This is a genomic window from Microbacterium sp. RURRCA19A (genome assembly GCF_900156455.1).
Lineage (GTDB): Bacteria > Actinomycetota > Actinomycetes > Actinomycetales > Microbacteriaceae > Microbacterium.
In genome coordinates this window covers 223,742-279,722 of the sequence record NZ_FTNQ01000003.1, presented here as the reverse complement: position 1 = coordinate 279,722, position 55,981 = coordinate 223,742, and the positions used below count along the sequence as shown (strand labels likewise).

General features: G+C 70.2%; 53 protein-coding genes and 1 tRNA gene (2 of these 54 cut by a window edge). 35 read left to right on the top strand and 19 right to left on the bottom strand.

What is annotated here, in order from left to right; genetic code table 11:
- Window positions 1–484: the 3' portion of a phosphoglyceromutase gene (locus BW982_RS13715; RefSeq protein WP_076494164.1), read on the top strand. Its footprint begins 263 nt before the window's first position; the window shows 484 of its 747 coding nt (coding positions 264–747); its start codon lies off the left edge, out of view; the stop codon is at window positions 482–484.
- 63 nt (window positions 485–547) lie between these two features.
- Here BW982_RS13715 and phoU read toward each other — a convergent pair whose 3' ends face one another.
- Window positions 548–1,222, bottom strand: coding sequence for a phosphate signaling complex protein PhoU (phoU, locus tag BW982_RS13710; RefSeq protein ID WP_076494162.1), 675 nt, complete (start codon window positions 1,220–1,222; stop codon window positions 548–550).
- Window positions 1,223–1,393: 171 nt separating this feature from the next.
- Between phoU and BW982_RS13705 the strand changes: the two genes are divergently transcribed.
- Entirely contained in the window at window positions 1,394–2,611 is a 1,218-nt protein-coding gene (locus BW982_RS13705; protein WP_076494160.1) for a sensor histidine kinase, read from the top strand.
- Complete coding sequence (locus BW982_RS13700) at window positions 2,608–3,291, top strand: response regulator transcription factor (protein ID WP_076494159.1); 684 nt, start codon at window positions 2,608–2,610, stop codon at window positions 3,289–3,291. The genes BW982_RS13705 and BW982_RS13700 overlap by 4 nt, the downstream gene beginning before the upstream one ends.
- A 58-nt stretch (window positions 3,292–3,349) precedes the next feature.
- On the opposite strand, the gene BW982_RS13695 is transcribed toward BW982_RS13700, so the two are convergent.
- On the bottom strand, window positions 3,350–3,901 hold the full coding sequence (locus BW982_RS13695) for a DNA modification methylase (RefSeq protein WP_076494359.1): 552 nt from the start codon (window positions 3,899–3,901) through the stop codon (window positions 3,350–3,352).
- 181 nt (window positions 3,902–4,082) lie between these two features.
- Here BW982_RS13695 and BW982_RS13690 point away from each other — a divergent pair, with 181 nt between their 5' ends.
- Window positions 4,083–4,565 carry a CarD family transcriptional regulator gene (locus tag BW982_RS13690; protein ID WP_056229249.1) on the top strand — a complete coding sequence of 161 codons (483 nt, stop codon included), beginning with the start codon at window positions 4,083–4,085 and terminating at the stop codon, window positions 4,563–4,565.
- 41 nt (window positions 4,566–4,606) lie between these two features.
- Complete coding sequence (gene ispD, locus BW982_RS13685) at window positions 4,607–5,824, top strand: 2-C-methyl-D-erythritol 4-phosphate cytidylyltransferase (protein WP_076494157.1); 1,218 nt, start codon at window positions 4,607–4,609, stop codon at window positions 5,822–5,824.
- Here ispD and BW982_RS13680 read toward each other — a convergent pair.
- Window positions 5,821–6,282 carry a GNAT family N-acetyltransferase gene (locus BW982_RS13680; RefSeq protein ID WP_076494156.1) on the bottom strand — a complete coding sequence of 154 codons (462 nt, stop codon included), beginning with the start codon at window positions 6,280–6,282 and terminating at the stop codon, window positions 5,821–5,823. The two genes, ispD and BW982_RS13680, sit on opposite strands and share 4 nt — an antisense overlap.
- Before the next feature lie 68 nt (window positions 6,283–6,350).
- Between BW982_RS13680 and cysS the strand changes: the two genes are divergently transcribed.
- A complete protein-coding gene (cysS, locus tag BW982_RS13675; protein ID WP_076494154.1) occupies window positions 6,351–7,742 on the top strand; it encodes a cysteine--tRNA ligase in 1,392 nt (463 codons plus the stop codon).
- Window positions 7,735–8,733, top strand: a complete 999-nt coding sequence (rlmB, locus tag BW982_RS13670) for a 23S rRNA (guanosine(2251)-2'-O)-methyltransferase RlmB (RefSeq protein ID WP_076494153.1) — start codon at window positions 7,735–7,737, stop codon at window positions 8,731–8,733. The genes cysS and rlmB overlap by 8 nt, the downstream gene beginning before the upstream one ends.
- 4 nt (window positions 8,734–8,737) lie before the next feature.
- Here rlmB and BW982_RS13665 read toward each other — a convergent pair whose 3' ends face one another.
- Window positions 8,738–9,742 carry a ketopantoate reductase family protein gene (locus tag BW982_RS13665; protein WP_076494151.1) on the bottom strand — a complete coding sequence of 335 codons (1,005 nt, stop codon included), beginning with the start codon at window positions 9,740–9,742 and terminating at the stop codon, window positions 8,738–8,740.
- A 143-nt stretch (window positions 9,743–9,885) separates the two neighbouring features.
- On the opposite strand from BW982_RS13665, the gene BW982_RS13660 reads away from it, so the two are divergent.
- The 3 genes from BW982_RS13660 to BW982_RS13650 are packed head-to-tail and all read left to right on the top strand — an operon-like array spanning window position 9,886 to window position 12,743.
- On the top strand, window positions 9,886–11,352 hold the full coding sequence (locus BW982_RS13660; RefSeq protein WP_076494150.1) for an amidohydrolase family protein: 1,467 nt from the start codon (window positions 9,886–9,888) through the stop codon (window positions 11,350–11,352).
- A gap of 9 nt (window positions 11,353–11,361) precedes the next feature.
- The gene (locus BW982_RS13655) at window positions 11,362–11,673 is read left to right on the top strand and encodes a Dabb family protein (protein ID WP_076494148.1); all 312 of its coding nucleotides are present in this window, start codon (window positions 11,362–11,364) and stop codon (window positions 11,671–11,673) included.
- Between the two features lie 5 nt (window positions 11,674–11,678).
- Complete coding sequence (locus tag BW982_RS13650) at window positions 11,679–12,743, top strand: zinc-dependent alcohol dehydrogenase (RefSeq protein WP_076494146.1); 1,065 nt, start codon at window positions 11,679–11,681, stop codon at window positions 12,741–12,743.
- A gap of 6 nt (window positions 12,744–12,749) precedes the next feature.
- Here BW982_RS13650 and BW982_RS13645 read toward each other — a convergent pair whose 3' ends face one another.
- Complete coding sequence (locus BW982_RS13645) at window positions 12,750–13,442, bottom strand: helix-turn-helix domain-containing protein (protein ID WP_076494144.1); 693 nt, start codon at window positions 13,440–13,442, stop codon at window positions 12,750–12,752.
- A gap of 119 nt (window positions 13,443–13,561) precedes the next feature.
- Complete coding sequence (locus BW982_RS13640; protein WP_076494142.1) at window positions 13,562–14,602, bottom strand: ketopantoate reductase family protein; 1,041 nt, start codon at window positions 14,600–14,602, stop codon at window positions 13,562–13,564.
- A gap of 127 nt (window positions 14,603–14,729) precedes the next feature.
- Between BW982_RS13640 and BW982_RS13635 the strand changes: the two genes are divergently transcribed.
- From BW982_RS13635 to BW982_RS13600, 8 genes are all read left to right on the top strand, one after another.
- The gene (locus tag BW982_RS13635) at window positions 14,730–16,163 is read left to right on the top strand and encodes an amidohydrolase family protein (protein ID WP_076494140.1); all 1,434 of its coding nucleotides are present in this window, start codon (window positions 14,730–14,732) and stop codon (window positions 16,161–16,163) included.
- Between the two features lie 134 nt (window positions 16,164–16,297).
- Window positions 16,298–17,677, top strand: a complete 1,380-nt coding sequence (locus BW982_RS13630; RefSeq protein ID WP_076494139.1) for an amidohydrolase family protein — start codon at window positions 16,298–16,300, stop codon at window positions 17,675–17,677.
- Window positions 17,674–18,699, top strand: a complete 1,026-nt coding sequence (locus BW982_RS13625; protein ID WP_076494137.1) for an ABC transporter permease — start codon at window positions 17,674–17,676, stop codon at window positions 18,697–18,699. The genes BW982_RS13630 and BW982_RS13625 overlap by 4 nt, the downstream gene beginning before the upstream one ends.
- A gap of 104 nt (window positions 18,700–18,803) precedes the next feature.
- Complete coding sequence (locus BW982_RS13620) at window positions 18,804–19,985, top strand: substrate-binding domain-containing protein (protein ID WP_076494135.1); 1,182 nt, start codon at window positions 18,804–18,806, stop codon at window positions 19,983–19,985.
- Window positions 19,985–22,495, top strand: a complete 2,511-nt coding sequence (locus tag BW982_RS13615; protein ID WP_076494133.1) for an ATP-binding cassette domain-containing protein — start codon at window positions 19,985–19,987, stop codon at window positions 22,493–22,495. Before BW982_RS13620 ends, BW982_RS13615 begins: the two co-directional genes overlap by 1 nt.
- Window positions 22,496–22,549: 54 nt before the next feature.
- Window positions 22,550–23,932, top strand: a complete 1,383-nt coding sequence (locus BW982_RS13610) for a M24 family metallopeptidase (RefSeq protein WP_076494132.1) — start codon at window positions 22,550–22,552, stop codon at window positions 23,930–23,932.
- Window positions 23,932–24,837 (top strand): NAD(P)-dependent oxidoreductase, encoded by a 906-nt coding sequence (locus tag BW982_RS13605; RefSeq protein ID WP_076494130.1) that lies wholly within the window; start codon window positions 23,932–23,934, stop codon window positions 24,835–24,837. Before BW982_RS13610 ends, BW982_RS13605 begins: the two co-directional genes overlap by 1 nt.
- Window positions 24,834–25,538, top strand: coding sequence for an SDR family NAD(P)-dependent oxidoreductase (locus BW982_RS13600; protein ID WP_076494129.1), 705 nt, complete (start codon window positions 24,834–24,836; stop codon window positions 25,536–25,538). The genes BW982_RS13605 and BW982_RS13600 overlap by 4 nt, the downstream gene beginning before the upstream one ends.
- A 739-nt stretch (window positions 25,539–26,277) precedes the next feature.
- Here the strand turns inward: BW982_RS13600 and BW982_RS13595 are convergent.
- Together BW982_RS13595 and BW982_RS13590 are read right to left on the bottom strand one after the other, a co-directional pair.
- On the bottom strand, window positions 26,278–26,955 hold the full coding sequence (locus BW982_RS13595; protein WP_076494127.1) for a GntR family transcriptional regulator: 678 nt from the start codon (window positions 26,953–26,955) through the stop codon (window positions 26,278–26,280).
- Window positions 26,952–27,476, bottom strand: coding sequence for a VOC family protein (locus BW982_RS13590; RefSeq protein WP_076494126.1), 525 nt, complete (start codon window positions 27,474–27,476; stop codon window positions 26,952–26,954). The genes BW982_RS13595 and BW982_RS13590 overlap by 4 nt, the downstream gene beginning before the upstream one ends.
- 149 nt (window positions 27,477–27,625) lie before the next feature.
- On the opposite strand from BW982_RS13590, the gene BW982_RS13585 reads away from it, so the two are divergent.
- From BW982_RS13585 to BW982_RS13575, 3 genes are all read left to right on the top strand, one after another.
- Entirely contained in the window at window positions 27,626–29,815 is a 2,190-nt protein-coding gene (locus tag BW982_RS13585; protein ID WP_076494124.1) for an alpha-ketoacid dehydrogenase subunit alpha/beta, read from the top strand.
- Window positions 29,815–31,161 carry a dihydrolipoamide acetyltransferase family protein gene (locus tag BW982_RS13580; RefSeq protein ID WP_076494123.1) on the top strand — a complete coding sequence of 449 codons (1,347 nt, stop codon included), beginning with the start codon at window positions 29,815–29,817 and terminating at the stop codon, window positions 31,159–31,161. The genes BW982_RS13585 and BW982_RS13580 overlap by 1 nt, the downstream gene beginning before the upstream one ends.
- Window positions 31,162–31,264: 103 nt before the next feature.
- A complete protein-coding gene (locus BW982_RS13575) occupies window positions 31,265–31,906 on the top strand; it encodes an NAD(P)-dependent oxidoreductase (protein ID WP_076494121.1) in 642 nt (213 codons plus the stop codon).
- A gap of 53 nt (window positions 31,907–31,959) precedes the next feature.
- On the opposite strand, the gene BW982_RS13570 is transcribed toward BW982_RS13575, so the two are convergent.
- Together BW982_RS13570 and BW982_RS13565 are read right to left on the bottom strand one after the other, a co-directional pair.
- Entirely contained in the window at window positions 31,960–33,282 is a 1,323-nt protein-coding gene (locus tag BW982_RS13570; protein WP_076494119.1) for a DUF4032 domain-containing protein, read from the bottom strand.
- 71 nt (window positions 33,283–33,353) lie between these two features.
- Window positions 33,354–34,457: an ABC transporter ATP-binding protein gene (locus tag BW982_RS13565; protein ID WP_076494118.1), complete on the bottom strand. Its 1,104-nt coding sequence runs from the start codon at window positions 34,455–34,457 to the stop codon at window positions 33,354–33,356.
- Window positions 34,458–34,668: 211 nt separating this feature from the next.
- Between BW982_RS13565 and BW982_RS13560 the strand changes: the two genes are divergently transcribed.
- The 6 genes from BW982_RS13560 to BW982_RS13535 all read left to right on the top strand — a co-directional run bounded on the left by BW982_RS13560 (window position 34,669) and on the right by BW982_RS13535 (window position 39,465).
- Window positions 34,669–35,634, top strand: a complete 966-nt coding sequence (locus BW982_RS13560) for a DsbA family protein (RefSeq protein ID WP_076494116.1) — start codon at window positions 34,669–34,671, stop codon at window positions 35,632–35,634.
- Window positions 35,635–35,729: 95 nt separating this feature from the next.
- Complete coding sequence (locus BW982_RS13555) at window positions 35,730–36,572, top strand: hypothetical protein (protein WP_076494115.1); 843 nt, start codon at window positions 35,730–35,732, stop codon at window positions 36,570–36,572.
- A 109-nt stretch (window positions 36,573–36,681) separates the two neighbouring features.
- Window positions 36,682–36,754 (top strand) — tRNA-Thr (locus tag BW982_RS13550).
- A gap of 267 nt (window positions 36,755–37,021) precedes the next feature.
- Window positions 37,022–38,086 (top strand): acyltransferase family protein, encoded by a 1,065-nt coding sequence (locus BW982_RS13545; RefSeq protein ID WP_083696699.1) that lies wholly within the window; start codon window positions 37,022–37,024, stop codon window positions 38,084–38,086.
- 6 nt (window positions 38,087–38,092) lie between these two features.
- A complete protein-coding gene (locus BW982_RS13540; RefSeq protein ID WP_139327455.1) occupies window positions 38,093–38,578 on the top strand; it encodes a hypothetical protein in 486 nt (161 codons plus the stop codon).
- On the top strand, window positions 38,575–39,465 hold the full coding sequence (locus tag BW982_RS13535; protein ID WP_076494110.1) for a hypothetical protein: 891 nt from the start codon (window positions 38,575–38,577) through the stop codon (window positions 39,463–39,465). The genes BW982_RS13540 and BW982_RS13535 overlap by 4 nt, the downstream gene beginning before the upstream one ends.
- Here the strand turns inward: BW982_RS13535 and BW982_RS13530 are convergent.
- Together BW982_RS13530 and BW982_RS13525 are read right to left on the bottom strand one after the other, a co-directional pair.
- Window positions 39,428–40,870 carry a phytoene desaturase family protein gene (locus BW982_RS13530; protein WP_076494109.1) on the bottom strand — a complete coding sequence of 481 codons (1,443 nt, stop codon included), beginning with the start codon at window positions 40,868–40,870 and terminating at the stop codon, window positions 39,428–39,430. The two genes, BW982_RS13535 and BW982_RS13530, sit on opposite strands and share 38 nt — an antisense overlap.
- 76 nt (window positions 40,871–40,946) lie before the next feature.
- Window positions 40,947–42,854 carry an amylosucrase gene (locus BW982_RS13525; protein WP_083696721.1) on the bottom strand — a complete coding sequence of 636 codons (1,908 nt, stop codon included), beginning with the start codon at window positions 42,852–42,854 and terminating at the stop codon, window positions 40,947–40,949.
- A gap of 83 nt (window positions 42,855–42,937) precedes the next feature.
- Between BW982_RS13525 and BW982_RS13520 the strand changes: the two genes are divergently transcribed.
- Window positions 42,938–43,885, top strand: coding sequence for a DMT family transporter (locus tag BW982_RS13520; protein ID WP_076494107.1), 948 nt, complete (start codon window positions 42,938–42,940; stop codon window positions 43,883–43,885).
- A gap of 13 nt (window positions 43,886–43,898) precedes the next feature.
- Here the strand turns inward: BW982_RS13520 and BW982_RS13515 are convergent, their stop codons facing one another.
- Together BW982_RS13515 and msrB are read right to left on the bottom strand one after the other, a co-directional pair.
- A complete protein-coding gene (locus BW982_RS13515; RefSeq protein ID WP_076494106.1) occupies window positions 43,899–44,468 on the bottom strand; it encodes a nitroreductase family protein in 570 nt (189 codons plus the stop codon).
- Window positions 44,465–44,872: a peptide-methionine (R)-S-oxide reductase MsrB gene (gene msrB, locus BW982_RS13510; protein ID WP_076494104.1), complete on the bottom strand. Its 408-nt coding sequence runs from the start codon at window positions 44,870–44,872 to the stop codon at window positions 44,465–44,467. Before msrB ends, BW982_RS13515 begins: the two co-directional genes overlap by 4 nt.
- 73 nt (window positions 44,873–44,945) lie before the next feature.
- Here msrB and BW982_RS13505 point away from each other — a divergent pair, with 73 nt between their 5' ends.
- The 5 genes from BW982_RS13505 to groL all read left to right on the top strand — a co-directional run bounded on the left by BW982_RS13505 (window position 44,946) and on the right by groL (window position 48,950).
- Window positions 44,946–45,938, top strand: coding sequence for a DUF2332 domain-containing protein (locus BW982_RS13505; protein ID WP_076494103.1), 993 nt, complete (start codon window positions 44,946–44,948; stop codon window positions 45,936–45,938).
- A 9-nt stretch (window positions 45,939–45,947) separates the two neighbouring features.
- Window positions 45,948–46,202, top strand: a complete 255-nt coding sequence (locus BW982_RS13500) for a DUF3263 domain-containing protein (protein ID WP_076494101.1) — start codon at window positions 45,948–45,950, stop codon at window positions 46,200–46,202.
- A 35-nt stretch (window positions 46,203–46,237) separates the two neighbouring features.
- Window positions 46,238–46,819, top strand: a complete 582-nt coding sequence (locus BW982_RS13495) for a LytR C-terminal domain-containing protein (protein ID WP_076494100.1) — start codon at window positions 46,238–46,240, stop codon at window positions 46,817–46,819.
- Between the two features lie 133 nt (window positions 46,820–46,952).
- Window positions 46,953–47,156, top strand: coding sequence for a cold-shock protein (locus tag BW982_RS13490; protein ID WP_076494097.1), 204 nt, complete (start codon window positions 46,953–46,955; stop codon window positions 47,154–47,156).
- 174 nt (window positions 47,157–47,330) lie between these two features.
- Window positions 47,331–48,950: a chaperonin GroEL gene (gene groL, locus BW982_RS13485; RefSeq protein WP_076494096.1), complete on the top strand. Its 1,620-nt coding sequence runs from the start codon at window positions 47,331–47,333 to the stop codon at window positions 48,948–48,950.
- 131 nt (window positions 48,951–49,081) lie between these two features.
- Here the strand turns inward: groL and BW982_RS13480 are convergent, their stop codons facing one another.
- From BW982_RS13480 to BW982_RS13460, 5 genes are all read right to left on the bottom strand, one after another.
- On the bottom strand, window positions 49,082–50,833 hold the full coding sequence (locus BW982_RS13480) for a sensor histidine kinase (protein WP_254845601.1): 1,752 nt from the start codon (window positions 50,831–50,833) through the stop codon (window positions 49,082–49,084).
- A gap of 55 nt (window positions 50,834–50,888) precedes the next feature.
- The gene (locus BW982_RS13475) at window positions 50,889–51,581 is read right to left on the bottom strand and encodes a response regulator transcription factor (RefSeq protein WP_076494091.1); all 693 of its coding nucleotides are present in this window, start codon (window positions 51,579–51,581) and stop codon (window positions 50,889–50,891) included.
- A 69-nt stretch (window positions 51,582–51,650) separates the two neighbouring features.
- The gene (locus tag BW982_RS13470) at window positions 51,651–53,300 is read right to left on the bottom strand and encodes a DNA repair helicase XPB (protein ID WP_076494090.1); all 1,650 of its coding nucleotides are present in this window, start codon (window positions 53,298–53,300) and stop codon (window positions 51,651–51,653) included.
- A gap of 47 nt (window positions 53,301–53,347) precedes the next feature.
- On the bottom strand, window positions 53,348–55,069 hold the full coding sequence (locus tag BW982_RS13465; protein ID WP_076494088.1) for a helicase-associated domain-containing protein: 1,722 nt from the start codon (window positions 55,067–55,069) through the stop codon (window positions 53,348–53,350).
- Window position 55,070: 1 nt separating this feature from the next.
- Window positions 55,071–55,340, bottom strand: coding sequence for a multidrug ABC transporter ATPase (locus tag BW982_RS13460; RefSeq protein ID WP_076494086.1), 270 nt, complete (start codon window positions 55,338–55,340; stop codon window positions 55,071–55,073).
- A gap of 106 nt (window positions 55,341–55,446) precedes the next feature.
- On the opposite strand from BW982_RS13460, the gene BW982_RS13455 reads away from it, so the two are divergent.
- Both BW982_RS13455 and BW982_RS13450 read left to right on the top strand, forming a co-directional pair.
- Window positions 55,447–55,830 (top strand): cold-shock protein, encoded by a 384-nt coding sequence (locus tag BW982_RS13455; protein ID WP_076494085.1) that lies wholly within the window; start codon window positions 55,447–55,449, stop codon window positions 55,828–55,830.
- Window positions 55,814–55,981: the start of a DUF3027 domain-containing protein gene (locus tag BW982_RS13450; RefSeq protein WP_076494083.1), read on the top strand. 459 nt of this gene lie beyond the right edge of the window; the window shows 168 of its 627 coding nt (coding positions 1–168); it begins with the start codon at window positions 55,814–55,816; its stop codon lies beyond the right edge, outside the window. Before BW982_RS13455 ends, BW982_RS13450 begins: the two co-directional genes overlap by 17 nt.

The window sequence follows — 55,981 nt, the reverse complement described above, 5'->3', positions numbered from 1 at the left end:
GCGCCACTACGGCGCACTGCAGGGCAAGGACAAGGCGCAGACGCTCGAAGAGTTCGGCAACGAGCAGTTCATGCTGTGGCGCCGCTCGTTCGACGTGCCGCCGCCGCCGCTGCCCGCCGACGACCAGTACAGCCAGGTCGGCGACCCGCGCTACGTCGGCATCGACGGCGAGGTGCCCGACACCGAGTCGCTGAAGATCGTCATCGACCGCATGCTGCCCTACTGGCACAGCGACATCGTCCCCGACCTGCAGGCCGGCAAGACGGTCCTCGTCACCGCGCACGGCAACTCGCTGCGCGGTCTGGTGAAGCACCTCGAGGGCATCAGCGACGCCGACATCGCTGAGCTGAACATCCCCACCGGCATCCCGCTCGTCTACCAGCTCGACGACGACATGAAGCCGCTCGGCCCGGGCGAGTACCTCGACCCCGAGGCCGCCGCCGCGGGTGCCGCCGCCGTCGCGGCGCAGGGCAACAAGAAGTAACGCCCACCGCAACGAGAAGGGGGTGGATGCCACTGGCATCCACCCCCTTCGACGTTCGCGGCGTCAGACCACCGGGGTCGGCGTGACGTCGTCGGCGCCGGCCCAGTCGCCGGTGGCGAGGTAGACGACCTTCTTGGCCACGGAGACCGCGTGGTCCGCGAAACGCTCGTGATAGCGGCTGGCGAGAGTCGCGTCGACCGTGGCCGTGGCCTCGCCCTTCCAGGAGTCGCCCAGCACCTTCTCGAACACGCTGACGTGCAGCTCGTCGATGTCGTCGTCGACGTCGCGGATCTCCTCCGCGATGCGCAGGTCCTGCGTGCGCAGCAACTCGGCGAGTCGGCGGGCGACCTCGACGTCGAGCTCGCCCATGCGGGTGAACGTGCTCTTGAGCCCCTTGGGGATGGCGCGCTCGGGGAAGCGCGACCGCGCCAGCTGCGCGATGTGCTCGGCCATGTCGCCCATGCGCTCGAGCGACGCGCTCACACGGAGCGCCGTGACGACGATGCGCAGGTCGCGGGCGACCGGCTGCTGGCGGGCGAGGATCTCGATCGCCAGCTCGTCGAGCGCGACGGCTTTCTCATCGATGATCGCGTCTGCTTCGATGACCTCTTCCGCGAGGGAGACATCGCTCGAACCGAACGCGCGCGTCGCGCGGTCGATGGCGACGGCGACCAGTTCGGCGATCTCGACCAGTCGGCTCTGGACGTCCTCGAGGGACTGGTGGAACACTTCGCGCATCGCGATACCTTCCTCGTCGGCGGCACGGCACACATACGTCCCGCGACCCTCCCGGATTCTTCCGAGCGAAGGTTAACGAGTGGTGCTGTGACAGTGAATAGTAATCGCCGGCTCTACCCGGCCCTGTCTGAACGGCCGGTGAAGCCCGAATCGCGCCTCTACGCTGGAGCCATGGACCAGACGCAGCTCTCGCTGCTCGCGCTCCTCGTGGGAATCATCGTCGGGAGCTCCGTCGTGAGCCTCATCGTCGTCGCGCAGCGCACCCGGGACAGGGCTCTCGCCCAGGGGTCTTCGGAACTCCCCGAGGGCGTGGAGTCCATGCTCGGCGCCCTCGACGACCCCGCGGTGGTGTGCGACACCTCGGCCACGGTGCTGGCCCTGTCGCCCGCGGCCGAGGTCTTCGGATTGGATGCCGGCAGTGCCATCGCCGATGAGGACCTGCGGCGGGTCGCCCGCGCGGCGCGCGAGAACGGTGCCCCGGTGAGCGAGAAGCTCCGCCTGCGTCGCGGTGCCGCTCCCGCGGAGCCGCGCCTGGTCGCCGTGCGGGCCGCCCCCGTGTCTCCGCGCCTCGTCCTGCTCGTCCTGCGCGACATCACCGAGCGCGAGCGGGTCGAGGAGATGCGGCGAGACTTCGTGGCCAACACCAGCCACGAGCTGAAGACGCCGGTAGGTGCGGTGAGCCTCCTCGCCGAGGCGATCGAGTCCGCCGCCGACGACCCCGCTCAGGTGCGGTACTTCTCCGGTCGCCTGCAGGCCGAGATCCAGCGCCTGTCCGCTCTGACCAACCGCATCCTCAGCCTCTCCCGCCTGCAGGCCTCGGACGAGCTCCGCGACCTGCGCGACGTCTCGATCGACGAGGTCGTGACCGCGGCGATCGAGTCGCACACGATCCAGGCGGACTCGGCCCAGGTCACGGTCGTCCGTGGCGGGACGAAGGGTCTGTGGGTGCGGGGCGAACCGCAGATCCTCACCGAGGCCGTCGGTAACCTCATCGCCAACGCGATCGCCTACTCGCCCCAGGGCTCGAAAGTCGGGGTGGGGGTCAAGCTCGACGAGGACGTTGTGGAGATCGCCGTCACCGACCGGGGGATCGGCATCCCGGAGAGCGACCAGCACCGCGTCTTCGAACGCTTCTACCGCGCCGACCAGGCCCGCTCGCGCCGCACCGGCGGCACCGGTCTGGGCCTGTCGATCGTCAAGCACGCCGTGCAGCGGCACGGCGGTGAGGTGCGACTGTGGTCGCGCCCCGAGCGCGGTTCGACGTTCACCATCCGCCTGCCCCGGACCGAGGCGCCCGACCTCGATCTGGTTCGCCCGAAGGCGCGCCGCAAGGGCCGCAAGTCCGGCTCCGCCGCCCGCCCCGCATCCCTGAAGGGAGACACCGCATGACCCGTGTTCTGATCGTCGAGGACGAGCCCGATCTCGCCGACCCGCTCGCTTACCTGCTGCGACGGGAGGGGTACGAGGTCGAGATCGCCGAGGACGGCGCGCTCGCCCTCTCCGCCTTCCGCGAGCGCGGCGCCGACATCCTGCTGCTGGACCTGATGCTCCCCGGGATGCCGGGCACGGAGGTGTGCCGCCAGCTGCGGCTGACCTCGCACGTGCCGATCATCATGCTCACGGCCAAGGACTCGGAGGTCGACATCGTGGTGGGGCTCGAGCTCGGTGCCGACGACTACGTGACGAAGCCGTACTCCACGCGCGAGCTCCTCGCCCGCATGCGGGCGGTGCTGCGTCGCCGCAGTCCAGAGGAGTCGGACCTCGACGAGCGCATCCTCAGCGGCGGGCGTGTGACGCTCGACATCGACCGGCACACCGTCTCGGTCGACGGGGCCGAGATCAACATGCCGCTGAAGGAGTTCGAACTCCTCGAGGTGCTCATGCGCAACGCCGGACGCGTGCTCACGCGCGGGCAGCTCATCGACCGCGTCTGGGGCACCGATTACTTCGGCGACACCAAGACGCTCGACGTCCACATCAAGCGCATCCGCTCCCGCATCGAGCAGAGCCCGAGCGAGCCGACCATGCTCGTGACGGTCCGAGGGCTCGGTTACCGCTTCGAGGCCTGACGACCCCGGGAACGACGAAGGCGCCGACGGATGACCGTCGGCGCCTTCGTCGTGGAGATCAGGACGACGGGGTCGGCGACGGGGTGGCCGAGGGCGTCGTGGTCGGGACGAGGATGCTCGTCGGCGTGGGGGTGGGCGCCAGGGTGCGGAGGTACTCCAGAGCGCCGTCGAGGACGGGCACGTCGATGAGGGCGCCCTGGCCGTCGCCGGACTGGAAGTAGACGGGCACGGTCGAACCCGGCGCACCCTCGAAACCGTCGAGCGCGAGCGGGGCGACGTCGTTGGCGAGGTCGCCGAGACTCACCGTGCTGCTCGCCGGCACCTGGACCGACGCGCGAACGGTGCTGCCGCCCTCGCCGACCTCGATCCGCAGGGTCTGGGCCTCGGTGGTGTCGTTCACGATGGCCGCGACGAGGTTGCCGGCAGAACCCTCGTCATCGGTGACGATGAGGGCGTTGCGCACCTGCAGCGGACCGGACTCGGGGACGTTCACGCCGTCGGAGGCGGAGTAGTCGATGGTGGTCGCTTGCGGGGCGATGAGATTGCATCCCGTCGTTCCGAGAACGACGGCGGCCCCCACGGCCAGGGACGCGAACAGGCGCGTTTTCACGGATCCTCCCGGAACGACAGACGGCATCCCGACCATCCTACGGGGTCGGGGGCCGCCGCCCGCCCCGCGGGCGCCCGTGCGCGGGATGCGCACGCGCAATGGGGGTCGTGTCAGGGTGGGGCGGAACCTTAGCGCATCGGGGCCTGTGGTATCCTGGATGTTGCCGAAAGGACATAACTCCATGCTTTTTGAGGTTGGCGAGACCGTCGTTTACCCGCACCATGGCGCGGCCACGATCATCGAGGTCAAAGAACGCGTCATCAAGGGCGAGACGAAGAAGTACCTGAAGCTCAACGTCACGCAGGGCGATCTCGTCATCGAGGTCCCCGCAGACAACGTCGACCTGGTCGGCGTCCGCGACGTGATCGGCAAAGAGGGTCTCGACCGCGTCTTCGAGGTGCTGCGCGCACCGTTCACCGAGGAGCCGACCAACTGGTCGCGCCGTTACAAGGCGAACCTCGAGAAGCTCGCTTCGGGTGACGTCATCAAGGTGAGTGAGGTCGTTCGCGACCTGTGGCGCCGCGATCAGGACCGCGGACTGTCCGCCGGTGAGAAGCGCATGCTGGCCAAGGCCCGCCAGATCCTGGTGTCCGAGCTCGCTCTGGCCGAGAAGACCGACGAGGACCGCGCGAGCGTCGTCCTCGACGAGGTCCTCGCGTCCTGACGCCGCACGATTCCGCGGCACGGACCGGTTAGCGTGGTCGGGTGATCCCCGTACCCGTGCCGCGTCTGGCCGTCATCGTCGTCGCCGCCGGCTCCGGCACCCGTTTGAACGGGGGCGCGCCGAAGGCGTTCGTCGGTCTGGACGAGCACACCATCCTCCGTCACGCCCTGTGCGGAGTGTTCGCTGCGCCGCGCGCGCAGGTGGTCGTCGTGGTCCCCGCCGGATTCGAGGGCGCCGCGTTGACCGAGGCGCGCGAGGTCGCGGGAGACCGTCACGATCTCGTGGCGGTCGTCGCCGGCGGGGCCACGCGTCAGTCGTCGGTCGCGGCGGGGCTCGCCGCCCTGTGGGCGGACGTCGACACCGTGCTCGTGCACGACGCGGCGCGGGCGCTGACACCGCCGTCGGTGTTCGAGCGGGTCGTCGCCGCGCTCGACGCGGGTGCGGACGCCGTGATCCCGGCGGTCCCCGTCGTCGACACGATCAAGCGCGTGGATGCCGAGGGGGCGATCGTCGCCGCCGTGGACCGATCCGAACTCGCCGCCGCGCAGACGCCGCAGGGCTTCCGTCGTACCGTCCTGGAAGAGGCGCTCCGCTCCGCCGACGCCGATCACACCGACGACGCGGCGCTGGTGGCCGCCGCGGGTCACCCCGTGATCACGGTCGCGGGCGACGCGGCATCCTTCAAGATCACCACCGGTCCCGACCTCGACCGCGCGCGGGCCCTGCTCGCGGACGCCGGACCCGCCGTCGCTCCGACCGCCGCCACCGCGACCGCTCCCGCGGCGGGTGCGCCGCGCGTCGGGATCGGCACCGACGTGCACGGCTTCGGCGGCGACGGCACGCTGTGGCTCGCGGGTCTGGAATGGCCGGGGGAGCAGGCCCTCTCGGGGCACTCCGACGGCGACGCCGTGGCTCATGCGATCGTTGACGCGCTGCTGGCCGCCGCGGGCCTCGGAGACATCGGCACGCACTTCGGCGTCGACCGCCCCGAGTTCGCGGGGGCCCACGCCGAGGCGTTCCTCGCGCACACCCGGACCCTCCTCGGCGAGGCGGGGTGGCGCATCGGGAACGTCTCCGTGCAGGTGCAGGCCAATCGGCCGCGCTTCGCGGGCCGCAGAGCCGAGGCGGAGCGCGCACTGTCGGCCGCACTCGGGGGAGCTCCCGTCTCGGTGAGCGCCACCACGACCGACGGTCTGGGATTCACCGGTCGCACCGAGGGGGTCGCGGCCTTCGCGACGGCGCTCGTGCTCCCGGTCTAGAGTTCCCGCGTCATGAACGTCGACAGCGGATCGGGTCGGTACGACCCGAACGGCGGGCATTCCACGAACCCCTCGCCGGCGTAGAGGCCGCGCGCCGCCGCGAAGTCGTCTCCGCTGCCCGTCTCGAGCCAGAGGCTCCGGATGCCGCGCGCCCGCGCCTCGGTCATGATGTGCCGCAGGATCGCCCGCCCGATGCCCTGACCGAGGAAGCGCTCGGTCACGCGCATCGACTTGAGCTCGCCCGCGTCGTCACCGAACGGGGAGAGGGCGCCGATTCCGGCGAGTTCGCCGTCGACCCGTGCCGACCACAGCAGCGCGCCGTTGTCGACGAGGGCATCGGCGTCGAGCGCGTGACAGCTCTCGGCGGGCGTGTTCGCGAGCATGCCCGACACGTGCGCGGTCACCAGTGCTCGGGTGTCGGCGACGGACACGTCGTCGCGTCGGATCTCCAGTGGCATGCTGCGACCCTAACGCCGTCGTGTTTCGGGCACGGGTCGCCTCCAGGGGCGGCCGGTAGGCTTGTGCGGTGACCGTTCGGCTGTATGACACGAAAGCGCAGGCTCTGCGCGACTTCGTCCCCGTCGACCCCGCGAACGTCACGATGTACGTCTGCGGCCCCACGGTGCAGTCGGGTCCGCACATCGGCCATGTCCGGGCGGCTCTCGCATTCGACCTGCTCCGCCGCTGGCTCGCCCACCGGTTCGGGCGCGTCACGTTCGTCCGCAACGTCACCGACATCGACGACAAGGTCCTCGCCAACGCCACGGCCGAGGAGCCCTGGTGGGCGCTGGCGTACCGCATGGAGCTGGAGTTCTCGCGGGCGTACGCCGCCGTCGGCATCCTGGCCCCGACCTACGAACCGCGCGCGACCGCGTCGGTCACGCAGATGCAGGAGATCATCGCCGAGCTCATTGAGCGCGGCCACGCGTACGCCGCCGCCGGCGACGTCTACTTCGACGTGCGCTCGTGGCCCGCGTACGGCGAACTCACCCGTCAGAGCGTGGATGCCATGGAATCGGCGACGGACGCCGACCCCCGGGGCAAGCGCGACCCCCGCGACTTCGCCCTGTGGAAGGGCGCGAAAGAAGGGGAGCCGGCGTCGGCGACCTGGACGTCGCCGTGGGGCGCCGGGCGCCCCGGCTGGCACATCGAGTGCTCCGCGATGTCGCGGCGCTACCTCGGCCCCGAGTTCGACATCCACGGGGGCGGCCTCGACCTCCGCTTCCCGCACCACGAGAACGAGATCGCGCAATCCACCGCCGCGGGCGACCCCTTCGCGCGGTACTGGGTGCACAACGGTCTCGTCACCGTCGACGGGCAGAAGATGTCGAAGTCGCTCGGCAACTTCACGCTCGCCGCCGACGTGCTCGCCGAGCGCGATCCGCGTGTCGTGCGCTACGCGCTCGCCGGGGCGCACTATCGGTCGAGTCTGGACGTCTCGGATCGCGGATTCGACGAGGCGCGTGCCGCTCTCGACCGCATCGCGACATTCCTCGAGCGGGTTCACCGGACCGCCGGGGCGACAGCCGCCTCGACGGGCTCCGCCGATCTGCCGGACGCCTTCGCCGCGGCCATGGACGACGACCTCGGCGTCCCGCAGGCGCTCGCGGTCCTCCACGAGACGGTGCGCGCCGGAAACGTCGCCGTCGACGCGGGAGACCTCGACGCGGCGGCCCGCGCAGGCCGCGCGGTGTCCGCGATGCTGGCGGTGCTCGGGCTGGATGCCGCGGAGCCCGCCGGTTCGGACGCAACCGACGCCGCACTCGACGCGCTCGTGCGCGAGATGATCGCGCAGCGCGCCCGCGCGCGCGCCGACAAGGACTGGGCCGCAGCCGATCGCATCCGTGATGCCATCGCCGCCGCCGGAATCACGCTGGAGGACACTCCGGCCGGAACCAATTGGAGTATCGATGCCTAAGCCTGGACGTCCGGGAGCCCGCAACCCCGGCAAGAAGAAGGGCCCGCTCAAGGGCACCGGCGGACACTCGCGCAAGGCGCTCGAGGGCAAGGGGCCCACGCCCAAGGCCGAGGACCGCGCCTGGCACGTCGCCGGGAAGCGCAAGGCCGCCCAGGATCGCTACGCCGCCGCCGGCGGCAAGGGCAAGCCGGGCGTGCGCCCGGTGGGCTCGTCGCAGGGCCGTCCGCGTGCGAAGCAGAGCGACGACACCGAGACGGTCACCGGCCGCAACTCGGTGCTCGAAGCGCTGCGCGCGAAGATCCCCGCGACGGCGTTCTACATCGCTCAGCGCGTCGAGATGGACGACCGCGTGAAGGAGATGCTGTCGATCGCGACGAATCGCGGCATCCCCGTTCTCGAGGTGACCCGACCCGAGCTCGACCGCATGGCCGGCTTCGACGGCGTCCACCAGGGCGTCGCCCTGAAGGTGCCGCCGTACGAGTACGCGCACCCGCAGGACATGCTCGAGAAGGTCGTCGACCGCGGGGACCTGCCGCTGTTCGTCGCTCTCGACGGCGTGACCGACCCGCGCAACCTCGGGGCGATCATCCGCTCCACCGCCGCGTTCGGCGGACAGGGGCTCATCCTGCCGCAGCGTCGTTCGGCGAGCGTGAACTCGGCGGCGTGGAAGACCAGCGCCGGCGCGGCCGCGCGCGTCCCCGTGGCTCTCGCGGCGAACCTCACCGCGACGCTGAAGGACTTCAAGAAGCAGGGCGTGTTCATCCTCGGCCTGGCCGGTGACGGTGACGTGTCGCTGCCGTCGCTCGAGCTCGCGGACCGCCCCGTCGTGATCGTCGTCGGTTCCGAGGGCAAGGGCCTGTCGCGCCTGGTGACCGAGACGTGCGACCAGGTGGTGTCGATCCCGATCTCGACGGCCGCCGAGTCGCTGAACGCCGGCATCGCGGCATCCGTCGCCCTGTACCAGGTGTCGACGCTGCGCAACGCCGGCTGAGTCCTCAGCCGCGCTGCAGAAGGCGCAGCGCGGCGGGGGAGGGCTCGACCTCGCCGCGCTCGATGGCGTGGCCGACCTCGACGATCGCGTCGTTGACGGGAGTCGGGATGCCGAGCCGGCGGCCGGCCGCGACGACCGTGCCGTTGATGTCGTCGACCTCGCTGTGGCGGCCCTTGCGCCAGTCCTGGAGCACCGTGGTCGTCGCTCCGGGCACGGTGAACCGGGTGTAGAGCGCGTCGAGCATTGTCTCGACGACGTCGGGTGAGCTCTCGATCGAGGCGGGCGTGAGCCCGAAGATCGGAAGCACGCGATGCTCGCCCGCGACCCGCAACGCCTCACGGCCCGCCTCGAGCATGATCTCGCGCATGCCCGGGACCTCGATGGCATCGACCATCGGCAGCCCGAGCGCCGCGGTCGGGACGAGGACCGAGGCATTGCTGACGAGCTTCATCCACTTCGCCGACGCGATGTCGTCCACGCGGGCGACCTCGCCCGAGTGCGACAGGACGTCGGCGACGTCGCGCCCGCGGGGCGCCGTGGCATCCACCGCGAACCACGATCGTTCGGGGTCCACGTGGCGATGGACGACCCCGGGCTCCGTCATGGTCGACGAGATCTCGATCACCGTGCCGACCGTTCGATGCGCGCCCACCACGTCGGCCACGACGTCGGTCGTCATCCCGTTCTGGACGGCGGCGATCGCGCCGTCGACGGCGAGGTGCGGCTCGATGAGCGCAGCGGCCCAGCGGGCGTCGTACGCCTTCGTCACCAGCAGGACGAGGTCGAACGGCTCGCGCAGCGTCGCGACCTCGCACAGGTGCAGCGTGCGCGGGCGTACGCGGCGGGTTCCCGACGGCATCTCGACGCGCAGGCCGTCGCGTCGCATGGCCTCGACGTGGGCGGGCCACTGCTCGATCAGCACGGGATCCAGACCCGCGTCGATGAGGTCGGCGCCGATGGACGCGCCGTTGGCACCGGCACCCAGCACGGCGATGGACGGAGTGGACATGTCGCTCCTTCGTTGGAGTGTCAGCGAACGCACGGGCTTCGGTGTCACGGTTCATGCAACTGCGCTGAACGAAAACCGGACTCTTGCCACGCACTCACGGAGAGTGTAAACCAGGAACGAACATTCTCGATGGGGAGAAGGCCATGACCGAAACCACACCCGCCGCCGAGCAGTTCTCGGCGGACCGCCCGTTCGTCTTCCGCAACGCCACCGTCATCACCATGGACGAGCAGGGCGTTCTGGACGACGCCGACGTCCTCGTGATCGGCCGCGACATCGCCGCGGTCGGACACCGTCTCGAGGTGCCGGAGGGCACGCTCGAGATCGACGCATCCGGGGGCATCGTCACCCCCGGCTTCATCGACACCCACCGCCACATGTGGCAGTCGGCTCTGCGAGGCTACGGCGGCGACTGGGCGCTCAGCCAGTACTTCGTCTTCTACTACCTCAACTGGGGCGAGGTGTTCCGTCCGGAGGACGTCTACGCCGGCAACCTCCTCAGCGCGCTGGAATCCGTCGACACCGGTGTGACGACGACGCTGGACTGGTCGCACGGCCTGCGCACGCCCGAGTACGGCGAGGCCGCGCTCCAGGCGCTCCGCGAAATCCCGGGACGCTTCGTCCTCGGCTACGGCAACTACCTCGGCGCGCCCTGGGAATGGGCCAACGCTCCGGAGTTCCGCGACTTCGTGTCGAAGAACTTCTCCTCGCACGACGACATGCTGACGCTCCAGCTCGCGTTCGACGTCCCCGGGGCGTCCGACTTCCCCGAGCGCGGTGCGTTCGAGGCGGCCCGCGAGCTGGGACTGCGCGTCACTACGCACGCCGGGGTCTGGGGGGCCACCACCGACACCGCCATCACGCAGATGTACGACGCAGGGTTCATGACGCCGGAGATCTGCTACGTGCACTCCGCGTCGCTCAACGAGCAGAGCTATCAGAAGATCGCGGCCACCGGCGGCACCGTCTCGGTCGCAACGGAGTCGGAGCAGAGCGCCGGCCAGGGATATCCCTCGACGTGGGCGATCCGCAGGCACGGCATCCCGGCCTCCCTCTCCATGGACACCAGCGTCTGGTGGAGCGCCGACTTCTTCTCCGCCATGCGCGCGACCCTCAGCGCCGACCGCTCCCGCGACCACCTCGAGGCGCACGCACGCGGCGAGACGATCGTCGCGAACCGTCTGCGGGCCGAGGACGTCCTGCACATGGCGACGATGGGCGGCGCCCGCTCGATCGGCCTCGAGGACCGCATCGGCTCGCTGACCCCGGGCAAGCGCGCCGACATCGTGCTCATCAAGAACGACGAGTCTCCGGCGATGACGCCGATCCTGCACCCCTACGCGCACGTCGTGTACCAGGCCGGAACCGCCGACGTGCACACCGTGGTCGTCGACGGCAAGGTCGTGAAGTACGAGGGGAAGCGCATCGGTCTGCCGCTCGCGCCCGTCCGCGACAAGGTCGCGGCATCGGTCGAGTACGTGCGGTCGAAGCTCGGTGAGCAGGCGTGGACCGAGGGGATGCACCCCGAGATCCCCGTCGACGAGGAGATCGAGAACCCCTACCGCTACACCGAGGGCGACGCCCACGTGGTCGCCCGCGCCGACGACTGAGAGGACCGCATGATCCTGCACGCCGCACTGTTCACCTGGAGACCCGAGGTCGGCCCCGAGGAGGTGGAGGCGCTGACGGGGGCGCTCGAGGAGATGGCGACGGCGTTGCCGATGCTCCGCGGATACCGCTGCGGTGCGAACCTGCGGCTGCGCCCGAGCCCGGCCGACTACGCCGTGGTGGCGCTCGTGGCGGACGAAGACGCCCTCGCGGCGTACCTCGACTCACCCGCGCACGCCGCGGTGTACGAGGCGCACCTCGCACGGATGATCGACTCCCGCCAGGCGGTGCAGATCCCGGTGCCCGACGGGACCGCCCTGTGAGGCGCATGCGCGCCGCCGTCCTGCACAGCGCCGGGGATCTGCGGATCGAGGAGCGCCCCGTCCCCGTCCCCGGTCCGGGCGAGGCCCTCGTGCGGGTGACCGGGTGCGGCGTGTGCGGATCGGATGCCACGGAGTACTCCCGCGGCCCGGTCCTCACCCACCTGCCGGTCGTACTCGGCCACGAGTTCACCGGCACGGTCGAGGCGGTGGGCGACGGCGTCGACCTTGCGCCGGGAGCCCAGGTGGTGTGCGGGGCGGGCATCTCGTGCGGCGAGTGCAAACCCTGCCGCGCCGGGCGCACGAACCTGTGCCGCCGCTATCGGACGGCCGGTCTGCAGATCGACGGCGGGCTCGCGGAGTTCGTCCGCGTGCCCGCCGCGACCCTGCTCGACGTCACCTCGTGGGGGCTGGCATCCGACACCCTCGCCCTCGCCCAGCCGATGGCCATCGCCGTGCACGCGGTGTCGCGGAGCGGTCTCGCTGCGGGTCAGGACGCCGTCGTCCTCGGGATCGGCGGGATCGGCGCCTTCCTCACGTACGCGGCGGCGGCGGTCGGGGCGCGCGTGCTCGCGGTCGACCGGTCGGAGGCGCGCCTGGCGCTCGCCCGTGACCTCGGCGCCGAGCGCACGCTGGTCGCGGGCGAGGGCTCCGTCGCCGCCGAGCTCGCCGCGTCCGGACGCGAGGCGGACGTGCTGTTCGAAGTGAGCGGTTCGCGCGCCGGATGGGACGAGGTCGTCGCGGCCGCCCTGCCCGGGGCGGTGCTGGTGCCCGTCGGCATCCAGCGCGAGGACGTCCCCGTCCCCCTGGGGTCGTGGACCCTGCGCGAGTACACGATCGTGGGGACCGTCGCGCACGCGATCGCCGCGGATCTGCCGCGCGCGGTGGAACTGCTGGCGGGTCGCGCCGACTGGTCCGACGTCGCCGACGAAGTGCTGCCCCTCGACGAGGTGGCGGACGGGGCGCTCGAGCCGCTCACGGGCGGCGGTTCCCGTCAGATCAAGACCGTGATCGACCCGACGGCGACGCGCCGGCGGGTGGCACGGCACGGCGTCGGGTCGACTCCGGCGTAGCGCGGGTCAGTGGTCGAGGTCGTCCATCGCCCGGAGGACGTCGACCGCTGACCCGATCGTCTCGCGCGGGGCGCCCAGCTGCTGTCCCGCCGAGGGCATGGTCTGGTTCTGCTCGCGGCGCCCGACCACGAACCAGATGCCGCGGGCGATCGCGTTGCTCTGGTTGACGTAGAGGTGCGGCCGCACCGAGTCGAAGTGCAGGCTGTCGCCCGCGCGGAGCGTGAAGGTGTCGAACTCGAGGCGCAGCGTCAGCTCCCCCTCGAGCAGATAGGCGTACTCGACGCCTGCGTGGCGCATCATCTTGCCTTCGACCGAGCTGGAGGCTCCCGGCTGGTAGGTGACCAGGAGCGAGTCCGCGGGACCGACGCCCGCGGCCAACCGTTCCCACCGGACGCCGTTCTCCATGTCGAGGACGGCGTTGTCGGCGGCGCGTTGCACCGTGAGGTCCGTCGGAACCGGTTCGGGCGCGGGAATCGCGGCGCCGGCCGGCGGCGTGGGGGAGACGCCCAGCAACTCGTCGATCGAGATGCCGAGGTGCGTCACCATCGCGTACAGCGTCGAGACCGAGGGCTGCGTCTTGCCGGTCTCGACCTGCGAGATGAGGCTGGCCGACACGCCCAGTGAACTGGCGACGCTGCGCAGGCTCAGGCCGCGCTGCAGTCGCGCGTCGCGCAGCCTGCTGCCGATGTCGTCGGTCATGTCCGCGCCTCCTCGTCCGAGGGAGGTGAACCCGATCACCGGGACCCCGCCCTTCGCGAGAACACGCTACCGGCCGATTCGCGCACATCGTGTGCGCCGCGCCTGAACACGGCCGAGCCTCACCCGCGTCCGGGGACGTCCAGGAGGGCGTCGATGTTGGCGGCGGACCGCGGCATCCGTCCGGCCTCGATCTCCTTCGCGAGACGGACGGTGTGCGCGTTGAACGGCGCCTCCTGTCCCGCGGCGGCGAGCACCGAGACCACGAGACCGTTCACCTCCTCGTACTCGCCGTGGCGGCCCTTCATCCAGTCCTGCAGAACGGTGGTGTTGGTGTCGGGCAGGGAGAAGCTGTCGAGCACCTCGCCCAGGAGGTCGGCGGCGTAGCGATCCGGATCGGTCACCGCGTCGTCGGAGAGGCCGAAGATGGGGACGAGGCGGCTGCCGTCGGCGAGCGCGGCCCGTGCGGCCTCCTTCCCGCACTCGATCATGAAGTCGTGGACGCCCGGGAGGGCGACGGCGGAGGCCAGGGGCAGGTCGAGGATCGCGGACGGGACGAGTTCGCCGGCGTTGGCCACGAGCTTCATCCACTTGGACGAGCGGATGTCGGGGGAGACATCGACGCGGCCGGTGTGCGAGAGGACGGCCTGCACCTCGTGTTCGCGACCGCGGGCCGCGTCGTCGTACGCGCCGACCGCGAACCAGGAGCCGGCGACCGGCGTCTGCCGGTTGACGATGCCCGGCTCGAACATGTTGGATGCCACCTCGATCACCGCCCCCATCGTGCGGTGCGCGCCCACGGCGGCAGCGATGGCATCCTGGGTCATCCCGTTCTGCAGGCCCACGACGAGCCCGTCTTCGGCGACGTAGGGGGCGACGAGCTCCGCGATCCACCGGGTGTCGTACGCCTTCACGACGATGAACACGATGTCGAAGGGCTCGCGCAGGGTCGCCACCTCGCAGAGGTGCAGGGGATGCACGGGCGTGACGTGGGTCTCGTCCGGCAGCCGCACCTCGATGCCGCGGGCGCGCATGGCCTCGACGTGGGCGGGCCACTGTTCGATGTAGGTGACGTCGAGACCCGCGCGCAGCAGGTCCGCGCCGATGCTCGCACCTTGCGCACCGGTGCCGAGCACGGCGATCCGGGGGCTCGTTCGTGACATGGGTCCTCCTCGACACCGATGGAACGTTCGCTCAGACTTTACAAATCTGGGAGCGACTGTACATTCGTGTGTAGTTCAGCACAACGTCGGGTCGATGCGGACCCGAACGGATCGCGAGGGAGCGACCATGCGCACACTCATCCGCAACGTGGCGGCGGCCACCGTCGACCCGGAGCTGGGCGACCTCGCCCGCACCGACATCCTCATCGAGCACTCCGTCATCCGGGAGATCCGTCCCGACATCGCGGTGGACGACGCCGAGATCATCGACGGTCGCGACAAGATCGCCATACCGGGCATGGTCGACACGCACCGGCACACCTGGCAGACCGCCTTGCGCGGCATCCTCGCCGACGGGAACATCCCCGACTACCTCCGTGGCATCCGACTGCACATGGCGCCGCTGTACCGGGCGGAGGACATGTACGCCGGCAACTACGTCGGGGCCCTCGACGCGGTGAACTCCGGGATCACCACGATCGTCGACTACTGCCACAACATCCTCGATCCCGACGGGGCCCACGCCGCCGTCACCGGGCTGCGGGATGCCGGTATCCGTGCGCTCTACGCCCACGGGCTGACCCCGATCACCACCAACACCTGGAGCCAGTCGCGCGGCGGGTCCGTCCGGGGAGCGGATCCCGCGGCCCTGGCCACGCGGGCCGTGCTCGCCCGCCGCATCCGGGAGGAGTATTTCTCCAGCGACGACCAGCTGCTGCGCTTCGGCATCGCCCCGCAGGAGCTGGCGATCGCGCCCGTCGCCGACGTGGCGGCCGAGTTCCGCCTCGCCCGCGATCTCGGGGCGCGCATCACCTTCCACGCCAATCAGGTCATGGTGCGGCAGCTCTTCCAGGACGTCGAGGTGCTGCACGCGCACGGGCTGCTCGCGGACGACCTCCTGCTGGTGCACTGCACCTTCAACACCCCGCACGAGTGGGACCTGTTGGACGACAGCGGGGTCACCGTCTCGGTGTGCGCCGAGACGGAGATGCAGATGGGCATGGGGTATCCCGCCATCGCTGAGGCCACGGCCCACACGCCCGGACCGAGCCTCGGGATCGACTGCGTCTCCGGCAACGGCGGCGACATGGTCTCGCACAGCCGGCTCGTGCTGCAGGCTTCTCGATATCGCGCCGACGAGCCGGAGTATGCCGTCATGCGGGCGCCGCAGGCGATGTCGTGGACGACGAAGGACGCGTTGAGGTGGGCCACGCTGAACGGTGCGCGGGCAGCCGGCGTCGACCATCTCGTCGGTTCGCTCACGGTGGGCAAGCGCGCCGACATCGTGCTCGTGGACATGTCGGGGATCAGCCAGGTCGGCTGGAATCGTGCGGATCCCAGCGGTGCGGTGGTGTCTCAGGCGCACGCCGGCTGCATCGACACCGTGCTCATCGACGGGCGCGTGGTCAAGCGCGGCGGTGTGCTCACGCACGTCGACGTCGCTGCGGCCAGGGCGACGCTCGAGCGCTCCCACGACCACCTGTACGACCGGATGGGCGGAGCGGGATCGTTCATCCCGCAGCCCCCGATCGACATCCCGCTGTACCGCGAACGCGCCTGAGCTTTCAGTCGAGCTGCACGGACTGCACAGAGTGATAACAAATACTTGACACGTTCAGTCCTGCTTTCTAGCATCCAATCAACGAACACCACCGGCGCGACGACGCTCCGGTTCGACGAGGGAGTCACCACCACATGAGCACGCGTACGCTGCTGCGGGGAGGGACCGTCATCACGGCCGTCCGCCCCGGCGAGGTCCTCACCGACACCGACATCCTGATCGGCGCCGACGGAACGATCGAGGCCATCGGACAGGGCCTGGATGCCGGCGACGCCGAGGTCATCGACGTCCACGGCCGCATCGTGCACCCCGGCTTCGTCGACACCCACCGCCACACGTGGCAGTCGGTCGTCCGCAACCTCGCGTCGGACTGGTCGCTCACGGAGTACCTCGCGGGCCTGCACACCGGCCTCAGCAAGCACTTCCGTCCCGAGGACACCTACACCGGCAACTACCTCGGCGCGCTCGAGGCCCTCGACTCCGGCATCACGACGCTCGTCGACTGGTCGCACAACCTCGCCACCCCCGAGCACGCGGACGCCGCGGTCGCCGCCCTCAAGGACACCGGGATGCGGGCCGTGTTCGCGCACGGCGGCGGCGCCGACCAATGGGGGAGCCTGCCCTCGGCCAACGTCCACCCCGCCGACGCGCGGCGCGTCCGCGACGAGCACTTCTCCTCCGACGACGGCCTCGTGACGATGGCCCTCGCGCTGCGCGGTCCGCAGTTCGTGACCCCCGAGGTCAACATCGCCGACTTCCGTCTCGCCGCCGACCTCGACCTGCGCGTGACGATGCACGCCGGCGACGGATACTGGGGGAAGTCGGGCCCGATCCGCAAGATGCACGCCGACGGACTCCTGTCCGACCGCATCACCTACGTGCACTGCTGCACCCTGGGCGACGACGAGTTGAAGCTCATCGCCGACAGCGGCGGCACCGCCTCGGTCGCCCCCGACGTCGAGATGCAGATGGGCCACGGCTTCCCCGCCACCGGCCGACTGCTGCGCGCCGGCATCCGTCCCACGTTCTCGATCGACGTGTGCAGCTCGAACGGCGGCGACATGTTCGCCACCATGCGCACCGCCATCGGCATGCAGCGCGCGCTCGACAACGCCCCGTCCGTCGACACCGGCGAGGTGCTCGAGCGCATCAGCCTCACGTGCGCCGACGTCGTGCAGTTCGCCACGATCGACGGCGCGCACGCCGCAGGCCTCGCGGACACGACCGGCTCGATCGCGGTGGGCAAGGCCGCCGACATCGTCGTGCTGGACGACCGCTCGCTGGCCCTCACGCCGCTCAACAACCCCATCGGCAGCCTCGTCTACTCGGCCCACCCCGGACTCGTCCGCGACGTGTTCGTCCAGGGCCGCCGCGTGAAGAAGGACGGCGAGCTCGTCGGCGTCGACATCGCGCGACTGAAGGCGGATGCCGAGGCATCCCGCAGCCACCTGCTCGGCGAGATGCCCGAAGCGCGCCTCGACGGCACCTGGCACCCGACGCTGGTGACGGCATGACCGACCTCGCCGCCCCGGTCCGTCTTGCGCCGAAGGACCACGGTCCCACGGCGCGGATGGTGCTGGCGTGGCCGGGCACCCGGGCCCTCATCGCCGTCGCCGCGCTGTTCCTGATCAGCCCCCTCATCGCGCCCGGCAGCGTCGGCCCCACGGCCATCGTGTCGATGCTGCCGTTCGCGGCGCTCATCGCGATCGTCGCGATCGGACAGACGCTCGTCATCCAGCAGGGCGGTCTCGACCTGTCCATCCCCGGCGCGGTCACGCTCGGCGCGCTGATCGTCGCGCGCTTCGGCGCCGACGACGCGCTGGGGCTGCCCGCGGCCATCGCCGCCGCGATCGTGGCCACCGCGGCGTTCGGCCTGGCCAGCGGCCTGGTCATCACGCTCTTCGGCCTCCCGCCGCTCGTCGTCACCATCGCGGTGAACGCGCTGATGATCGGCACCGTCCAGGCCCTGTCCGGCGGGTTCGCCACCCAGAGCCCGGACGCGCTCAACCAGTTCGCACTCAGCCGGTGGGGTGGCATCCCGGTCCTGGTGTTCTTCGCGCTCGCCCTCACGCTCGCGGTGCACGTCGTACTGAAGCTCACGCGCCTCGGCCGTCGCTTCGAACTCGTCGGCGAGAATCCCCGCAGCGCCGCGAACCTCGGAATCGGCACGCGCGGCTACACGATCGTCGCCTACGTGCTCTCGGCCGCACTCGCCGCCGTCGGCGGCGTCCTGCTCGCGGGACTCCTCCGCACCCCCACGCTCACCGCGGGCGAGGACTACCTGCTGCCCTCGATCGCGGCGGTCGTGCTCGGCGGCACCGCACTCACCGGCGGACGCGGAAGCGTCGTCGGCACGGCGCTCGGCGCACTCTTCCTGGCGCAGCTGACCCAGCTGGTCCAGACGTTCACGCAGGCCACCGCCGTGCAGAACATCGTGCAGGCGCTGATCATCGGCGTCGGCATCGTCGCCCAGCTCCAGCTGGGCGGCACCACCTCCCGAATCCGGAACCTCATGCGACGGCGTCCGGGAGCCTGACCCGGCTCATCCGCCCACCGCGACCCGCCCGGGTCGACGGGCGGTCCGTCGCGCCCTCATCCGTCCCTGCATACCCGATCACCCACTCGAAGAGGAGTACCCCCATGATCACCACAGCACCCGCACGGCGAGCCGGTCTCGTCGTCATCGCCCTCGGCGCGCTCGTGCTCGCCGGCTGTTCGTCGACCAACAGCGCCGGCGGCGGCGGAACCGAGGGAGCGAACAACCTCACCGCCGACATCGCCGCCGGCAGCACCGGCACCATGGACCAGTTCGCGAGCATCTCCGACATCTGCCCCGCGGACGGCAAGAAGGTCTCGGTCGGCGTGGTCGACGGTTACGGCACCAACACGTGGTCCAAGACCGTCCTCGCCGAGATCGAGAGCGAAGCGGCCAAGTGCGCCGCGATCTCCGGTGTCGAGTTCATCGCCGGTCGCGGCGACCTGGAGGCCACCACCTCGGGCATCACGAGCCTGGCCGCCAAGGGCACGAACATCATCCTGGTCATCCCCGACGCCGGCCCCGGCGAGGCGCACCTGCCCGCCATCCGCCAGGCGACCCAGGCCGGCTCCATCGTGGTCAACTTCGCCTCCGACCCGCAGGGGACCGCCGGCACCGACTACCTGGACTACACCGACCAGATCCCCGCGTTCGTCGGGAAGTCCAAGGCGCAGTGGATCGTCGACCAGCTGGGCAGCGCGGGCGGCAACGTCGTGTTCTTCGGCGGACCCTCCGGTGCGCTGGTCTCGACGCAGGAGTTCGCCGGGGCCAAGGAGGTCTTCGACGCCAACCCCCAGATCACGCTCGTGAACAGCGAGCCCATCTGGACCAACTGGGACCCGGCGCAGGCGCAGCAGGCGATGGCCGGCGTCCTCTCGCAGGGCACGCCGATCAACGCCATCATCGCCGACTACGGTGCGTCCGCCTCGGGTGTCATCCGCGCGTACGAGGCCGCGGGCCAGCAGCTGCCCATCCTCACCTCGACCGACGACAACTCCCTCAGCTGCGGCTTCGCCGACCTCAAGGCGAAGAACCCCGGCTACGAGTTGGCGACGGTCTCGTCGCGCACCTGGATCGGACGCGTCGCGCTGCGGAAGGCCCTCGCCGCGGAGTTCGGGACGAAGGACACCGAGCCCTCGCTGTACGAACTGTCGCTCTTCGAGGACTCCACCGGCAAGACGGCCGGCTCGGTGACCCCGGACAAGGCCTGCCTGTCGTCGGCGCCGTCGGACGCCACGCCGTCGACGCTGCTGACCTCCGCCGAGATCACGAAGCTCTTCGGCTGATGAACGAGACCCCCACGACCGTGGCATCCGCGCTCACCCTCTCGGGCATCACCAAGACCTACCCCGGTGTCACCGCGCTCGACGCGGTCTCGGTCGACATCGCCGCCGGTCGCGTGCACGCCGTGCTGGGCGAGAACGGCGCCGGGAAGTCCACTCTCGTGGGGATCGCGGCGGGGTCGGTGGTGCCGGATTCCGGCACCATCGGCCTCGCCGGGCGCGAGTTCGACCGCATCCGCCCCGCCGAGGCGCGGGAGGCGGGCCTCGCCATCGTGTACCAGATCCCCGCGCTGGCCCCGTCGCTGAGTGTGGTGGATGCCGTCCTGCTGCTGCTCCCCGCGAGCAAGCGTCCCTCGCGTCGGACCGCCGCCGCCTGGGTCGCCGCGCACTTCGGGCGCCTGTCGTTGAACATCGACCCGCACGCTCTGGTGTCGTCGCTGTCGCTGCGGGAGGCGCACCTCGTCGAGATCGCCGCCGCCCTGGCATCCGACCCCCGTGTGCTGGTGCTGGACGAGCCGACCGAGGCCCTCGGGCCGGAGGAGACGGCCTGGTTGTTCGCCCAGGTCCGGGGGCTCCTCGAGAAGGGCGTCGCGATCGTCTACATCACCCACCGGATCCCGGAGGTGATGGAGATCGGCGACGACCTCACGGTGCTGCGCGACGGCCGCGTGGTGGGTCGGGGCCTGGTCGCGGACTTCACCGCCGATCAGGTCGTCGAGCTCATCGTCGGCCGGTCGCTGGAGACGACGTTCCCCGACAAGCCCGCCGCTCCGGCGGCATCCGCGACGCCCGCGCTCGAGGTCCTGGAACTCAGCGGCCCCGGATACGACGACGTCTCGTTCTCGGTGTACCCGGGCCAGATCATCGGTCTCGCCGGCGTCGAGGGCAACGGCCAGCGTCAGGTGCTGCGCGGCATCGCCGGCGGTGGCGCCTCGGGGGGCCGCATCCTCGTGAACGGCCAGGAGGTGTCGACACGGTCCCGCCGGTCGGCGTCGGCCGCGGGTGTCGTGTTCCTCCCCGGCGATCGCATCGGCGAGGCGATGTTCGGCAAGATGTCGATCCGCGAGAACGCCGTGGCGGGTGCTCTGCGCGCCGCGATGCCGGGCGGCTTCGTCCGCCGCAGCCGCGAGTACGCGCTCACGCGCGAGGGCGTCGCCGGTCTCGCGGTCAAGACGCCGCACCTCGAGGTGCCGGTCTCGGCGCTCTCCGGCGGCAACCAGCAGAAGGTGCTGCTCGCCCGAGGGCGTCTCGGCGACCCGAAGGTGCTGCTGGTCGAGGACCCGACGCAGGGCGTCGATGCCGGCGCGCGCGTGGACATCTACGCGTTCCTGCGCGAGCTCGCCGCCTCGGGGGTCGCCGTCGTCGTCCTCTCCACGGATGCCGTCGAACTCGAGGGGCTGTGCGACCGGGTCGTGGTGTTCTCCCGCGGTCGCGTGCAGACGACCCTCATCGGCGACGACGTCGACGAGCGGGCCATCACGGGAGCCGCGGTGCTGTCGCACGAGACGGCATCCGTCGAGGTCGCCGTCGCGGCGCGCCGCCGGTCCCGGGGGATACTGGCGGGGGAGACGCAGGCCGTCGTCCTCCTCGGGTTGGCGGTCGCTCTCTCGGTCGTGACCTCGTTCGTCTCGTCGGCCTTCCTGAGCCCGCTGAGCATCAGTCAGCTGCTGGCGGCGACGAGCGTCCTCATCTTCGTGGGGCTCGCGCAGCTGGTCGTCGTGATGACCGGGGGCATCGACCTCAGCATCGGCTCGGTGACGGCGCTGTCGGCGGTCATCCTGTCGTTCTTCGCACAGCAGGGGATCGGCTACTTCCTCATCGGGGTCCTGCTGGCGCTCGCCGCGGGGGCAGCGGTCGGGTGGGTGAACGGCCTCCTGGTCACGCGTCTGTCCCTCCCTCCCGTGATCGCGACGCTCGTGAGCTCGATCGCGGTGCTCGGCCTCGCGCAGGTGCTGCGGCCCAGTCCCGGCGGTTCGGCCCGCGCCGACGTCCTGACGACCCTCGGCCTCGCCGTCGCCGGTGTGCCCCTGATCCTGGCGTTGGCCGTCGCTGTGGCGGTGGTCATGTGGTTCGTCATCCAGCGCACGCGCGGCGGTCGCGCGCTGCGTGCGGCGGGCTCCGACCCCGTGAAGGCCAACCGCATGGGCGTACGGGTGCCGCGGACGCGGCTGCTCGCGTCGGTCGCGGCGGGTCTGCTCGCGGCTCTGGCCGGACTCGCGGTGTACTCGCGGTCGGGCATCGGCGACGCCAACGCGGCCCAGGCGCTGACCCTCACCTCCGTCACGGCGGTCGTGATCGCCGGCGCCAGCATCTTCGGCGGTTCGGGCTCGGCTCTCGCCGTCGCGGCGGCGGGACTGCTCCTGCAGACGGTGACGAGTTCTCTGGCGTTCCTGTCGCTCGGACTCTCGTGGCAGTACTGGATCCAGGGTGCCTTCGTGCTGTTCGCCGCCGTCGTCCCGCTCGTCATGGTGCTCGTGCGCCGCGGTCGCTCACCGGGGGTGCGGGGCGGCTGATCCGCCGCGCGCCCGCATCCCCATCGGAACCCCTCTGACCTCAGGAAGGCCATCATGAAGAACACCGGAACCACGGGCACCAACGGCGTCGACTGGGAGGCCCGCGTCGACTTCGACCGCCTCCGTGACGACCGACTCGCACGCGTGAAGGCGGAGCTCGAACGCTCGGATCTCGGAGCCGTGCTCGCGTTCGACTTCTCCAACATCCGCTACATGACCGCCACCCACATCGGCACGTGGGCGATGGACAAGCTGATCCGCTTCAGCCTCCTCACCCGCAACACCGATCCGATCTCGTGGGACTTCGGCTCCGCGGCGAAGCACCACGCGCTCTACAACCCGTGGCTCGATGTGACGTCGTCCGAGATGGATGCCGATCCCCACGCGCCGCACGAGGGCACCAAGCGTCCGCGGCTGGAGTCGGGGGCGCGGGCGGGCATCTCGACGCTCCGCGGCGCCTTCCCGCCGGATGCCGGGATCGCCGAGGAGGTCGCGCGCAAGATCAAGCGCGAGCTGGAGAAGTTCGGGGTCGCCGACCAGCCGCTCGGCGTCGACGTCATCGAGCTCCCGATCCTCTTCGCGCTGCAGAAGGTCGGCATCCAGGTCGTCGACGGGCAGCAGGTGTTCATGGAGGCCCGGCGCATCAAGACCGGGGACGAGATCCGCCTGCTCACGCAGGCGGCCTCGATGGTCGACGCGGCGTACGAGGAGCTGTACCGGTTCCTGCGTCCCGGTGTCCGCGAGAACGAGGCCGTGGGTCTCGTCGCCAAGACGCTGTACGACCTCGGGTCGGAGTACGTCGAGGGCGTCAACGCCATCTCGGGTGAGCGCTGCTCTCCGCACCCGCACGTGTTCTCGGATCGTCTGATCCGGCCGGGCGATCCCGCGTTCTTCGACATCCTGCACAGCTGGAACGGCTACCGCACCTGCTACTACCGCACGTTCGCGGTGGGTTCGGCGAGCACGAAGCAGAAGGATGCCTATACCCGGGCGCGCGAGTACATGGACCGGGCGATCGCCCTCGTCCGCCCCGGCGCGACGACCGCCGACATCGTGTCGGTGTGGCCGACGGCGCAGGAGTTCGGCTTCGCGGACGAGGAGGCGGCGTTCGCCCTGCAGTACGGCCACGGGGTCGGCCTGTCGATCTGGGAGAAGCCGATCTTCTCGCGGCTGGTCTCGTTCGACCACCCGGAGGAGCTTAAGGAAGGCATGGTGTTCGCCCTCGAGACGTACTGGCCCTCCGCGGACGGCTGGGGCGCGGCGCGCATCGAGGAGGAGGTCGTCGTCACCGCGACCGGGTGCGAGGTCATCACGAAGTTCCCCGCCGAGGAGTTGCTCATCGCGGGGCCCCGCTACATCGCGGTCGGCGGCCCGCTGAACAACCAGCGCGACTCGCAGTCGCACCTGAACACGACGTGGGGCCGCGGGGAGGCGTGATGGCGTCGGTCGGTTTCCTCGGCCTCGGCTCGATGGGGGCGGCGCTGGCTCGCCGCCTCGTCGACGCCGGGCACCGCGTCCATGTCTGGAACCGTTCGCCCGGCGCGGCGGACCAGCTCGTCGCCGCCGGGGCCGTGGCGTGTGCGACGCCCGCGGAGGCGCTCGCGCACCCGGTGTCGTTCTCGATGCTCGCCGACGACACCGCGGTGCTCTCGGTCCTGGATGCCGCGTCCGTGGCATCCGCGTCGGGCGGGGTGCACGTGAACATGGCGTCGATCAGCCCCGCGGGGGCGGGGGAGCTGCAGCGCCGGTTCGCGGCGGCGGGGGCGCGCTACGTCGCCGCTCCCGTGCTCGGGCGGCCCACGGTCGCGGCGGAGGGCAAGCTCAACGTCCTCGTCGCGGGCGCTCCCGGCGACGTCGCCGAGGTCACGCCGTACCTGGACCTGTTCGCCGCGCGGGTGTGGCCCCTCGGCGCCGAGCCGTCCACGGCGAACGCCGTGAAGATCGCGGTGAACTACGACATCATCCACGCCATCCAGGCGATCGGCGAGTCGGTCGCCCTGGTCGAGGCTCGCGGCGTCGATCCCGAGCTGTTCATCGAGATCCTCACGTCGACGCTGTTCGCCGGGGTCGTGTACAGCGGTTACGGCGGCATGATCGCGCGACAGGCGTACGACCCGCCGGGGTTCGACGTCGCGCTCGGCTACAAGGACCTGCGGCTGAGCGCCGAGATCGCGGGCGAGACGGGCACGCATCTGCCGACGCTCGCGGCTCTCACCGCCGTGTTCGAGCGGGCGCTGGCCGAGCCGGCTCTCGCCCGCCTCGACTGGGGTGCGGCGGCCGAGGTCACCCGGCGGGGACTCCTCCCGGGCTCCGAGAACGAACGAGAGGGAGGTGCGGCATGAGCCGCAGGTATCTGGTGGTCGGGGGCACGTCCGGTATCGGGCGTGAGATCGTCGCGTCGCTCGCCGCCGACGGTCACGAGGTCACGCTCACGGGTCGTGATGCTGTCGCCGCGGAGGCGATCGCCCGGGAGATCGGGCCGAATGTCCGGGGCATCGCGGTCGACATCTCCGAGCCGGACGACATCGCGCCCGCGCTCGCCGACGTGGGCGAACTCGACGGCCTCGTCCTCGCCGCGATCGAACGCGACGCGAACACGGTGCGCGACTACGACATCGCCCGCGCCCGGCGCTTGGTGACCCTCAAGCTCGTGGGGTACACCGAGACCGTGCACACGCTGCTGGACCGGCTCGTGCCCCAGCGCTCGACCGGCATCGTGCTGTTCGGCGGCCGCGCGAAGGACGCGCCGTACCCCGGGTCGGTCACGGTCTCGACGATCAACGGCGGCGTCGAGGGGTTGACCACCGCGCTCGCCCTCGAACTCGCGCCCCTGCGCGTGAACGCCCTGCATCCGGGCATCATCGGCGACAGCCCGTTCTGGGCCGGCAAGCCCGCCGGCGTCCTCGAGGGCTACTCGTCGCGCACGCCCGGCGGCGAGCTGGCGACCATGAACGACGTGGTCGAGGCCACCCGGTTCCTGCTCCACAACGAGGGCGTCTCGGCGACCAACCTCTACGTCGACCGGGGCTGGCGCATCACCTGAGGCCCGGTCGGGTGAGTCTCGTTGGAACCCCGGTCAGCTGAATGGCTGCCGGGGTTCTTTCGCTTTCAGCTCCGCTGGCGACTGCTCGCGCGGCTAACCGCCTGGCGAGTTGCGCCCTGGAGTCCTAGGTCGTGCGGTCAAGGAGAGCCTCTTGCGAGCAGAGGTAGATTCGGATTTCAAGTAACCTAACTTGGGGGTTCGAGCAATATAAAGGATGTAAGGATATGCACGTGAATCATCCAAAGTTCTTCTAAGGTGCAACTATCTAGGCAATTTTGGGGGGATCAAGGACGTATCGGTCGCATTCGTGCGGGGGAGTGGAAAGATCGCTACGTGTTTGTCACCCCGGACACAATGCCGACTTGGTGGATTTTTGTAATCGAACCTTCGCCACATGCTGGAGTACCCGGAGATCACTATGTTCGCGGGATAAATGTGATGAGTGGTCTGATTGACGAGTGGGATGTGGACTGGATCCCCAGTGGACCAGAGGAGGTCGAGGTGGAGCGCCGCATTTTTGGTTGGCGTCCGCTGCTTGGCCCCGACGTCACATGGCTCCCGGACCATGAGGTGCCGTGAAGAAGGCGCGCGCATTTACGAGGATTGAAATCACCGTGATTCAGTAATTGCAAAGTCCAAGACGCCCGGCTTCGACGACGACGTCGTTTGGTCGTATTACCAGCGATGCGCGTCAGTGACGATGCCAGTGCGCGCCACGTCTCGGATTTCCCACGTTCCCTCAGTGTGCCCCGCTCTCCCCGAAGATCTCGGGATGCCGCTCCAGCTCGATGCGCGTGCGACGGATGTGCCGCTCGAGCACGTGGGCGGCCTCCTCGGCGTCGCCGCGGCGGAGGGCGGCCACGAGCAGGCGGTGGTCGAGGTGCGCGGTGCCGTCGTGACGGGCGTGCGCGGCGGTGACGAAGGCGCGGCGGTAGTGATGCGTTCGGTTCCAGAGCCCCACGACCGTGTCGCCCAGCATCACGGTGCGCGCCGGCGCATAGGTGGCGAAGTGGAACTCCCGGTCGTGCCGCAGGAAGTCCTCGGCATCCGCGTTCTCCATGCGTGCGGCGAGGACGTCGAGGGTGTCCAGGTCGTCGGGGGAGAGCAGCGGCGCGCTCATGCCGAGCAGCACCGGCTCGATGCGCTCGCGCACGAGATACAACTCCTCGCACTCGGCGAGGGTCAGGCGTGACACCCAGGCGCCCGAGTTGGCGACGAGCGTCACGAGTCCCTCGGCTTCGAGCATGCGTAGCGCCTCGCGCACCGGGATGCGGCTCGTCGTGTGTCGTGCGGCGAGATCCTCCTGGCGGATGCGGGCGCCGGGCGGATGGATGCCACGCAGGATCTCGTCGCGCAGCGTGTCGGCGATCCCGCTTCCGGCGCGACCGTGGTCGCGGGCGACGGCGAGCCCGCTCATTCGCCGGGCCTCGCGGGGTGCCACAGCACCGTCTCGGCGTCGCGTTCGTAGGCCTTGCCGTCGGGGAAGCTCACGAGCTCGAACTGCATGCCCCACGGGGCGCGGAAGTAGATCCAGCGCTGACCCGCGGAAGCGGCGCCGCTCACCACCGGTTCGCCCATGACGTCGACGCCATGGGCGTGCAGGTGGGCGACCGCGGCATCCAGGTCGTCGACGTAGAGCGCGAGGTGGTGCCCGCCGATGTCGCTGTTGCGCGGGGGAGGGGCCTGTCCGTCGGCGGCGTCGTACGCGAAGACCTCGAGGTTCGTGCCGTTGCCGAGGCGGTAGAACCGGATCTCGCGGATCGCGGTCCGCGGGTGCACGCCGAGCTGCCGCGTCATCCAGTCGCCTTCGCCGCTGCGGCCGGGGAGCGTGTACACGGGCACCGCGCCGAGGACATCGACGAGGAAAGTCTCGGCCTCGTCGAGGTCGGGGACGGTGAAGCCGATGTGGTCGCTGCCGCGCAGTCCCGGAAGTCCCATGTCGCATCCTCCATTGGATCCATTGACGCCTCATAGGGCGCCTCTCGACAGTATCTCGCGTTGCTTACGCCTTGTATTGGAGACAATCCGATCGTACAGTGTGAGCGAACGACCTGTACAGGTGAACGCAACGACGCGTGAGGAGCGACATGGCCAAGCGGAAACGGCTGAACACCGGAGTCGAGTGGGTGCAGCTTGAGACGACCGCCGCCGACTGGAAGGCGGCCGACCCCGAACTGCTCGGGACGATGCTCGGTCAGCTGCACCTGATCCGAGCCTTCGAAGAAGCGGTGCTCGACCTGGCCGGTGCCGGGCTCGTCCACGGCCCCGCGCATTCCAGCATCGGCCAGGAGGGCGGCGCGGTCGGCTCGATCGTGTCCCTTCGACCCGCGGATGCCGTGAACGGATCGCACCGCGGACACCACCAGTTCCTCGCCAAGACGCTCGCCTTCGTCTCCGGCGGTGCGCTCGATCCCACCGCCCTCGTGACGCCCGACGTCCAGACGCTGCTCGATCGCACGCTCGCCGAGATCCTCGGGCTGGCGTCCGGATTCTCCGGCGGCCGCGGCGGCTCGATGCACCTGCAGTGGCTCGAGGCCGGCGCGCTGGGGACGAACGCGATCGTCGGCGGCGGTGCCCCGCTCGCCACCGGTCACGCCTGGGCGCAGAAGCACGCCGGGACATCCGACGTGTCGATCAACTACTTCGGCGACGGGTCGAGTCAGATCGGCTCGGTCCTGGAGTCCATGAACCTCGCGTCGACGTGGAAGCTCCCCGTGGCGTTCTTCATCGAGAACAACCTCTACGCGGTCTCGACCCGCGCCGACGAGGCCAGCGCCGACACCCGCTTCTCGGTCCGCGGTCAGGGCTTCTCGATCCCCGCGTGGCGTGTCGACGGCATGGACCCGCTCGCCGTGCACCTCGCGATGGGCGAAGCGCTCGATCGCATGCGCGCGGGGGAGGGTCCCGCGATCGTCGAGGCCGAGGTCTACCGCTTCTTCCACCAGAACGGTCCCTACCCCGGAAGCGCGTTCGGCTACCGGACCAAGGATGAAGAGGGGCAGTGGCGCGCCCGCGATCCGCTGGAGCGGATGGCGTCCGAGATGCGCCGCCTCGGGCTCCTCGACGATTCCGAGGCCGAGGCCGTCCGCGAGCAGGCGGTCACTGCGGTGGCGCAGTCGGTCGCGGCCGTGGTCGAGGCCGATCCCGAGCGTCCCGGCCGACGCCGCATCCGCCCGGAGCTCTGGCCCGACCCCGCGGTCGTGGACACCGGCATCCGGGGGGATGCCTCCGAGCTCGCCGCCCTCGCGTCGGCCGAGCCCGCGGAGTGGACCGGTGCCTGGCGTGATGTGAAGTTCGTCGACGCCGTCGCCCAGACCATGGATCGACGGATGGAGACCGATCCGCGCATCATCGTGCTGGGGGAGGACGTGCACCGTCTCGGCGGCGGCACCAACGGGGCGACCAAGGGGCTCGCCGAGAAGTACGGCCCCGACCGGGTCATCGGTACTCCGATCAGCGAGAACGGCTTCTTCGGCGCCGCGGGCGGCATCGCGATGGACGGGCGCTTCCGTCCGGTCGTGGAGTTCATGTACCCCGATTTCATGTGGGTCGCCGCGGACCAGGTGTTCAACCAGGTCGGCAAGGCCCGCCACATGTTCGGCGACAACAACACGGTGCCGCTCGTGCTGCGCACGAAGATCGCGATGGGGTCGGGCTACGGCTCGCAGCACCTCATGGACCCGGCCGGCATCTTCGCAACGCAGGCAGGCTGGCGGATCGTCGCCGCCTCGACCGCCGCGGACTACGTCGGACTGATGAACGCCGCCCTCGCGCTGGAGGATCCCGTCCTCGTCATCGAGCACGTCGACCTCTACGGCACCCCCGACCGCGTCCCCGACGCCGACCTCGACTACGTCATCCCGCCGGGCTCCGCCGCCGTGCGCCGCGAGGGGAACGACGTGACGGTGCTCACGTACCTGTCCATGGTCGGCCACACCCTCGAGGCGGTCGAACAGACCGGAACGGATGCCGAGGTCATCGACCTCCGGTGGCTCGACCGCGCCTCGCTCGACTGGGACACCGTCGGCGAGAGCATCCGCAAGACCAACGCGGTCCTCATCGTGGAGCAGGGCGCCCGCGGACCGTCCTACGGGGCCTGGCTCGCCGATGAGATCCAGCGGCGCTTCTTCGACTGGCTGGATCAGCCGGTCGAGCGCGTCACGGGCGGCGAGGCGAGCCCGAGCATCTCGAAGGTCCTCGAGCGGGCGGCCATCGCCCGCACCGAAGAGGTCGTCGCCGGCCTCGAGCGCGTCCGCGCGGCGGGAGGGATCCGCTGATGGCCGTCGTCGTCCGCATGCCCGAGATCGCCACGGGCGCCGCCGAAGCGGCCATCCAGAGCTGGCTCGTCGAGGTCGGCAGCCCCGTGCGCGCCGGCCAGGCGATCGTCGAGATCGAGACCGAGAAGGCCGTCGTCGAGTACGAGGCCGAACGCGCCGGCATCCTCGCGGGGATCCTCCTGCCCGCCGGTGACGCCGCGGCCGTGGGCGTCCCGATCGCCGTTCTGGCCGAAGAGGGGGAGAGCGTGGATGCCGCGCTCGCCGCCGCCGGAGGAGCGCCCGCTCCCGCGACCGCGACGCCGTCCGACACCGAGGTCGCCGCCGCACCCGAGGAGGCGGCGGAGGCCCCCGCCGCGTCCGCGCCCGCGCCCGCGCCGGCGCCCGCTCCCGCGTCGGCGCCCGCTGCCGCGGAACCGCCCGCTCCCGCGCTGGCGCCCGCTGCCGTGGACCCGCCCGGCGAGCAGCGTCGCCTCTTCGCCTCCCCGCTCGTGCGCCGCCTGGCCGCGGAGCGCGGCATCGACCTCGCCGAGGTCCCCGGATCGGGCCCGCGCGGACGCATCGTCCGCCGAGACCTGGATGCCTGGACCCCGGCGCCGGTCGAGCGGCATCCGGAGCCCGCCCCCGAGGTCGTCGAACCGCCCGTCGTTCCGGCATCCGTCGGTGCCGGGTACGAGGACGTGCCGCACACCGGCATGCGGCGAGCGATCGCGCGGCGTCTCACCGAGTCGAAGGCGACCGTTCCGCATTTCTACCTGCAGGCCGACTGTCGCGTCGATGCGCTGCTCGCCCTCCGGGCGCAGATCAACGAGGGACGAGAGCAGCGCATCTCGGTGAACGACCTCGTCGTCAAGGCGGTCGCGGGCGCACTGCGCGACGTTCCCGAGGCGAACGCGATCTGGACCCCGGATGCCACGCGCCGATTCTCCGCCGCCGACATCGCCGTGGCGGTCTCGGTGCCCGGCGGGCTGTTGACGCCGGTGGTGCGGGCGGCCGACCGCCTGTCGATCGGCGAGCTCGCCGCCACGGTCCGCGACCTTGCGGCACGCGCGCGCGAGGGGCGGCTGAAGCAGAACGAGCTCGAGGGCGGCTCCTTCTCGGTGTCGAACCTCGGCATGTACGGGACGACGTCGTTCTCGGCCATCATCAACCCGCCGCACGCCGGCATCCTCGCCGTCGGTGCCGCGACGCGGCGGCCCGTGGTCGAGGACGACGGGTCGCTCGCGGCCGCGACGGTCATGTCGGTGACCCTGTCCGCCGACCACCGCGTGCTCGACGGTGCGCTGGCGGCCCAGTGGCTCGCGGCGTTCGTCGCCCGGATCGAGAATCCTCTGCAGATCCTGCTGTGAATCGTGTCGGTTCGGGGCGTCGGCGTTTCGCGTCGGCGCCCCGAGGCGGCACGCTGGGAGAAGTCGTCCGCGGCAGTCCGCGGACCGGAGGAGAGGAAGATCCGTGTCCCGTATCGCAGTCATCGGAGGAACCGGCTACGCCGGGGCCCACATCGTCGCCGAAGCCGTGCGGCGCGGCCACACCGTCGTCTCGGTCGCCCGGTCGGTACCCGCCGAGCGCGTCGAGGGTGCCACGTACGTCGAAGGCACCGTTCTCGACGTGCCCGGCCTGACCGCCGAGCTCGAGGGCGTCGACGTCGTCGTCTCGGCCGTGGCGCCGCGCGGCGACATGCTCGGCAAGCTCCGCCCCGCGATCGCGCAGCTCGCCTCGGTCCTTCCCGAGTCCGTCCGTCTGGGCGTTGTCGGGGGAGCGGGCGGCTCGCTCGTCGCCGAGGGAGGCCCCCGCCTCATCGATACCGAGGGCTTCACCGACGAGTACAAGCCCGAGGCGTCCGAGGCCATCGGCATCCTGGAAGACCTTCGAGCGGGCGCGTCCGATCGGGACTGGTTCTACATCCACCCGGCCGGCGGATTCGGCGTGTGGGCGCCGGGGGAGCGCACCGGGACCTACCGCGACGGCGGACACGTCCTCGTCGTCGACGAGAAGGGCGACTCCTTCATCTCCGGCGCCGACTTCGCCGTCGCCGTGCTCGACGAGATCGAGAACCCGAAGCACTCGCGCGACAACTTCGCCGTCGGGTACTGACGCGGCGAACCACGACGGCGCCGTCCCCTCGGGGCGGCGCCGTCGTCGTGTCGTCAGACCAGGTCGCGCCAATCGATGACGTCGGTGTCGGTCGTCGGCACCTCGCCCGTGGCGGGAGCGGTGGCATCCGCGATCGTCGCGAGCGACATCGTGTCGGTGGGCGGACCCATCACGGTTGCCTCGTCGCGGCGGTGGCGCAGGACGTCGTCGATGTAGGAGGTCACGACCTCGGCCAGCGGAACGGACCGGCCCCGCGCCTGCGACATGTACCAGCGGTGCTCGAGCACCTGGTGGAAGACCTCGGCGGGTTCGAGCTTGGCGCGCAGGTCGAACGGGATCGCCATGACGATCGGCTCGAAGACCCGGGTCAGCCACTCGTGCGCGACCATCTCCTCGTCGGCGCCGAGGCGCGACACGCGCGCGCGGAACTCGTCCAGGTCGTTGAGCAGGCGCCGCGCCTGGTTCTCTTCGACGTCGAGTCCGGTCAGCCGCAGCAGACGGCGCTGGTGGTGCCCGGCATCCACGACCTTCGGCTGGATCGAGACCTGCGTGCCGTCGCTGGCGGTCTTGATGGACATCTCGCCGATGTCGAAACCGAGGGCGTTCAGCCGGTGCACGCGTTCGGTGATGCGCCAGGACTCGTCGACGGCGAACGTCTCCTTGTCGGTGAGGGCGCCCCACAGCGAGTGGTACGACGACACCAGGCCGTCGGCGACGGCGATGGCATCCACACCGCCTTCCAGTCGACCGCCGGCCTCGAGGTCCATGATCTCGCCCGCGATGTTCGTGCGGGCGATGTCGAGGTCGTGCGCGCGCTGGCCGGGAGTGAGACGGTTGCCGTGCAGCTCGCCGGTCTCGGCGTCGACGAGGTACGCGGCGAACTCGCCCGCGTCGCGGCGGAACAGCGTGTTCGACAGCGACACGTCGCCCCAGTAGAACCCCACGTTGTGCAGGCGCACGAGCAGCACGGCCAGGGCGTCGACCAGGCGCGTGGCCGTGTGCGGACGCAGGACCTGGGTGAACAGTGCGCGGTACGGGAGCGAGAACTTCAGGTGCGCGGTGACCAGCGCGGCCGGGAGCGGGCGGCCCGAGGCGTCGGTGCGCCCCGCGATCACGGCGACCCGGTCGACGCACGGCGCCGCGAGACGGTCGAGGTTGCCGAGCATGTCGTACTCGCGCCGGGCCATCTCCTCGGTCGTCTCCTTGATCGCGACGACGCGACCGGAGAGGTTCGCGAACCGGACGAGGTGCCGCGAGATGCCCTTGGGGAGGGCCACGATGTGCGAGCTCGGCCAGTCGGCGAGGCCGGTCGACCAGGGCAGCTGCAACAGTCCGGGGTCGACCGCGCTGGCGGTGATGCTGAGGGATTCGGCCACGGTTCCTCCGGGGAAAAGGGTGCGGCGCGGGGAGTCGTGGAAGACTCCCCGCGCCGCGACGGTGCGTGAGATCAGGCGGAGGCGATGGCCTTGTCGGTCAGACGCTCGCCCGACTCGAGGTCGAAGACGTGCACGTGACCGGGGACCGGCGCCAGCACGACCGTCTCGCCCGCGTTGGGGTGACGGCGGCCGTCGACGCGGGCGACGATGTCGGTGCGCTTGCCGTTGACGTCGGTGTGACCGTAGAGGTAGCCGTCGGCGCCGAGCTCCTCGACGAGGTCGACGACGACCGACAGGCCGCGGCCGTCGGCCGGGGCGACCTGGATGTCCTCGGGGCGGACACCGATGGTGACCTCGCTGCCGTGCGCCTTGCCGATGACGTCCGCCTCGACGGGGACGACGAGGTCGCCGAAGCGGACACCGCCCTCGGCCAGGTCGACCGTGAAGAGGTTCATCGCGGGCGAGCCGATGAAGCCGGCGACGAAGACGTTCTTCGGCTTCTCGTACAGGTCGCGCGGGGTGCCGACCTGCTGGAGCAGACCGTCCTTGAGCACCGCGATGCGGTCGCCCATGGTGAGGGCCTCGGTCTGGTCGTGGGTGACGTAGACCGTGGTGACACCGAGGCGGCGCTGCAGCGACGCGATCTGGGTGCGGGTCTGGACGCGGAGCTTGGCGTCGAGGTTCGACAGCGGCTCGTCCATGAGGAACACCTGGGGCTGACGCACGATCGCGCGGCCCATGGCGACGCGCTGACGCTGACCACCGGAGAGGGCCTTGGGCTTACGGGTCAGGTACTCCTCGAGGTCGAGGAGCTTGGCCGCCTCGAGCACGCGAGCCGCGCGCTCTTCCTTGCCGACGCCGGCGATCTTCAGGGCGAAGCCCATGTTCTCGGCGACGGTCATGTGGGGGTACAGCGCGTAGTTCTGGAACACCATCGCGATGTCGCGGTCCTTGGGCGGCACGTCGGTGACATCGCGGTCACCGATCAGGATGCGGCCGGAGTTGACCTCTTCGAGGCCCGCGAGCATGCGGAGCGACGTGGACTTACCGCAGCCGGAGGGGCCGACCAGAACCAGGAACTCGCCGTCGGCGACCTCGAGGTTGAGCTTGTCGACCGCGGGGCGGGTACCGCCGGGGTACAGGCGGGTTGCGTTGTCAAAGGTGACGGACGCCATTTCTTCTTCTCCTTCACCGGCAGGTACGTGCCGGACGATCCGTAGTGAATGGAATGAACGGGGGCGACCCCGTGCGCGCGACAGTGGGCGCACGGTCAGTATCGCACGTGTCTGGTCATTTCTCAGCCAGGCTTACTACCATCGATGCTCGTTCGCCTACCCGTGCGTTCCCATCATCGTCAGCGGTCTCCGACCGCGCCCGAGAGGTCCCATGTCCAACGACCAGACGCCGAATCTGCCCGCCGAGAACGCCCGCCGGGAGGCGGTGCGCGAGAAGGCGCAGCAGGTCAAGGCGCGGCAGACGCGGGCTCGGATCATCCGTCGTTCGCTCGTGACGATCGGTGCCGTCGCCGTCGTCGCCATCGGTGCCGCCGGCGTCACATATGCGCTGTCGTCGCGCGACGGTCGTTCGCAGGCGCTTCCGGATGCGGCCTCCGACGACGGCTTCGTCGTCACGGCGGCCACCGGCATCGCCGACCCGCGTGCCGACCAGACCGTCGATGGCAACGCCTCCGCGCTGGCCGCCGAGGCGACGCCCACAGAGACCCCCACGCCCACCCCGGCACCGACCACGACCGCGGCCCCGGTCGACATCCGGGTGTACGTCGACTATCTCTCCGCCGAGGCGCGGGAGTTCCAGCTCGCCAACGCCGAGCAGCTGTCGAAGTGGGTGTCCCAGGATGCCGCGTCCCTGACGTACTACCCGGTCGCGATGCTCACCTCGAAGTCGAACGGCACCAAGTACAGCCTCCGGGCCGCCGGTGCCGCCGCGTGCGTCGCTACGCACGCGTCCGACAAGTTCTTCGCGTTCAACCACGAACTCCTCGTGAACCAGCCCGCCGTGGACTCCGACGGCTACAGCGACGAGAAGCTCGCCGACATGGCCCAGGGGGCCGGGGTGAGCGACCCCGACGCCGTGCGCGCGTGCATCGAGGACGAGACCTTCACCGCGTGGGCGAAGGCCGCCACCGACCGCGCCATCAAGGGCCTTCCCGACACCAAGGGCCAGGCGCTGACGGCGACCCCCACGGTGCTCGTGAACGGTACGCCCTATGTCGGCCGCATGGACGACCCGAAGGAGTTCGCCCAGTTCGTGCTCACGGTCGACAGCAACGCCTACTACTCCACCGCGACGCCGACGCCGACGGCCACCCCGAGCACGACCCCCGCGGGCTGACGCCGCCGCGTCGAACGCCTCTGCCCTCTCCGGCTCCTTCTCGCTATACTCCGCGAAGGGCCGCGATTCACGCGCGCGCAGAAGCCGGGGGACTCATGCGCAAGGTATTCGCCCTACTCGTGACCGGCGTCGTGCTGGTCTCTTCACTCCTCGTCGCACCTGCGGCGATGGCCGCGCCGACGGCATCCGACCCACCCACCGTGTCGACGGACGTGCAACTGCGCTGGTGCACGTGGGGTTCGAGTGGTCGCTGCGACCCGCGACCCGACGCCGTCGTCCCCGCCGGCGCGACCGTGAACGCCGTGTGCTGGACGAAGGGACTTGACGCCACCGGTGCGTACAAGACCGACCACTGGATCTTCGTCGCCTACGGCTTGGTGAAGGGCTGGGTGCACTCGTCGTGGGTGAAGAACAGCGGTCTCCACGTTCGGGTCAAGAGCGGCCCCGGTGAACTCTCCAGCTGTGACGCCACGCGCATCGACATCGCCGCCACCAACTTCGCGCTCCGCGGTGTGGTCAATCGCGCGTACATGAACAAGACGGCCGCTCTGGCTCTCTTCCCGGCCGAGGAATGGGGCTACGACGGAACCCGGTCTCTGGTCGGACAGCTGTCGGGTAACAGTCCGAAGATCCCCCACGCCGGCTACAAGGCGGTCGGGAAGACCATCCCCGGCTCCGGCAAGGCGATCGACATCTTCACTGCGAACTATGCGTCACGGGCGACGACGGCGGGAGCGCCGCCGATCGGGGCGCTCGTGTTCTGGGGTCCCGCGCAGGACAACGGCAACCGGGGCCTCGAGGGAATCAGCGTGGGCGGCGGCAAGGTCTTCGTCGCGCAGGGTCGACGCACCAACGACGGCCGTTCTCCGCGATTCGCGACGATCGTGGACATCAGCAGCGTCGCGGCGGGTACCTACCTCGGTTGGGTCACTCCCTGACCGGCCGCGCTGCCGCGACGACGGGGTTTTGTTCCGTCGTAGAATCCAGGGGGACGAACGCCGGGTCTGCGACTCGCTGATCGTCTCGGTCCGCGGCACGCCGCGGCCCGCCGGCTTGGCGCAATTGGTAGCGCACCGTACTTGTAATACGGGGGTTGCAGGTTCAAGTCCTGTAGCCGGCACCGTACGTTCAGCGTCTGACATTCGTGGAACTCGCGCCGCCGGTTCGATCACGAAGTCGCCTCTGTCTGCTCCGGTCGCGAAGCCACCAGAGAGAGGACACGACGCACGTCAGTGCCCCGCCCTGTGCTCCTTGATCTCGTGGGTGATTCGGCCCATTCGTCATCGCAACGGTTCAGCCCCTCGCGCCTGCGCGCGGGCGGGCCATGTCCGCCATGGCGTTCGCTTGACCGCGGCGATCGTTCTCCGCGGGCTGTCATACTCGCCGGATGGGGGAAAGAGAAGTCCTTCGTCGACGCCTTCATTGGCCCGACGCGGCTCGTGGGTTGGCGATCATCCTGGTGGTCACGCACCACGCGATCGGACAGGCGGACGACGCGGAAATCGCTTACGAGCAATGGTCGACAGTCACCAACTTCATCCGCACGATGCGAATGCCGCTGTTCTTCGCTTGCGCCGGCCTGTTCGCGGGGAAGTGGATCCGCACGCAGATGTGGGCCGAACTTCTTCGTGTCAAGGTTCTGCTGCTCATGTGGGTGTACGTGCTGTGGTTGGTCCTGCGGTCGGTGTGGGACTCCCTGGTGCTCGCCGAGGGAGTGGAGCCGTGGATGAGCTTCGGCTGGCGGATGCTCGGTGGCAACGAGGGCTGGTTCATCTACACGCTGGCGCTCATGTTCATCGTCGCGAAGGCTGTGCGTGCTGTGCCGTGGCCGCTGCAACTCGTGGGCGCGGGACTGGCGGCGGCGATCGTGATGCGCTTCGATATCCCGGCGCGGGCGTACGAAGGACTCGCAGCGTATCTGCTGTACTTCCTGATCGGCGTCTACGGGCGGGCGTTCCTCCTGCGTGCGGCTGAGCGGGTGACATTCCTGCGCGCTACGGTCGTCGTCGCGGTATGGGTCATCGCTTACGCCGCGATGCTCTTCGTCGACGGCGACGACTGGCCTGTCGTCGACCTTCTCCTGCGACTGCTCGGGCTCGCCGCGGGTATCGCCATAGCGACACAGCTGCAGGGCCTAAGGTTGCTCCGCCACTTCGGTCAGTCCACGCTTCCGATCTACATCACCCACCAGATGTGGATCGCTGGGCTTGTCCTGCTTGCGGTGACGTTCCTCCCCGACGCCGGATGGGTCGCCCTCACCGCGCCGATTCTCATCGCTGTACCGGCGTTCGCGATCGCCTATGGGGTCGGAAAGATCGCTCCGCGGATTGGGGCTTCCTGGTTGTTCGAGACACCGGGGTGGCTGAAACGCGCGGGGACCCCTCGTCCTCCGCAGGGCGGGACGGCGCAGGAAGACGATCGGCCGTCCGATCCCGGTGGGACACGCACTTAGACTCGTGTGACCTTGGGGGGCGCCGTGAAAAAATCTGAATCTCGAAAAGTCTGGCAAGCGAGCGGTTGGCTCGTGCTCGTCGCTGTTCTCGTCGTGCAGGGTGTGATCGACTGGCGCTCCACGACAGAGGCTTTCCCGACGGTGAGCATGCCGACCTTCGGCCAGGCGCCCGATCGTGATGGCCACCGCACCATTGGAATGCTGGCGATCGACGTCGTCCATCAGGACGGCTCTCAGGTCCGCGTGGAACCCGAGGAGCTGTTCTCCGAGTTCCACTATTCGAGTGCTCGGTTCGCCATCGACAACGTCTTCCGCTCGGAGGAGCCGATCTCGCAGGAGACGCGGCAATGGCTGGGTGACCAGGTTCGCCGGATCAGCGGCGGCTCGGACGCGAAGAGCGTGACGTTCACCTGGCAATCCGTCGATCTCGACATCGTGGCGGTGTCCACCACCCCGCTGGGTGAGCCGACCGTTCGCGAGGTGGAACTGTGAAAGAACGTGTCGCCGCACTGCTGGATCGCGTCGTCGTCGGGTACGCGCCGACGGCCCGTCCTTTCGCCGTCGTTCGGATCGTCTTCGCGATCAAGGTGATGCTGTTCTCCGGCGATCTGCTGTGGATCGGGCAGGTCCCGGCGCAGTTCTTCGTCCCTCCGCCCGGTCCGTTCTCGTTGATCACCGAACAACCCTCCGTCGAGGCGCTCGTGGCTCTCACGGTCGTCCGGACGGTGGTGGCTGTGTGGCTGCTCGTGGGATGGAAGACGCTGTGGGCATCCGCCGCGACGACGCTCATCCTCCTCGTCGCCGCGGGTCTGAGCTACTCGTTCGGCAAGGTCGACCACTTCATCTTGTTCGACCTCGCCCCTCTCGCCTTCGGCCTCGCAGGGTGGGGAGCGGCGTGGTCGCTCGACGCTCGCCGTCGGGAGCACACGACCCGGGGCTACCCGATGTTCCTCTTCGCGACGGTCGTGGGCTTTGCGATGCTGACGGCCGCGCTGCCGAAGATCCGGGCAGGGTGGCTCGACCCGAGCCGAGAGGCGACCAGATACTTCGTGGCCCGTGACGAAGTGGCGGGCCCGCTGCCCGGGCCGTGGGGGGAGTTCGCCCTCACGATCGACGTCGCGTTGTTCTGGAAGCTGCTGGACTGGGCCACGATCTTCGCCGAAGGGTGGCTCATCTTCGTCATCCTGCTGCCGAGAGTGTTCCGTCTCGGTCTGGCCCTCGTCGTCCTGTTCCACATCGGGGTGTTCGTCCTGATGGGCATCGACTTCTTCGACAACCTCTATGCCTACGCGGGATTCTTCTGCGTGCCGGTCGCTCGCTGGTTCCCCGATCCCCGAGCGCTCATCCGTCGACGCCGAGCGGCGGCGTTGCCAGACTGAAGACGTCGCGGAGCGCCGTTCGAGCCGCGTAGAAGCCCGAGAGTCCGTGGACGCCCGTCGCCGGCGGGGTGGACGATGACGCGAGGTACACACCCGGGGTGGGGGTCCGCCACGGCGTCGGCGAGAGGACGGGGCGTTTCACCATCTGGAGCATCGACAACGCGCCGGCGGAGATGTCGCCTCCGACGAAGTTCGGACTCCATGACGGCAAGTCGCTGGAAGTGATCGCCCGCGTGGCGAGGATCAGATCGCGGAAGCCGGGCGCCTCCGCCTCGATCGACCGGATGACTTGATCTGTGGGGTCGAATCCGGAACCGCCGGGGACGTGGACATACGCCCACAGCACATGTTTGCCCTCGGGCGCTCGGCTGGGGTCGAGGACGGTCGGTTGAGAGACGAGCACGTAGGGGACTTCGGGGATCACGCCCCGGGCGACATCGTCCTCTGCCCGACGGATCGACGTAGCGGTGCCGCCCAGATGCACCGTGCCGGAACGACGCGTCTCCTCGTTGATCCACGGAACCGGTCCGGAGAGAGCGAAATCGACCTTCGCGATCCCGTTCCCGTAGCGGAATCTTCGGAGCGCCCGCGCATAGCGCACGGGGAGTTCCGCCTCCGCGATACGAGCCAGCGCGCCGGCGGAGACGTCGAAGAGGCGAGCGCGTCCGCTCACCACGCGGGAGTCGGTGACATCTACGCCGGTCTCGATGCGACCTCCGTGGGCGAGGAAGTCGTCCCGCATCGCATCAATGATCGCCTGCGTGCCGCCCAGAGGAATCGGCCACCCCCGGGCGTGTGCGTGAGTAGCGAGAACCAGTCCCGCACCCGCAGAGGTCAACGACGGCATCCGGCCGATCGAGTGCGCCATGACCCCGGCGAGCATGGCACCCGCCACCTCCCCGGAGAACCGGACGTCATGGGCGAGCGAGCCCTGTTCCAGGACCCGGAGCCCGAATCGAATGGCGGTCACGGGATCGCGGGGGAGACGTAGCAATTGCGAGGCCGTGAAGTCGGTCAGTCCGTTGACGTGCGCGACGAGCGGGCGGAAAAGCGCGCGCCACGCCCGACCGTCGGGTCCGAGCTCTTCGGCCGTGCGGTCGAGGTCGCGATACGCCACGCCCGCCCGTCCGTCACCGAGAGGATGGGTGTAGGAGATCTCGGGAACGACGAAGCGGACCCGATCGGCGAGGCCGAAAGCGCGGAAGAACGGGGATGCCAGGCCCATCGGATGCACGGCCGCGCCGAGGTCGTGGCGGAACCCGGGCAGGGTCAGTTCCAGTGTCCGCGCTCCGCCACCCAGCGTGTCGTTCCGCTCGAGCAGCGTCACGTCGAGACCGGCGCGCGCCAGTGTCACGGCGGCCGCGAGACCGTTCGGGCCACTGCCCACCACGGTGGCATCGGTCATGTCGTCCCCTGTCACTCCCGCTGGGTGTCGAGTCTAGCCATCGCCCCGACGCCGCCCCCGTGCGCGAGTCCCGACGTCAGCGCATCCCCACCCGCAGCCACAGCACGCCGTGTGCCGGCACGGTCAGGCCGCCGGCGAGCCCGATGGGGCGGTCGGCGATGAGGTCGACGGCATCCGGGTCGAGACCCGACAGGGTCAGGGCGTCGATCTCGATCGCGTGATCGGCGACGTTGGCGACGACGAGCACCGCGTCGCCGGCGTCTCCGGGGCGCAGGAACGCGACGACCGAGTCCACGTGCGCGTCGAAGGCGATGAGCTCGTTGCCCGCGAGTTCCGGCGTCGACCGGCGGACCGCGATGAGACGTGTGAGCCGCGAGAATACGCGGCCGGCGGGGGTCGTGGCATCCGTCCGGTCGGCGTAGTTCTGCTCGGGACGGTGCGGGCGGTGCACCCACCGGCTGTCGCCGGCCTCGGCGCGGTTGCGACGGAAGGAGTAGTCGTTGAGCTGCGCCACCTCGTCGCCGAGGTACAGCAGCGGGATGCCGCCGGTGGACAACGCGAGCGCGTGCGCGAGGATCACGCGGTCCTCGCCGCCCGCGTCGCCGGCCTCGATCCCGGCGAGCGAAGCGGTGGTGCCGGTGATGCGGGCGTCGCCGGTGCGCGGGTTCTCCTGGAAGGGCACGCCCCGCGAGAACGACCCCTCGACCCGGCCGACGTAGAAGTCGTTGAGGAAGCGGCGGTGCGGATACCCCTGGATGCCGAGCTCTTCCGCATCCTCGTCGGCGAACGTCCAGCCGATGTCGTCGTGGCTGCGCACGTAGTTGACCCAGGCGGTCCCCTCGGGCAGGGCATGACGACGCTCGAGGGCCTGCTGCAGCAGTCGGCCGTCGCGGGTGGCGAGCGCCTCCCACGTCAGCGCCATCTGCAGAGGGTTGTAGGAGAGCTGGCACTCCTCGGGGGAGATGTACGACACGACCTCGTCGGGGTGCACGATCGCCTCCGACTTGAACAGCAGGCTCGGGGCGGCCATCCGCAGGACGGCGTTGAACGCCTGGAGGAGCAGGTGCGCCTCGGGCAGCGACTCGCACGTCGTCCCCAGTCGCTTCCAGATGAAGGCCACGGCATCCATCCGCAGGATCTCGACGCCCTGGTTCGCGAGGAACAGCATCTCCCCGGCCATCGCCTCGAAGACCGCGGGGTTGGCGTAGTTGAGGTCCCACTGGAAGTGGTAGAACGTCGCCCAGATCCACCGGCCGTCGGGCAGTTGCACGAACGAGCCGGGGTGGTCGTCGGGGAAGATCTCGCGCGTGGTCCGCTCGTAGGCGTCGGGCATCTCCCGGTCGGGGTAGATGAGGTAGAAGTCCTCGTAGCCGGGCTCGCCCGCGACGGCCTTCCGCGCCCACCCGTGCTCGTTGCTCGTGTGGTTGAAGATGAAGTCCACCACGAGCGAGATCCCCGCGTGCCGCAACTCGGCGGCGAGGGCGGCGAGTTCGTCCATCGTGCCGAGCGCGGGGTTCACGCGCCGGTAGCTCGACACCGCGTAGCCTCCGTCGCTGTTGCCCTCGGGGCTCTCGAACAGCGGCATGAGGTGCAGGTAGGTGAGACCCAGTTCGCGGAAGTATGGGATGGATTCGCGGATGCCGCGGAGCCCACCGGCGTAGCGGTCGACGTAGCAGACGCCCCCGAGCATGCGTTCGCCCTCGAACCAGTCCGGTGTGCTCGCTCGCTCGCGATCCACGTCCCGGAGTCCCGCGGGTCGCTCGGCCCACGACCGTCGGGCGAGGTCCACGACGGAGGCCAGACGTTCGACGCCGTCGGGGCGCTCGCCGTACAGCCGGCGGAACAGGTCGTGCAGCCGCGGGAGATGCAGCTCGATGTTCGCGAGGAACTCGCGGTCCACTCGCGCGGCGGTCAGAGCGGACAGGATCTCGGCGACGTCATCGGGGCCGGCGGTGAGGTGAGGCACGCGGAAAGCCTCGCGCATCCGGGCCGTCCGGTCCACACCGGCGCGCGGGCACGTACGATCGACGACGGCCCTCGACGCGAGCGGCCGGGGGAGAGGGATCCATGTCTCACCGACGATCGCCGGGGATCGCGGTCCTCGGCGCCGTGCTCATCGGGGCGCTGACGGCTCTGCAGGCGCGCGTCAACGGATCGCTCGGCGGCGAGCTCGGCGACGGCGTGCTCGCGGGCGGGATCTCGTTCGGGTCGGGGCTGGTCGTGGTGCTCGCGATCGCCGCGGTGCTGCCCGCGGGGCGCGCCGGGCTGTCGCGTCTGATCGCGGGGGTCCGCGAACGCTCGATCCCGGCATGGATGCTCTTCGGCGGTGCCGCGGGAGCGTTCACCGTCGCCTGTCAGGGACTCGCCGTGGCCACGATCGGCGTCGCGCTGTTCACGGTCGGCTTCGTCGCGGGCCAGACGACCGGTGGACTGCTGCTGGATCGCTTCGGCCACGGTCCCGCCGGCGTCGTGCCGGTGACCGTTCGCCGGGTCGTCGGCGCGCTGCTCGCGCTCGCCGGTGTGGCCGTGTCGCTCGCGGGCGACCGGGTGGGTGGCATCCCGGTCTGGATGCTCGTCGTGCCGGTGATCGCCGGGGTCGGTGTCGCGTGGCAGCAGGGGACGAACGGGCGCTTGCGCCTGCGGGTGCAGAGCCCCCTCGCGGCGACGGTCGTGAACTTCGCGGGCGGGACGGCGGTGCTCATCGTCGCGGGGCTCGTGCACGTCGCCCTCGTCGGTGCTCCGCGTGCCCTGCCGGCCGACCCCTGGCTGTACCTCGGCGGCGCCATCGGCGTCGTCTACATCTTCTTGTCGTCGGTGATCGTCCAGCGCACCGGCGTTCTCGTGCTGGGCCTCGGATCGGTCGTGGGCCTGCTCACGACCTCGGTGATCCTGGATGCCGTCTGGCCCGCGCCCGCGGCACCGCCGGTGCTCGTGGCCGTGGTGGCGGCGGCGGTGGCGATCAGCGGAGTCGTCGTCGCGGCGGTGCCGTGGGGGAGCCGACGACCCGCGCGCTGATCGCCGCCGCGGGTCAGAGGCGCGCCTCGTCGACCTTCCGACGCTTCTTGCCGCCCGGCATCCGGGACAGGTGCTTCGCGGCATCCACGGTCTTGCGCCGGGTCGGGCGGGAACGCACCGGCTTGCCCCCGACGTACAGCCACCCCAGCAGGACTTCCCCCTTCGCCAGGCCGTGGGCCTTGGCGAGAACCTTGCCGCGGGTGTTGTCGTCGGTGCGCCAGAAGACGCCGAAGCCGGCCTCGTCGAGAGCGAGACTGAGCATGTGGGCGACCCCGGATGCCACGGCCTCCTGCTCCCACGCGGGGATCTTCTTCGAGCTGAGGTCGGCCACCACCGCGATGATCAGCGGCGCGCGACGCGGCTTGGAGGAGTACCCCTTCTTGCCGTCGGCCTTGTTCAGGGCGCGCGCGAGCACGTCGCGGTCGGCGCCGCGGATCTCGATGAGCCGCCACGGCCGCAGCGACTTGTGGTCGGCCACCCGTCCGGCCGCGGCGACGAACGCCTCGAGCTCGGGTCCGGTGGGGGCGAGGTCGGTGACCTTCGACCACGATCGGCGGTCGCGCATGGCCTCCAGCGCGCTCATGCCTCGTCGGCGGGGGTGAAGCTGAGCGACAGGGAGTTCATGCAGTAGCGGTCGCCGGTGGGCGTGCCGAAGCCATCGGGGAAGACGTGGCCGAGGTGCGAGCCGCAGTTCGCGCAGCGCACCTCGGTGCGCTGCATCCCGTGACTGTTGTCCTCGATCAGCTCGACCGCTTCGGGGCGCACCGACTCGTAGAAGCTCGGCCACCCGCAGTGCGAGTCGAACTTCGTGCCGCTCTGGAACAGCTCGGCACCGCACGCGGCGCACGTGTAGAGGCCGGCGCGGCTCTCATCGAGCAGCTCGCCGGTCCAGGCGCGCTCGGTGCCGGCCTGGCGCAGCACCGCGTACTGGTCGGGCGTGAGTTCTGCCCGCCACTGGTCGTCGGACTTTTCGACGGCGTAGGTCATGGATGGTCTCCTTCGTCCCCTCCATTGTCGCGTGTCCAGGACCCGCGATGCCCGTCACGGCATAATCGCCGGGATGGACCAGGATGCCGTGACCGCCGTCGTCGCCCGCTACGGACGCTTCGCACGCGAGGAGGCCCCCGGCCGCTCCCGGGCGTACGAGGAGTGGGCGCGACGGGTCGAGACCGACCCGGACGTGGCCGAGGTCCTGGCGCGGATCCCGGACACGCATCGCCAGCCGCCGCTCGTCTTCGCCGTCCTGCGTCTCCTCGGAGCGCCCATGGACGCGGACGACGCGTGGGCCGCCTGGATCGTCGCGCACGCCGACGTCATCGTCGCGGAGTGCGGGCGGCGCGCCCTGCAGACCAACGAGCCGCTGCGATGCGCCGCACTGCTCCCCGCGCTGTCGCTCATCGAGGGGCCGATCGCTCTGATCGAGATCGGCGCGAGTGCGGGACTCTGCCTGTACCCGGACCGCTACTCGTATCGTTTCCGGACCCCCGGCGGCGTCGTGAGGAGCCTCGACCCGTCGGACGGGCCGAGCCCGGTGATCCTCGAGTCCGACCTCGAGGGCGATCCTTCCCTCCGCCTCCCCGACGTCGTCTGGCGGGCGGGGATCGATCTGCAGCCGCTCGATGCGCGCGACGAGGACGACCGTGCCTGGCTCACCGGGCTGGTGTGGCCGGGGGAGGAGGGGCGACGCGAGCGCATCACGGCGGCCCTCGACATCGCTGCCGCCGACCCGCCGCTGCTCCTGGCCGGCGACGGGGCGGCCGCCCTGCCGGACCTCGTCGCCCGCGCCCCGCGCGACGCCACGATCGTGGTGACGACGCCCGGCGTCCTCGTCCATGTCCCGCGGCGTCACCGCGGTGACATCATCGCGGCGGCCCGAACCGCGGGGCGGTGGGTGACCCTGGATGCCGCGGGCCTCCACGAGGCGTGGACCACGGCGCCCGAGCTGCGTCCCGGGGGCTTCGCCCTCGCGCTCGACGGCGCGGTGCTCGCCAGCGTCGATCCGCTCGGGGCTTGGGTGGCGTGGCATCCGGGATCCGCGTATCGCCCGCAGTAGCGTGGCGTCGTGCCCCTCTCCGACCGCGACCGCGCCTTCCTCGTCTTCGAGGGCGAGTGGCGTCGCCACGGCGGTGCGAAGGAGGAGGCGATCCGCGCGGAGTTCGACCTCTCGCCCGCCCGCTACTACCAGTTGCTGGGGCGACTGCTCGACGATCCGGCGGCCCTGGCGTCCGACCCCATGCTGGTGCGGCGCCTCCGTCGTCGCCGCGACGAGGCCGCGGAGCAGCACCGCGCGCGCCTCGGGCGCACGGCGTCGCGCTGATCGGACGCTCGGGCACCGACCGGTAGCATCGTCCAATGCCCAGATCGACCTTCCCTCGGGATCGCTTCGACGACCTTGCGGACGGTGACGGCCGCGTCGGTGCCCACCGCGCCGAGCGCCCCCGCTCCCGCGGATGGCTCGTCTTCCTCTGGGCCACGCTGGCCACGGTCTTGCTGGTCATCGTCGGGATCTTCGGGGTGCTGGTGGCCTCCGGGCGCATCTCGACGGCTTCCGACCCGGAGCCGACGCCGACCGTTTCCGAGACCACTCCGCCGGCCATCGACACCTCTTACTCGGTCGTCGTGCTCAACGGCACCGCCGATGAGGGGCTCGCGGGCAACCTGCGCGATCAGATCGTGGCGCTCGGGTGGTCGGGTGACATCGTCCAGACCGGTGACTCCGACACGACCGACTTCGCGACGACGACCGTGTACTACCGGACTTCCGCCGACGAACAGGCCGCGCGCGGCCTCGCTGCCGCGATCGGCGGCGCGGAGGTCGCGCAGAGCGATTTCCTCCAGCCGACGGATGATCCGAACACCTCGGACGACGAGAGCGCCGAGAAGCGCCTGGTCGTGGTGATCGGTCTCGACAGGGCCTCCGAGCCCACCCCTTGAGCCCCTGCGGCGGCGCGTGTTTCCGCGGCGTAAAAAGTTGGATGCCGCCGTGTCAACAATGGCTCCACGGGCCGGAATTACGCGGTTCCTCGTGCTTACGATGACCTCGTCGTTCAGCAACAGGAGAGTTCGCATGGCCCAGGGCACCGTCAAATGGTTCAACGCCGAGAAGGGTTACGGTTTCATCACCGTGACGGACGGCCAGGACGTCTTCGTCCACTACTCGAACATCGAGATGTCCGGCTTCCGCGTCCTCGAGGAAGGGCAGTCCGTGGAGTTCACCGTCGGGTCCGGCCAGAAGGGCCCGCAGGCCGAGTCGGTGCGACTCATCGCCTGACCTCCCTCCTCTTCCCGCACGCCGCGGTCCCCGCTCTCGGGGGCCGCGGCGTCGTCGTGTTCCGGCGTCTCGCGCGGCTTGCACTCCCCAGGGGCGAGTGCCAGAATGAGTTAGCACTCGCTTTCGTCGAGTGCCAAATCTGGAAGTCACCCGTCCGGGAGGGACGACACACTTATGGCAAAGATCATCGCTTTCGACGAAGAGGCCCGCCGCGGTCTCGAGCGTGGCCTCAACACGCTGGCCGACGCCGTCAAGGTGACCCTGGGCCCCCGCGGTCGCAACGTCGTGCTCGAGAAGAAGTGGGGCGCCCCCACGATCACGAACGACGGTGTCTCGATCGCCAAGGAGATCGAGCTCGACGACCCGTACGAGAAGATCGGCGCCGAGCTGGTCAAGGAGGTCGCCAAGAAGACCGACGACGTCGCCGGTGACGGAACCACCACCGCGACCGTCCTCGCTCAGGCGCTCGTGCGCGAGGGCCTGCGCAACGTCGCGGCCGGCGCGGACCCCATCTCGCTCAAGAAGGGCATCGAGAAGGCCGTCAAGGCCGTCACCGACGAGCTGCTCGCCTCGGCCAAGGAGGTCGAGTCCAAGGAGCAGATCGCCGCGACCGCGTCGATCTCCGCCGCCGACCCCGCGATCGGCGCGCTCATCGCCGAGGCCATCGACAAGGTGGGCAAGGAAGGCGTCGTCACCGTCGAGGAGAGCAACACCTTCGGCACCGAGCTCGAGCTCACCGAGGGTATGCGCTTCGACAAGGGTTACATCAACCCCTACTTCGTCACCGACCCCGAGCGCCAGGAAGCGGTCTTCGAAGACCCGTACATCCTGATCGCGAACCAGAAGATCTCGAACATCAAGGACCTTCTGCCCATCGTCGACAAGGTGATCCAGGAGGGCAAGGAGCTCCTCATCATCGCCGAGGACGTCGAGGGCGAGGCTCTCGCGACGCTCGTGCTCAACAAGATCCGCGGCATCTTCAAGTCGGTCGCCGTCAAGGCTCCCGGCTTCGGCGACCGCCGCAAGGCTCAGCTGCAGGACATCGCGATCCTCACCGGCGGCCAGGTCATCACCGAAGAGGTGGGCCTCAAGCTCGAGAACGCCACCGTCGACCTGCTCGGCCGTGCGCGCAAGGTCATCATCACCAAGGACGAGACCACGATCGTCGAGGGTGCCGGTGAGTCGGAGCTGATCGAGGGTCGCGTGACCCAGATCCGCCGCGAGATCGAGAACACCGACAGCGACTACGACCGCGAGAAGCTCCAGGAGCGCCTCGCCAAGCTCGCCGGTGGCGTCGCCGTCATCAAGGCCGGTGCCGCGACCGAGGTGGAGCTCAAGGAGCGCAAGCACCGCATCGAGGACGCCGTGCGCAACGCCAAGGCCGCCGTCGAAGAGGGTGTCGTCGCCGGTGGTGGCGTCGCGCTCATCCAGGCCGGCAAGAACGCGCTGGGCAACCTGAACCTCAGCGGCGACGAGGCCACCGGTGCCAACATCGTGCGCGTCGCCATCGAGGCCCCGCTCAAGCAGATCGCGCTCAACGCCGGTCTCGAGCCCGGTGTCGTGGCGAACAAGGTCGCCGAGCTGCCCGTCGGCCACGGCCTCAACGCCGCGACCGGCGAGTACGGTGACCTGTTCGCACAGGGCATCATCGACCCCGCCAAGGTGACCCGCTCGGCCCTGCAGAACGCCGCGTCGATCGCCGGCCTCTTCCTCACCACCGAGGTCGTCGTCGCCGACAAGCCCGAGAAGGCCGCCGCTCCCGCGGGCGACCCGACCGGTGGCATGGACTTCTGATCCACGCCTGAGCGACCAGAGAACGCCCCCTCCTTCGGGAGGGGGCGTTCTCGCGTTGTGGCGCCGTGCCCGTCGCCGAGTGACTCCGCGGGTGCGTGCCTCGACCCGCGTCGGCGGGGCGGAGAGGCGCGCTACTCGCCGGCGACGTCGGGACGCAGTGCCTCGGGGAGGCGCTCCAACGGCTGGGTCGTGATGAGCGCGTGCTCACTGGCATCCCGGCGCTCCGCGAGTGGCAGCGAGACGCGGAACGTCGCGCCGCCGCCGGGGGTGTCGAGAACTTCGACCTTCCCGTGGAGCAGATCGACGATGGATGCCACGATCGACAGCCCCAGGCCGGAGCCGCCCGTCTCACGGGTGCGCGAGGTGTCGGCCCGCCAGAACCGCTGGAAGATCTGCTCGCGGATCTGTTCCGGCACGCCCTCGCCGTGGTCGATGATCTCGATCCATCCCATGTCGGTCTCGGCATCCACCCCCACCCGCAAGCCGATCGGGGAGTCGTCCGCGGTGAACCGTCGCGCGTTGCCGAGCAGGTTCGCGACGACCTGGCGGACCCGGTTCTCATCGCCCAGGACGATCGGTGCGAGGCTCGTCACGCGTCGGGGCGGGGGACCCGCATCGGCCGTGCCCCGCGACACGTTCTCGGTCTCCGGCGCGGGAGAGTCGGCGGCATCCCGTCGGCGCCGGAGCCGTGACAGCGTCGCACCGGCGATGGCCATCGCCGAGGTGGTCGGCGCCGTCCGGCGGCGCCCCGACGTCGACGACCCGTCCTCCGCCGGAAGCTCGGGATCGAGCCTCATGACCGGTAGCACGATGGCGGCGCGACTGGTCGTGTCGTCGACGGTGACCTCGCGTTGCGGGGAGGTCACGCGCAGGTCGAGCGCGGCATCCCGCGCGATCGGGCGCAGATCGAGGGTCGTGATCGCCACGTCGCGCCGCTCGTCCAAGCGGGCGAGCGCGAGGAGGTCCTCGACGAGCGCCCCCATGCGGATGGCCTCCTTCTCGATGCGCTCCATGGCCTGGGCGACGTCCTCGTCCGAACGGATCGCGCCCATCCGGTAGAGCTCGGCGTACCCGCGCATCGTCACGAGCGGGGTGCGCAGCTCGTGGCTCGCGTCGCCGATGAACCGGCGCATCTGCCGGACCGTGGCATCCCGCTGGGTGAGGGCGCCGTCGATGCGCGCGAGCATCGCGTTGATCGCCGCTTTGAGGCGACCCACCTCGGTGTCGGGGACGATGTCGGTCAGACGCTGGCTGAAGTCGCCCGCGGCGATGTCCATGGCGGTCGTCTCGACCTGACCGAGACTGCGGAAGGTCAGCGTCACGAGGGCACGGGTCAGCAGAGCACTGGCGATGAGGATCAGCAACGCCACGAAGCCGTAGATGCCCACGTACGCCGCGACGATACGGTCGGTCGGCGCCAACGGCTGGACGACCATCTGCGTGTAGAAGCTGTTGTTGCCCGGGACCTGCAACAGCCCCACGCGCGCCAGGAAGTGCTGACCGGACACCGGATCTTCGAGCTCGATCCGCCGGTCGACCTGGCTGTAGGTCTGCTCCACCGAGAAGGTGTCCGGCAGCTGCGGCACGGTCTTCGCGCCCGTGCCGTTGTAGAACGCCACGCGCTGCGCGTCGGGGCCGTACACGACGACCATCGAGCCGATCGGCGGGGCGTTGTCGACCTGCGTGAAAGCCAGTCCGCCGTCGACCTCGTTCGTGACGAACACGCTGTTGGCGATGTTGCTGGCCGCCTGCTGCTTGAGCTGCTCGTCCAGGTTGTCGATCAGCGTCGTGCGCAGGAACACCAGCGTGCCGATGCCGGCGGCCACGAGCCCGACGGCGAGCAGCGTCACCGTGACGCCGGTGACCTTCGTGCGAAGGCTCAACCGGCGCCACCAGTGCGTCAGGGCATCGTCGGAATTCTCCAGGATCGCGCTCCGCTCAGGCGGTCTTGCCCGACTTCAGCATGTAGCCGAAGCCGCGCTTGGTCTGGATCAGAGGCTCGGTGGAGTGCGGGTCGATCTTGCGTCGCAGGTAAGAGATGTAGCTCTCGACGATGCCGGCGTCGCCGTTGAAGTCGTACTCCCAGACGTGGTCGAGGATCTGCGCCTTCGAGAGCACGCGGTTCGGATTAAGCATCAGGTAGCGGAGCAGCTTGAACTCGGTCGGGCTGAGGTCGATCGACACGTCGCCGACGCTGACGTCGTGCGTGTCCTGGTCCATGGTCAGTTCGCCGGTCCGGATCACCGACTCTTCGTCCGCCTGCATCGTCCGGCGGAGGATCGCCTGGATGCGCGCGACGATCTCGTCGAGGCTGAACGGCTTCGTGACGTAGTCGTCACCTCCGGCGTTCAGTCCGGTGATCTTGTCCTCCGTCTCGTCCTTGGCGGTGAGGAAGAGGATGGGGGCCGTGTAGCCCGCCCCCCGGAGGCGCTTGGTGACGCTGAACCCGTTCATGTCGGGCAGCATCACGTCGAGCACGATGAGGTCGGGTTCCTCCTCGAGGACCGCGGAGATGGTCTGTGCGCCGTTGGCGACGGCTCGGACCTGGAATCCGGCGAAACGCAGGCTCGTGATGAGCAGGTCGCGGATGTTGGGTTCGTCGTCCACGACGAGGATGCGCGGTGCTGTCATGCGCCCATTATCGTGACTTCACTCAAGGAACCGCTGGATATCGCGAGAAACGCCGAGTGCTGGTAGAGCTCAGGCGGCCTCTGCGGTGATTCCCTCGGCATCCAGGATCGTGTAGGCGTAGCCCTGTTCGGCCAGGAAACGCTGGCGGTTCTGGGCGAAGTCCTGGTCCACCGTGTCGCGCGCGATGAGCGTGTAGAAGCTGGCCGTGTGACCCGACTGCTTCGGACGCAGCAGGCGTCCGAGGCGCTGCGCCTCCTCTTGTCGCGACCCGAACGAGCCCGACACCTGCACGGCGACGGAGGCCTCGGGAAGGTCGACCGAGAAGTTCGCGACCTTGGAGACGACGAGCAGCGAGATCGTTCCCTCGCGGAAGGCCTGGAACAGCTCTTCGCGCTCGGCGACCGGCGTCGCACCCGTGATCTTCGGGGCGTCGAGGGCTTCGGCGAGCTCGTCGATCTGGTCCAGATACTGCCCGATCACGAGGACGCGCTCGCCCGGATGCCGATCGACCAGGCGCCGGACGACGTCGATCTTCGCCGGCGCGGTGGCGGCGAGGCGGTACCGATCCTCGTCGGCCGCCGCGGCGTACTCGAGCCGCTCATCGGCGGGCAGATCGATGCGCACCTCGTAGCAGGCGGCGGGGGAGATGAAGCCCTGGGCCTCGATCTCCTTCCACGGCGCGTCGAAACGCTTGGGCCCGATGAGACTGAAGACGTCGCCCTCGCGTCCGTCTTCGCGCACGAGGGTCGCGGTGAGGCCCAGGCGGCGGCGGGCCTGCAGATCGGCGGTGAGCTTGAACACCGGCGCGGGCAGCAGGTGCACCTCGTCGTACAGGACGAGTCCCCAGTCGAGCGCGTCGAGCAGGGCCAGGTGGGCGTACTTCCCGCCGCGCTTGGCTGTGAGGATCTGGTAGGTCGCGATCGTGACCGGCTTGATCTCCTTCGACTGGCCGGAGTACTCGCCGATCTCCTCGGGGGTCAGGCTCGTGCGCCGGAGCAGCTCGTCGCGCCACTGGCGCGCGCTGACGGTGTTGGTCACGAGGATCAGCGTCGTCGTCCGGGTCTCCGCCATCGCGCCCGCGCCGACGAGGGTCTTGCCCGCGCCGCAGGGGAGCACCACGACGCCGGAGCCTCCCTCGGAGAACGACTCGACCGCCTGCCGCTGGTAGGGGCGCAGCTTCCACCCGTCCTCGGCGAGGTCGATCGGGTGCGGCGTCCCGGGCGTGTAGCCCGCGAGATCTTCCGCCGGCCAGCCGATCTTCAACAGCTCCTGCTTGATGTGACCGCGGGCCCACGCGTCGACGGTGTAGCTGTCGGGAGTGGGGTGGCCGATGAGGAGCGGAGCGATCCGCTTGTTGCGGGATACCTCACCGAGCACGGCGGGATCCGTGGAGCGCAGCACCAGCGCCCCCTCTTCGTCGCGCTCGATCACCAGGCGGCCGTACCGCCCCACCGTCTCACGGATGTCGGTGCTCACGGACGCGGGCACCGGGAAGCGCGACCAGCGGTCGAGCGTCTGCAGCATCGCGTCGGCGTCGTGCCCGGCCGCGCGGGCGTTCCACAGCCCGAGCCGCGTGATGCGGTAGGTGTGGATGTGTTCCGGTGCGCGCTCGAGCTCGGCGAAGACCGCGAGCTCGTGTCGCGCGGTCTCCGCATCGGAGTGCGCGACCTCGAGGAGCACCGTGCGGTCGCTCTGGACGATGAGGGGACCGTCAGCCATAGCGTTCGATTCTACCGGTGCGTCGGACCGGGCGTCGCCGTCGGCGCTCAGGGCACGGGGCTGACCGCGTCGATGTGCGACAGCGGCACCGTGCGCTCGACGTCCGCGGCGCGATCTCGCCCGCGCAGGCGCCCGCCGCCGAGTCCGGTCGCTTCGAGACGGAACACGCGGGCGGACCCGTCCGGCAACCGCACCGTCACGTCGACGACGGCGCGGGCGCGCACCGCCTGGTCGAGCTCGCGCTCGAGCCACGCGGCATCCGAGTCCTCGCCTCCGGCGCGCAGGCGTGCGATCAGCGGGGCGTAGAGGTCGGACGGGTCGTCGGGCGTCTCTGCCGCGGCGAGCCTCGCCCTGTCGACCGCGCGCGGGCGCCCGTCCTCGTCGACCGCGACCGTCGGGTACCGGGCGTCGCTCAGGGCCCAGAAGACGACGTCGGCCGCGACGTGCGAGATGAGCTCGTCGCCCGAGCGGCTGAGCGCCACCGAGCGCAGTGAGGTGTCGACCTCCATCGCGCGCAGCAGTGTCTCGTCGTCGGTGCGGACAGTGGTGAGACCGGATGCCACGTCGGCGGTCACTCGAACGCGCCCGTGCTCCGCCGAGGTGCGCTCGATGACGTAGGCGAGCGGTTGGGGGAGACCGGTGAGCGAGATTCCGGTCAGGAAGTCGCGCAGACTGTCGGCCGTCTCTCCTGCGGTGATGGCCGCGCCGATCGTCGCCGCGCTGAACCGGTAGCTCGACGCCTGTGCGCGCGACTCTCGTGCCGCCATACCGCGCAGCCGCACGTCGAGGTGCGGGGCGAGAGGACCGGGCGCGATCGCGGTGAGGTCGTTCTGCAGGTACACCTTGTCGACCTCGGGCGGCAGCAGGTCGCGCAGTGCGGAGGTGTCCACGTCGGCGCCCTCGGCCAGACCCCGGCCCCACGGGGGCACCGCGCCGCGAGCGTCGAGCAGCCCCCACGCCTGCAGGCGCAGCGTCCACCGCGCGGCACGCTCGGGACCGGCCGGATCGAAGGGAGTGGCTCCGGCCCAGGTGGGTTGCGGAATCCATCCGCCCGAGGGTGTGCGGTAGGCGCGGGGGAGTGCGTTGCGGAGCGCCCGCGCGGTCGACGCCCACCGCTCGAGCGTGGGCAGGCGCAGCCAGGCGCGTCCGTTCGCGGTCACGAGCCAGGCGCGGCCGTTCGTCCCCAGCAGCCCGGTTCGGGCCGCGAGCCCCACCAGCAGATCGGCCTCTTCCGGGGAGGGGGCCGCGCCCGCGTCGACGAGGCGCCGGCGTTCGCTCGCTCCCAGTGATCCGGACCCGATCCGACCGAGGGGGGATTCGAGGGTGAGCAGAAGGACGTCGGCCAGCGCCGCGGCGTTGGTGAACGCCGCCTCCGCGGCTGCCGCGTCGTCCGACACCTCCGCCACGGCGGCCGGCGTCGGCTGCGGCAGGCCCTCTGGCGCCGCGTCGAGAACCGCGGCGGCGACCGCGGCGTACGCGCGGCCGTCGTCATCGACCAGGGCGCGTTCGTGGAGCGCGCGTGCGATCTCGCCGGTCGCCGGGATGCCGTCGGCCGCCGCCGCGACGAGCGCCTCGGCTTCGTCGCGATCGAGCGCAGGCAGCGCGCGCGCGACGGAGGCGGGGTCGAGCAGCGCGTCGGCGGCGTCGAACATGTCTCGCCAGGTGGCGGACGCCGACACGTGGCGTTCGGCGAGGAGGCGGGCGAGGGCCTCGTCGCCGATCGCGCTCAGCGAGACCGCCAGTGCGCGTTGGTCGGAGGTCTCGGGCACGTCAGCGTCCTCTGTTGGCGCGTGCCCTTCGCACGAAGCTCATGATGAGCACGGCCATCATCATGAGAAAGGCGATCGGAAGGGCGATCAGGGGCAGGACCACGACCGTGGGCCAGATGCCCTCGCCGAAGTTCGTCACGCCCGCGGGTCGCGCGAGGATGACCGTGAAGAAGCACACGATCGACAGGATCCCCAGGCCCAGGGACATGAAGGCCAGGATCCGGTCGATACGACGGATCGGGACGTCGCCGTCGGGGGTGCGCGTGCTCATCGTCGTCAGCCTACTGCCTGGCGGGCGTGCCGTAGGCTGAGGGGCCGGGATCCGATCGGGTCCCGCGTTCCGCCGCGCGATCGCGCACACATTCAGCGAGGTGTCCATGCCCACCGGCAAGGTCAGGTTCTACGACGACGAGAAGGGCTTCGGCTTCATCACCACCGATGACGGCCAGGACGTGTTCCTGCACGCCACCGCCCTGCCCGCCGGGACCCCCGGGCCCAAGGCCGGCACCCGTCTGGAGTTCGGTGTCGCCGATGGCAAGCGCGGCCTGCAGGCACTTTCCGTGCGGGTGCTCGAGGCGCCCGTCAGCATGGCCAAGCGGTCGCGCAAGCCCGCCGACGACATGGCGATCATCGTCGAAGACCTCGTGAAGCTCCTCGACGGCATCGGCGGCGACCTGCGCCGCGGACGCTACCCCAGTGGTGCGCACGCGAAGAAGATCGCCGCGGTCCTGCGCAAGGTCGCCGATGACTTCGAAGCCTGAGCCCGTCGCCGACGAACGGCTCCTCCACGCGCACGACCTCGCGCTGGCGGCGCTCTACGAGATCACCCCGGCGGAGACCGTCGGACCGGCTGCGGGTCACGTCGTCGAAGCCGACGACGTCGTCTCGCTCCGGTTCCACACGCGTCTCGCC

What these genes read in the sequence shown, in the direction of transcription:
- phoU (WP_076494162.1), bottom strand. Translation starts at nt 1,222, where the DNA reads ATGCGCGAAGTGTTCCACCAGTCCCTCGAGGACGTCCAGAGCCGACTG.
- BW982_RS13705 (WP_076494160.1), top strand. Translation starts at nt 1,394, where the DNA reads ATGGACCAGACGCAGCTCTCGCTGCTCGCGCTCCTCGTGGGAATCATC.
- BW982_RS13700 (WP_076494159.1), top strand. Translation starts at nt 2,608, where the DNA reads ATGACCCGTGTTCTGATCGTCGAGGACGAGCCCGATCTCGCCGACCCG.
- BW982_RS13690 (WP_056229249.1), top strand. Translation starts at nt 4,083, where the DNA reads ATGCTTTTTGAGGTTGGCGAGACCGTCGTTTACCCGCACCATGGCGCG.
- BW982_RS13680 (WP_076494156.1), bottom strand. Translation starts at nt 6,282, where the DNA reads ATGCCACTGGAGATCCGACGCGACGACGTGTCCGTCGCCGACACCCGA.
- rlmB (WP_076494153.1), top strand. Translation starts at nt 7,735, where the DNA reads ATGCCTAAGCCTGGACGTCCGGGAGCCCGCAACCCCGGCAAGAAGAAG.
- BW982_RS13665 (WP_076494151.1), bottom strand. Translation starts at nt 9,742, where the DNA reads ATGTCCACTCCGTCCATCGCCGTGCTGGGTGCCGGTGCCAACGGCGCG.
- BW982_RS13660 (WP_076494150.1), top strand. Translation starts at nt 9,886, where the DNA reads ATGACCGAAACCACACCCGCCGCCGAGCAGTTCTCGGCGGACCGCCCG.
- BW982_RS13655 (WP_076494148.1), top strand. Translation starts at nt 11,362, where the DNA reads ATGATCCTGCACGCCGCACTGTTCACCTGGAGACCCGAGGTCGGCCCC.
- BW982_RS13650 (WP_076494146.1), top strand. Translation starts at nt 11,679, where the DNA reads ATGCGCGCCGCCGTCCTGCACAGCGCCGGGGATCTGCGGATCGAGGAG.
- BW982_RS13645 (WP_076494144.1), bottom strand. Translation starts at nt 13,442, where the DNA reads ATGACCGACGACATCGGCAGCAGGCTGCGCGACGCGCGACTGCAGCGC.
- BW982_RS13640 (WP_076494142.1), bottom strand. Translation starts at nt 14,602, where the DNA reads ATGTCACGAACGAGCCCCCGGATCGCCGTGCTCGGCACCGGTGCGCAA.
- BW982_RS13635 (WP_076494140.1), top strand. Translation starts at nt 14,730, where the DNA reads ATGCGCACACTCATCCGCAACGTGGCGGCGGCCACCGTCGACCCGGAG.
- BW982_RS13630 (WP_076494139.1), top strand. Translation starts at nt 16,298, where the DNA reads ATGAGCACGCGTACGCTGCTGCGGGGAGGGACCGTCATCACGGCCGTC.
- BW982_RS13625 (WP_076494137.1), top strand. Translation starts at nt 17,674, where the DNA reads ATGACCGACCTCGCCGCCCCGGTCCGTCTTGCGCCGAAGGACCACGGT.
- BW982_RS13620 (WP_076494135.1), top strand. Translation starts at nt 18,804, where the DNA reads ATGATCACCACAGCACCCGCACGGCGAGCCGGTCTCGTCGTCATCGCC.
- BW982_RS13615 (WP_076494133.1), top strand. Translation starts at nt 19,985, where the DNA reads ATGAACGAGACCCCCACGACCGTGGCATCCGCGCTCACCCTCTCGGGC.
- BW982_RS13610 (WP_076494132.1), top strand. Translation starts at nt 22,550, where the DNA reads ATGAAGAACACCGGAACCACGGGCACCAACGGCGTCGACTGGGAGGCC.
- BW982_RS13605 (WP_076494130.1), top strand. Translation starts at nt 23,932, where the DNA reads ATGGCGTCGGTCGGTTTCCTCGGCCTCGGCTCGATGGGGGCGGCGCTG.
- BW982_RS13600 (WP_076494129.1), top strand. Translation starts at nt 24,834, where the DNA reads ATGAGCCGCAGGTATCTGGTGGTCGGGGGCACGTCCGGTATCGGGCGT.
- BW982_RS13595 (WP_076494127.1), bottom strand. Translation starts at nt 26,955, where the DNA reads ATGAGCGGGCTCGCCGTCGCCCGCGACCACGGTCGCGCCGGAAGCGGG.
- BW982_RS13590 (WP_076494126.1), bottom strand. Translation starts at nt 27,476, where the DNA reads ATGGGACTTCCGGGACTGCGCGGCAGCGACCACATCGGCTTCACCGTC.
- BW982_RS13585 (WP_076494124.1), top strand. Translation starts at nt 27,626, where the DNA reads ATGGCCAAGCGGAAACGGCTGAACACCGGAGTCGAGTGGGTGCAGCTT.
- BW982_RS13580 (WP_076494123.1), top strand. Translation starts at nt 29,815, where the DNA reads ATGGCCGTCGTCGTCCGCATGCCCGAGATCGCCACGGGCGCCGCCGAA.
- BW982_RS13565 (WP_076494118.1), bottom strand. Translation starts at nt 34,457, where the DNA reads ATGGCGTCCGTCACCTTTGACAACGCAACCCGCCTGTACCCCGGCGGT.
- BW982_RS13560 (WP_076494116.1), top strand. Translation starts at nt 34,669, where the DNA reads ATGTCCAACGACCAGACGCCGAATCTGCCCGCCGAGAACGCCCGCCGG.
- BW982_RS13555 (WP_076494115.1), top strand. Translation starts at nt 35,730, where the DNA reads ATGCGCAAGGTATTCGCCCTACTCGTGACCGGCGTCGTGCTGGTCTCT.
- BW982_RS13545 (WP_083696699.1), top strand. Translation starts at nt 37,022, where the DNA reads ATGGGGGAAAGAGAAGTCCTTCGTCGACGCCTTCATTGGCCCGACGCG.
- BW982_RS13530 (WP_076494109.1), bottom strand. Translation starts at nt 40,870, where the DNA reads ATGACCGATGCCACCGTGGTGGGCAGTGGCCCGAACGGTCTCGCGGCC.
- BW982_RS13525 (WP_083696721.1), bottom strand. Translation starts at nt 42,854, where the DNA reads ATGCGCGAGGCTTTCCGCGTGCCTCACCTCACCGCCGGCCCCGATGAC.
- BW982_RS13520 (WP_076494107.1), top strand. Translation starts at nt 42,938, where the DNA reads ATGTCTCACCGACGATCGCCGGGGATCGCGGTCCTCGGCGCCGTGCTC.
- BW982_RS13515 (WP_076494106.1), bottom strand. Translation starts at nt 44,468, where the DNA reads ATGAGCGCGCTGGAGGCCATGCGCGACCGCCGATCGTGGTCGAAGGTC.
- msrB (WP_076494104.1), bottom strand. Translation starts at nt 44,872, where the DNA reads ATGACCTACGCCGTCGAAAAGTCCGACGACCAGTGGCGGGCAGAACTC.
- BW982_RS13505 (WP_076494103.1), top strand. Translation starts at nt 44,946, where the DNA reads ATGGACCAGGATGCCGTGACCGCCGTCGTCGCCCGCTACGGACGCTTC.
- BW982_RS13495 (WP_076494100.1), top strand. Translation starts at nt 46,238, where the DNA reads ATGCCCAGATCGACCTTCCCTCGGGATCGCTTCGACGACCTTGCGGAC.
- BW982_RS13490 (WP_076494097.1), top strand. Translation starts at nt 46,953, where the DNA reads ATGGCCCAGGGCACCGTCAAATGGTTCAACGCCGAGAAGGGTTACGGT.
- groL (WP_076494096.1), top strand. Translation starts at nt 47,331, where the DNA reads ATGGCAAAGATCATCGCTTTCGACGAAGAGGCCCGCCGCGGTCTCGAG.
- BW982_RS13475 (WP_076494091.1), bottom strand. Translation starts at nt 51,581, where the DNA reads ATGACAGCACCGCGCATCCTCGTCGTGGACGACGAACCCAACATCCGC.
- BW982_RS13470 (WP_076494090.1), bottom strand. Translation starts at nt 53,300, where the DNA reads ATGGCTGACGGTCCCCTCATCGTCCAGAGCGACCGCACGGTGCTCCTC.
- BW982_RS13460 (WP_076494086.1), bottom strand. Translation starts at nt 55,340, where the DNA reads ATGAGCACGCGCACCCCCGACGGCGACGTCCCGATCCGTCGTATCGAC.
- BW982_RS13455 (WP_076494085.1), top strand. Translation starts at nt 55,447, where the DNA reads ATGCCCACCGGCAAGGTCAGGTTCTACGACGACGAGAAGGGCTTCGGC.